Source organism: Streptomyces sp. NBC_00083, from assembly GCF_026343295.1.
GTDB lineage: Bacteria > Actinomycetota > Actinomycetes > Streptomycetales > Streptomycetaceae > Streptomyces.
This window is the reverse complement of record NZ_JAPELY010000003.1, coordinates 455,458-512,672: the sequence shown is the minus strand read 5'-3', so window position 1 is coordinate 512,672 and position 57,215 is coordinate 455,458. Positions and strand designations below refer to the sequence as shown.

Genomic DNA, 57,215 nt, shown 5'->3' with positions numbered 1-57,215 from the left:
GGCGGTCTCCTCGATGTTCTTGCGGGGCGGCACCACGGTGGGGGCGCTCTCGTGCTCGGACATGTCTGTCCCGTCCTCTCAGCTGTGCGGGTGGTGTGGATGCGGATCGGGGCTCTGCAGCAGGGTGTGCACGAAGAGGAACGCGGCTCCGCCGTGCGAGGCGGCGGAGATCCGGTGCGGGGTCAGCGAGTCGAAGTGCGCGCTGTCGCCCGGGTCCAGTTCATGGGTGGCCTCCCCCAGGCTGAGCCGGAGCCGCCCGGTCAGGACGTAGAGCCACTCCTCGCCGGGATGGACCCGTACGAGCTCCCGCTGGGTGCCGTACGGGACCTCGACCCGCAGCGCCTGCATCGCGCGGCCGGAGCCGCCGGTCTGGTGGTACGTCCAGCCGTCGGCCTCGCGCGGTGCGGCGCGGCCGGCCCGGATGACGGGCTCGCGCTCCGGCGGCATCTCGCCGAGCAGCTCCGAGACCGTCGTACCGTAGATGCGGGCGAGCGCGAGCAGCATGGGCAGCGAAGGCTGGCGCGCCCCCGTCTCCAGACGGGAGAGGTGGGCGGGCGACAGGCCGGCCCGCTGGGCCGCGGCCTCCAGGGTGAGTCCGCGGTGGCGGCGCAGTTCGCGCAGCCGGGGTGCGACGCCCGGGAGAGCGGCGATATCGTCGCCAGGAGTGCTCATACACCCCATTCAGGCAGGTGCTTGCCTCAGAGGCAAACTTTTTGCCTCTGAGGCAAATCCTGTCGGCAGGGGTCAGCGGTTGGCGACCGCCTGTTTCACCAGGGTCCGGCCGAAGTCCCACATCAGTCCCCCGCCACCGTGCGCGTCGTCCATGACGGCGGTGAAGGCCTCGACGAAGCGGTCGACCTCGCGTTCGGTGATGGTCAGCGGCGGGATCAGCTTGATCACTTCCAGATGGTCGCCCGACACCTGGGTCAGGATGCGGTGCTTCTGGAGCAGCGGCACGACCACCATCTGCGCGAACAGGCCCTTGCGGGCGGCCTGGAGCATGGTCCAGCGACTGCGCAGCTTGAGCGAGTTCGGCCGGCCGAACTCGATGCCGATCATGAGCCCGCGCCCTCGGACGTCCGAGAGCAGCTCGTAGCGGTCGATCAGGGCGGCGAGCCGGGTGCGCAGCAGGTCGCCGGTGGTGCGCGCGTTCTCGACGATCCCCTCCTGCTCCATCACCGCCAGGACGGCGAGCCCAGCCGCCATCGCCTGGGCGTTGGAGCCGAAGCTCGCCGAGTGCACGAGGACACGGTCCATCGACGAGTAGACCTTCTTGAAGATCCACTCCTTGCCGAGGGTGGCGCCGACCGGCACATAGCCGCCCGAGAGCGCTTTCGCGACGCACACCAGGTCCGGCTCGACGCCCGCCTCGTGCTGGTAGGCGTAGAAGTCGCCGGTGCGGCCGAGGCCGGTCTGCACCTCGTCGGCGATGAGCAGTGCCTTGTGCCGGTGCAGCAGCTCCTGCGCGGCGAGCAGATAGCCGGGCGGCGCCTCGTGGACGCCCTTGCCCTGGATCGGCTCGACGATGAGCGCCGCGACGTCTCCCCGCTTCAACTCCCTTTCCAGGGCGCCCAGATCACCGAGCGGCAGCGCCGTGTCGGGCAGCAGCGGCGCGAAGCCGTCGCGGAAGCCGGACTCGCCGTTGACCGAGAGCGAGCCCGTCGTCAGGCCGTGGAAGGCGTGCGAGCAGTACAGGACCCTGGGCCTGCCGGTGGCGTACCGGGCGAACTTGAGAGCGGTCTCGACCGCCTCGGTGCCGCTGTTGCCGAAGAAGACCCGGTCCAGGTGCGGGCTGCGCGCGAGGAGCCGCTCGGCCAGCAGCCCCGGCAGGGGCTGGCAGTCGAAACGGGTGAGGTCGGCGAGCGAGGCGTCCAGGACGTCATGCAGCGCCTTGCGCACGACGGGGTGGTGGCGGCCGAGACCCATGACGCCGAACCCCGCGAGCATGTCGAGGTAGTCGTTGCCCTCGGTGTCCCAGAAGTACGCGCCCTCGGCCCGCTCGTAGACCTTGTCGAAACCGATGGTGTGCAGCATCCGCGGAAGCTGGTGGTTGAGGTACTTGCTGTGCAGTTCGTAGCGCTCTCCCCCGCGCTCGGCGAGGAGCCGCGTCAGGTCGAAGGCCTTCTCCGGCGGGGCGCCGGTGTCCGGTACGGCGAGGCTCCCGCCCTCGGGGGCCGCCCCGGTGTCCGCTACTGCCGCGAAGGCCCGCGGCTCGCCGTCGGTCATGCGTCGTCCTTCCCGGCCGCCGCGGCGGCTTCCTCCGTGGCCGCGAGCGCGGCACCGATCCGTCCCGCGATCTCCACCGGGGTGAGCCCGATGTCGGCCAGCACCTCGCCGCGCTTCGCGTGCGCGAGGAACTGCTCGGGGATGCCGAAGCCGCGCAGCGGCACATCCACGCCGGCGTCCCGCAGGGCCTGCCCCACGGCCCAACCGACGCCTCCGGTACGGACGTTGTCCTCCACGACCGCGACCAGGCGGTGCGCCGCGGCCAGCGGGGCGAGCTGTTCGTCGACGGGTTTGACCCAGCGCGGGTCGACCACCGTGCAGGTGATGCCGCGCCCGGCGAGCAGCTCGGCCGCCCGCAGACAGACCGGGGCGAGCACACCGACGGCGACGAGCAGCACATCGGCGTCCTCGTCCCGGCGCAGCACGTCCATGCCGCCGAGCCGGGCGAGCGCCGGGACGTCGGGCCCGACGGACTCCTTGGGGAACCGCACCACCGTCGGCGCGTCCGGCACGTCCACGGCCTCGCGCAGCTGGGCCCTCAGCTGGGCCGCGTCGCGCGGCGCGGCGATCCTGAGGCCGGGCACCACCTGGAGCATCGACAGGTCCCACATCCCGTTGTGGGAGGCGCCGTCGACACCGGTCACCCCGGCCCTGTCGAGGACGAACGTCACCCCGCACCGGTGCAGCGCCACATCCATGAGCACCTGGTCGAAGGCCCGGTTGAGGAAGGTCGCGTACACGGCGACGACCGGATGCAGCCCGCCGGTGGCGAGCCCGGCGGCGCTCACCGCGGCGTGCTGTTCGGCGATCCCGACGTCCCACACCCGCTCCGGGAAGCGCTCGGCGAAGGGGCCGAGCCCGGTGGGGTGCAGCATGGCGGCGGTGATGGCGACGACGTCGGGCCGCTCGGCGCCGAGCCGCACCATCTCCTCGCCGAACACCGCGGTCCACGAGGGCCCGCCGGGCGGGGTGAGCGGGGCGCAGGTCAGCGGGTCCATGGCGCCGACGGTGTGGAAGCGGTCGGCCTCGTCGTCGAGGGCCGGCTGGTAGCCGCGGCCCTTCTCGGTCAGGCAGTGCACGAGGACCGGCCCGTGGAAGCGCTGCGCGCGGCGCAGCGCGGACTCGACGGCCTCGGTGCTGTGCCCGTCGATCGGGCCGAGGTACTTCAGGCCCAGGTCCTCGAACATGCCCTGGGGTGCGAACGCGTCCTTGAAGCCCTTCTTCGCCCCGTGCAGGGACTCGTACAGCGGCTGCCCCACGACGGGCGTCTGCTGGAGCACCTCCTTGCCCCAGGCGAGGACCCGCTCGTAGCCGTCGGTGGTGCGCAGGGTCGCGAGGTGGCCGGCGAGCCCGCCGATGGTCGGTCCGTACGACCGCTCGTTGTCGTTGACCACGATGATCAGGGGGCGGTCCCGCGCGGCGGCGATGTTGTTGAGCGCTTCCCAGGCCATGCCGCCGGTGAGGGCGCCGTCTCCGATGACGGCGACGACGTGGCCCTTCCTGCCGAGCACCTCGTTGGCCTTGGCGAGGCCGTCCGCCCAGCCGAGCACGGTGGAGGCGTGGCTGTTCTCGATGACGTCGTGCTCGGACTCGGCGCGCGAGGGATAGCCGGACAGGCCGCCCTTGGTGCGCAGCTTCGAGAAGTCCTGCCGGCCGGTGAGCAGCTTGTGCACGTAGCTCTGGTGGCCGGTGTCCCACAGGATGCGGTCGGCCGGTGAGTCGAAGGCCCGGTGCAGGGCGATGGAGAGTTCGACGACGCCCAGGTTGGGCCCGAGGTGGCCGCCGGTGCGCGCCACGGCGGGGATGAGGAACTCCCTGATCTCCAGGGCGAGTCGGCCGAGGTCGGCCGGGTCGAGCGCTTGCAGGTCTTGCGGCCCCCGGATGTTCTCCAAGATCGTCACGTTCGGGCCCCCTCTGTCGGATCTGTTCGGCTCACGGTCGTCGCCGGGCGGGCCCGGCGCCGCCGCCGGGCCGCCACGCGCGGGGCCCCGGAGAGACCGGCTCTCCGGGGCCCCGCGACGTCACGCGCGGTTGGCCTGGATGGTCTCGCGGACCGCCCTGAGCGACTCCTTCAGGGACCCCATGGTGGCGAGCACGGCGGTCGGCTCGTAGCCGCAGTGCGCCATGCAGTTGGCGCACCGGTCGTCCTTGCCGCGGCCGTACTTGTCCCAGTCGGTGTCCTCGACCAGCTCGCGGTAGGTCGGCACGTACCCGTCGCTCATCAGGTAGCAGGGCCGCTGCCAGCCGAAGAGCGAGTAGTTGGGGATCGCCCACGCGGTGCACGGGAAGTCGGCCTTGCCCTCCAGGAAGTCCAGGAAGAGCGGCGAGTGGTTGAGCCGCCAGCGGGCGCGGTTGCCGCCGGAGAACGCCTTCTTGAAGAGCTCGCGGGTCTGCTCGACCCCCAGGAAGTGCTCCTGGTCGGGCGCCTTCTCGTAGGCGTAGGCGGGCGAGATCATCATCTCGTCGACCTTGAGGTCGTCATTGAGGAAGTTGAGCACCTCGATGATGGTCTGCGGGGTGTCGGTGTTGAAGAAGGTCGAATTGGTGGTGACGCGGAAGCCCTGCCGCTTCGCTTCCTTGATCGCCTCGACCGCCTCGTCGAACACCCCCTCCTTCGCGACCGACTCGTCGTGCCGCTCGCGCAGTCCGTCGATGTGCACGGCGAACGCGAAGTACGGCGACGGCGTGAACTTCTCCAGCTTCTTGCGCATGAGCAGAGCGTTGGTGCACAGGAAGACGTACTTCTTCTTGGCCACCAACTGGCGCACGATCTCGTCGATCTGAGGGTGCATCAGCGGCTCGCCGCCCGCGATGGAAACCATCGGGGCGCCGGATTCCAGGACCGCGCCGACGGCCTGGGCCACCGGCATGCGCTGCTTCAGGATCCCGGCCGGATGCTGGATCTTGCCACAGCCCTCGCATTTCAGGTTGCAGGCGAAGAGCGGCTCCAGCTCGACGATCAGCGGGAACTTTTCACGCTTGCGCAACTTCTGTTCAAAGAGATAGGTCCCGACCCTGATGGACTGGCGAAGCGGCATGGCCATCTGGCTCACCTCCTGGGGAGCAGCAAAGAACGGTGCCATTCAAAGAAAGCGGGAAGAACGGCACGAAGAACGCGGAAGGCTGATATTCCACCGCGCACCGTGCCAATTCGGACGAGTTCATGTTCTGGAGCGTCCACGACCACTCGGACGGCCGCAACCGGACGCGGTCCGGCCTGCCGGGCGGCCCACAGCGTGGCGGCGGACTCCATGTCCACCGCGACCGCCCCGGTCGCCCTCAGGTCGGCCCGCTCCGGTCCGCGTACGACGTGGTCGGAGCCCGCGAGCGGGCCGGTGTGGACCGTGCGTCCCGGCAGCGCCTCGGCGAGCGCCTTGGCGAGCACCTCGATGGAGCTGCATGCGGTGGTGCCCCGCGGATCGCGGGTTTCCTCGGCGACGACCAGGTCCCCGGGGTGCATCCCGGGGACGAGGCCGGCGCAGAAGCCTGAGGCGATGACCGCGGCGTCATGGGTGGCGGGCGCGCTCAACGTGCGCTCGAGCGCACGTTCGGCGGCCCGGGGACCCATGCCGCTGCGGACCACCGTGACCGGGGCCGCGGCGCCGCGGGCGCCGCGCAGCGCGAGCCGCTCGATGGTGAGCGCGCACGCGATCACCAGCGGAACGGGCCGCGCGGCCTGAGGTGTGTCCATCAACCCCCCTTGGCGGCGTTGAGGGAGAACGGTTCTCCGTGGAGGTAGCGGCCGAGCGCGGTCAGCGGGAAGACCTGCCGGTAGAGGTGGTAGTTGATCGAGAAGTCCCACGGGAACCCGGTCCCCGTGAAGTACGGCTCGTCCCAGGAGCCGTCCTCGCGCTGGTTCTCCGCGAGCCAGGCGATGCCGCGCTCGGTGGCCCTCGTGTCCCGCCCGCCGGCCGCGAGGAGCGCGAGCAGCGCCCACGCGGTCTGCGACGCGGTGGAGGGACCGCGGCCCACCCACTCGGTCTCGCCGTACGAGCGCAGGTCCTCGCCCCAGCCTCCGTCGTCGTTCTGCACGGACTCCAGCCAGCTCACCGCGCGGCGGATCGCGGGGTGCGACACGGGGAGCCCGGCGGCGGTCAGCGCGGGCACCACCGACCCCGTACCGTATACGTAGTTGACGCCCCAGCGGCCGAACCAGGCGCCGTTGGGCTCCTGTTCGGCGAGGAGCCACTCGATGCCGCGCCGGGTGCGGGGGTCGTGCGCCCTGCCCTCGTGGGCCAGCATCTCCACCACATGCGCGGTGACATCGGCCGACGGAGGGTCGATGACCTCACCGAAGTCGCAGAACGGCAGCCGGTTGGGGAAGGCACTGGTGTTGTCCGCGTCGAACGCGGCCCAGGCGCCGTTCTTCGACTGCATGCCGAGGGTCCAGCGCGCCCCGCGCTCGACGGCCGCGTCGACCTTCTCCTGCTGCGGGTGCTTGATCCGGCGCAGCGCCAGGATCACCTCCGCGGTGTCGTCGATGTCCGGGTAGTTGTCGTTGTGGAACTCGAACGCCCAGCCACCGGGCTCCAGTCGGGGTCTGCGGACCGCCCAGTCGCCGGGCCGCGTGATCTCCTCGTCGAGCATCCAGTCGGCCGCCTTGACCAGGGCGGGGTGGTCGGCCGGCACACCCGCGTCGGCGAGCGCGATGGCGGCCAGACAGGTGTCCCACACCGGCGACTGGCAGGCCTCGATCATCCGGGAGCCGTCCTCGCGCCACACCGCGAACCGGTCGAGCGATTCAAGACCGGCCCGCATCACCGGATGACCGAGGTCGTAGCCGAGCAGATGGAGGGCGATCACCGAGTACACCGCGGGAGGCTGGATGCCGCCCCAGCAGCCGTCGTTCTCCTGCCGCTCGACGATCCAGCGGGCGGCGCTGCGCATCGCCGCCCGGCGCAGTGCGCGGGGCGCCACCTTGCGGTAGGCGTGCAGCACCTTGTCGAGCCGCTGGAACGTTCCGCTCCAACTCGCCACCGGGGCAAGGGGCTTGGGAGGGTTGGGGCGGGCGGCGTCGGTGTGCAGCTCGTCGAGCGCGAAGGGCGCGGGGCGCACCGGCCGTTTGCCCGACACCACGGTGAGCGGCACGATGGTCTGCCGGGCCCAGCAGCCGAAGTCGTAGATGTTGAGCGGCACCCACGGCGGCAGGAAGATCAGCTCGGGCGGCAGCTCGGGCAGGTCGTCCCATTTCCACCAGCCGAACAGGGCCAGCCAGATCCGGGTGAAGACCCGCGCCGACGCGATGCCGCCCTTGGCTCTGATCCAGGCGGAGGCGCGGGCCATGTGCGGATCATCGGGCCGGTCGCCGGCGAGCCTGAGGGCGACGTACGCCTCGATGGTGGCGGAGAGTTCGCCGGGCCCGCCGTAGAAGGTGGCCCAGGTTCCGTCGTCACGCTGCTCGCCCCGGATGAACAGGGCCGCCGCCCGGAGCGTCCGGTCGTCCTGGATCCCGAGGAACTGGCGCAGCAGCAGGTCCTCGGCGTCCATGGTGACGTTGGTCTCCAGGTCGCCCTTCCACCAGCCCTGGGCGTCCTGCCTCGCCAGCAGGTGCGCGACGCCGCGGTCCGTGGCCAGCCGGGCGGCGTCGAGCACCTGGTGCACGCCGGGAGCCGTCCCGGCGGTCGTACTGGCCGCGGCTGCCCGGGGCTGGGTGGCCCCGGCGCTTCCGTCGGTCGTCGCTGTCATGGCTTCCCCTTCGTGCAGTGGCTACTTCTGCTGTGCTGGGGTCTCCGTCGGAGCGGGCCCGGTTACCCGGGCCCTCCGGCGACTGCGAGTCATATGGGAATGGTGATCATCTCTTTCGTACGACGACGAAGTCGGCCAGCGCGGTGAGCTGGGCACGGACGAGTTCCGGCATGTCGACGGCGCCGAGCGCCTCGATCGCGATGGTGTGCTGCCTGCGGGCTTCCTGCGAGGTCCACTCCCGGCCGCCGGCCTCCTCGATCAGGGCGGCCCGGGTGGCGAACTCCGCCTCGGAGAAGCTGTCGAAGTCATTGCTCTTGGCGTCGGCGGCGAGCAGTTCGCCGAGCCGGGTGGAGGCCGGACCGCCCGCGGCGAGCGCGGCGACGACCGGCAGCGACTTCTTGCGCTGGCGCAGGTCGCTCCAGGTCTGCTTGCCCGTGGCGTCCGGGTCGCCCCAGATGCCGAGCAGGTCGTCGACGGCCTGGAAGGCGAGGCCGAGGTGGTAGCCGTACGCCTCCAGGGTGTCGGCGGTCCGGTCGTCGGCGCCGCCGAGGACCGCGCCGATCGAGCAGGCGCAGGCGAGCAGGGCGCCCGTCTTGTTGCCCTCCATCTCCAGGCACTCCTCGACGGTGACCCGCTCGCGGTGCTCGTAGGAGATGTCCTGGGCCTGACCGTCGATCAACTTCCGCGTGGCGGTGGTCAGTCGGCGCGTCGCCCGGCCCGCCTCCACGGTGCCGAGCTCCAGGAGGACCTCGTTGGCGAGGGCGAACAGGGCGTCGCCGACGAGGATCGCCTGCGCGGGGCCGTGCACCTTCCACACCGTGTCGCGGTGGCGGCGCTGCTCGTCGCCGTCCATGAGGTCGTCGTGCAGCAGCGAGAAGTTGTGGACGAGCTCCACGGCGACCGCTCCGGGCACGCCCACCTCGGCGGCGGCGCCGGCCGCCTCCGCGGAGAGCAGGGCGAGCGCGGGCCGCACGGCCTTGCCGCCGTCACCCGTCGAGGGGCGGCCCTGGGCGTCGATCCACCCGAAGTGATAGGCGGCGACGGTGTCCATGGGAGCCGCGAGCCGGTCGACGGCCGCCCGCAGCTCCGGAGTCGACAGCGCGCGCCCCCGCTCCAGCAGGGCGGTGACGTCCACGGTGTCCACAGCCGGATTCGCCGAAGCCGAAGGCACAGTCGGCACAGTCTCTCCTCTTGTTCCAGTACTGCTAACTGTCATGCCGCCTCCTGAAGCGGATGAACGTGGGGGCGGCCCAGGGCGGCGAGCGCGGCGCCGGCGGCGCTGAATCCGCTGCGTACGGCGCCTTCCATGGTCGCGGGCCAGCCGGTCGCGGTCCACGCGCCGGCCAGGTACAGGCCGTCCGCGCGGGTCCGTGCCGACGGCCGCAGCCGGCCGACGCCGGGGGTGGGGGCGAACGTCGCTGTCCGCTCCCGGGTGACGAAGAAGTCGAGGATCTCGGCGCCGCGCGCCGCGGGCAACAGCTTTTCCAGTTCCGGCAGGTAACGCGCCCGCAGTTCGGACACGGGCAGCTCGATCTCGTCACCCGCGTCCGACTGGGAGAGGGCCAGGTACTGGCCTGGGCCGGTGAGCCCCGAGGAGTCCGTACGGTCGAAGACCCACTGCACCGGGGTGCCGAGCGCCGCGAAGAAGGGCTGCCGCAGCACCTTGCGGTCGTAGACCACGTGCACGTTGAGGATGGGGGCGGTGCCGATGTCGAGGAGCTTGGCCGGATCGTCGAGGGCGCCGTCGGGCAGCAGACCGTGCGCCTCCTTCTGCGCCACGGCGAGCACCACGACCTCGGCGTCCAGCGTCTCGCCGCCCAGACAGACCTGCCAACCGCCGTCCGCGGTACGGGAGACGGCCTCCACCTTGGTGCGCGTCTCGACCCGCACGCCGGCCGCGTCGAGCGCCTTGCGGGCCAGGGTGTCGTGGAGCTCGCCGAGCGGCACGCGGGCCCAGCCGATGTCGGCGGCGCCCGCCTCGGAGAGCAGGCCGGTCTTGAAGACCATGGCGGCGAGCCCGAGCGAGGCGTGCGGCGCGGTGGCGTTGAGGGTGGCCACGCCCACCAGGTCCCACAGCGCCTCGATGGTCCGCCGGGACTGGCCGTGCCGGCTGAGCCAGGTGGCGAAGTCCACGCCGTCGAGGGCCGGGTCGGCGGGGTCGAGCTTCTTCAGGGCGAGCGCGGCGCGCCCCACCGACAGCCGCTCGGCGAGGGAGAGGTGCGGGTAGGTGGCCAGGCTCCGCGCCAGGTGGAGCGGCACCGGCAGCGCGTCGCGGCGCAGCCGGCCGAGCCGGGGGCGGCCGGGGTCCGCCACGTCGAGGACGGGCACGTCCAACATGGGCTGCACGGGGGCGAGTTCACTGCCACCGACCCGGTCGAGGAACCAGCGGTAGGCGGTGCAGCAGCGCAGATAGACGTGCTGGCCGTTGTCGACGGTCAGGTCGCCGCGCCGGAAGGAGAACGCGAGGCCGCCCAGGCGCGGGCGCCCCTCGGCCAGGGTCACGTCCAGGCCGGCGTCGGCGAGTTCGAGGGCCGCGGTGATGCCGGCGAGGCCGCCGCCGACGACCACGGCGCGCTGGGGCCGCGTGCCGCTCATGCGTCCTCCCCGCGGGCCGCGCCGGTGGTGTGCGCACCGCGGGCCGGCGCCGTCGCGGACGCGGCGGCGGACCGGCGGGCCGCACGTCGGACCGGCGCCATGGACCTGGACCCTTCGTCGGGGAGCGCGTGGAGCATCAGGCGCGCCTCCTGGCGCTCTGCCGGGAGACGTACCGGGTGTCGAGCCCGGACAGGCCGCGGACCGCGACGTACGCCTTCTCCCGGCCGGGCAGCGAGACCCGGCCGCGCAGTACGGCCTCGGGGTCGCGCTCGATGCGGTCGAGCAGACGGCGGTAGATGCCGGCCATCGCGGCGACGCAGGCGCCGCTGCGCCGGTCCAGCATGGGCAGCAGCCGGTAGCCCTCGGCGAACAGGGCGCGGGCGCGCCGCACTTCGAAGTGGACGAGGCCGGCGAAGTCGGAGCCGGGGGGCGGCAGCGGGCCGTCGAACCCGGTCGAGCAGCCGAACTTGGCGAGGTCGTCGGAGGGCAGGTAGGTCCGCCCGGTGCCGGCGTCCTCGCGAACGTCCCGCAGGATGTTGGTGAGTTGGAGGGCGAGCCCCAGCGTGTCGGCGTACTCGGGAGCGCGTTCGCTGCCGGGCACGCCGGGCTGGATGCCGAACACGCCGAGCGAGAGCCGCCCGATGGCGCCGGCGACACAGCGGCAGTACGTCTTGAGGTCGTCCCAGGTCTCGTAGGTCTCGCCGCGCACGTCCATCAGGACGCCGTCGATGAGTTCGTCGAGCCCGCCGAGCGGGATCGGGAAGCGCTGCGCCGCGTCCGCGAGCGCCACCGCGACGGGGTCGGTGTCGTCCTCGTCGACCGCGCCGTCGCGGACCCGCCCGAGCAGTGCCCGGGTCTCTTCGAGCCGCGTCTGCTTGGCGTCCTGGGCCAGCGTCCCGTCACCGATGTCGTCGACCCGGCGCGAGAACGCGTACAGCGCGGACATCGCCTGCCGCTTGTCGGCCGGCAGCAGCCTGATGCCGTACGCGAAATTGCGCGCCTGCTGCCCGGTCACGGCCTCGCAGTAGCTGTATGCGGCCTGTACCGGTGCGGACACGGGTGCCTGTGCCTCCACTGTCCGGCTCACCCCTCTCTACGCGCTCTTCGCAAGACGGCTCCCACCTCGCGCACCAGCCTTGCCTTGGTGGGCTTGGGCGGCCCCGGAAGTACGTCGTGGCCGGCGGCAGCCACCGCGTCGAGCGCGGCGCGTCCTCCGGCCACGAATCCGGCCAGCAGCAGCTTGAGTCTGCCGTGGACGCTACCCACCAGGGGGGTGCCTTCATTCAGCAACGACCCGGCGCGTTCCGCTTCGAACGCGACCAGGGCGCGCACCGAAGCGCTCCCCCGGGGGGCGGCCAGATCGGCCTGCGTGACATGGAAACGTGACATGTCCTCGGCCGGCAGATAGATCCGGTCCCGCCCGAGGTCCTCCTTCACGTCCTGGAGGTGTTCGACGATCTGCAACGCGGTGCAGATCGCGTCGGAGCGGCGGACCCGCTCCGGGCTCGTGGTGCCGGTGATGGCGAGGACGAGCCGCCCCACGGGGTTGGCGGAGAGCTCGCAGTAGGCAAGCAGCTCCTCGTACGTCTCGTAGCGCCGCACCCGCTGGTCCTGGCGGTTGGCCTCGATCAGCCCGAGGAACGGCTCGGGGGTGAGTGCGCAGCGCCGGACGGTCGGCTGGAGCGCCTTGAGGAGCGGGTGGTGCGGGGTGCCGTCGAAGACCCGGTTCAGGTCGGCCCGGAAGGCGTCGAGCAGGACGATCCGGTCGTCCGCTGCGGCGGGGGCCACGCCGAGGTGGCGGGCGTCGGCGCCGCCGGGGGCGAGGTCGCCGTCACCGATGTCGTCGACGAGCCGGGCGAAGCCGTAGACGGCCATCAGGTCGTCGCGCCAGGCGCGCGGCAGGAAGAAGGGGGCCACCGGGAAGTTCTCGTCCGCGGCCTTGTCGAGCGTGGCGCACGCGGCGGGTCCGGGGCGCACATCCCGGACTGGGGTCACCGGGTACCGCCCGGGGCGGGAACGGCGGCCGTCCCTTGGAGCTGGAGATCTTCCGTAGCCATGGCCGTCACATCTCCCGTTCTACACCGCCGACCCAAAACATCCTATTTCGGACACGCCGCCTGACCTCCCCGGACGGGGTGACCCGTCACGCGTGGAGCCCGGGGCGTATTACCCCACTTGCCGCGAATCAGCACCGGTACAGCTTACGTTGTACAACGGCCGCCGACACGCGGGGGTGTTGCGAGCGTTACGAGAACACTCCGATCGGGCCCAACCTTCCCCGCGTACTGGCAACTTGACGGGACCTTGACTGTCGGACCACACCCTAGGACGCACGAGCCCCTGCCGGGGTTGATCGACAGGGGCTCGGTCTTGGCGGATGGCGCCGGACGACTGGGCGTCAGCGCCCGGACTCCTTCTGGTACGCCTTGACGACCTCGTCGGTCGGACCGTCCATGAGCAGCTCACCGCGCTCCAGCCACAGCACACGGTCGCAGGTGTCCCGGATGGAGCCGATGCTGTGGCTCACCAGGAAGACGGTGCCCGCGTGCTTGCGCAGCTCGCGGATCCGCTCCTCCGAGCGGATCTGGAACTGACGGTCACCGGTGGCCAGCGCCTCGTCGATCATGAGGACGTCGTGGTCCTTGGCCGCGGCGATGGAGAACCGCAGCCGGGCCGCCATGCCGGAGGAGTACGTCCGCATCGGAAGGGAGATGAAGTCGCCCTTGTCGTTGATGCCGGAGAAGTCGACGATCTCCTCGTAGCGCGCCTTGACCTCCTCGCGCGACATGCCCATGGCCAGGCCGCCGAGGATGACGTTGCGCTCGCCGGTCAGGTCGTTCATCAGCGCCGCGTTCACGCCGAGCAGCGAGGGCTGGCCGTCGGTGTAGACCCGCCCGCTCTCGGGCGGCAGCAGGCCGGCGATGGCCCGCAGCAGGGTCGACTTCCCGGAGCCGTTGGAGCCGATCAGGCCGATCGCCTCACCGCGGTACGAGGTGAACGACACGCCCTTGACCGCGTGCACCCGGCGCATGCCGCGGGAGGCGCCGCCGGTCTTGTCCTTCTTGACGATGCGGCTCAGGGCGGCGGTGGCGCTGCCCCTTCCGCCGCCGCCACCGTTGACGGTGTACACGATGTGCACGTCGTCGCAGATGACGGTGGGAATGCGCGCGTCCTCGACCGCCACGCGGTTCTTGATGTCCTCAGCCACGGCCATAGCGCTCCTCAGCCTTCCAGAAGTACACGAATCCCAGGGCGCCCACGACGACGGCCCAGCCGATCGCCAGGGCCCAGACGTGCGGGGGCAGGGACCCGCCGCCGTAACCGTCCAGCAGGGCGTAGCGCGCCAGATCCATGTAGATCGCGGCGGGGTTGATCTGCAGGACGTGCTTGAGCCAGCTCGGCTTGTCGTGGAGCACCGCGGTGATGCTGAACATCACGCCGGACGAGTACATCCAGGTACGCATGATGAACGGCATCAGCTGGGCGAGGTCGGGCGTCTTCGCGCCGAGCCGGGCGAAGATCAGCGCGAGTCCGGTGTTGAAGACGAACTGCAGCGCCAGCACCGGGACGATGAGGATCCAGGTCATGCCCGGCGCGAAGCCGGAGGCGACCACCACGATCATCAGGACGATCATCGAGAACAGCAGCTGCTGGAGCTGCTGGAGCGCGAAGGAGATCGGCAGCGAGGCGCGCGGGAAGTGCAGCGCCCGCACCAGACCCAGGTTGCCCGAGATCGCCCGTACGCCGGCCATCAGCGAGTTCTGCGTGAAGGTGAACAGGAACACGCCGGTCACCAGGAACGGGATGAAGACATCGTTGGGGATGCCCTTCCTCGTTCCCATCAGCACGCCGAAGATGAAGTAGTACACCAGCGCGTTCAGCAGGGGCGTCGCCACCTGCCAGATCTGGCCGAGCTTCGCCTCGCTGTACTGGGCGGTGAGCTTGGCCGAGGAGAACGACAGGATGAAGTGGCGCCGGCCCCACAGCTGCTTGATGTAAGCGGTGAGTCCGGGCCGGGCACCGCTCACCGACAGCCCGTGCTTGGCGGCGAGGTCCGCCGGGGACAGGGTTGTGTCACTCACAAGTGGAAACTTTCGTGTTCAAGAAGTACGCCCGATGGTCTCAGGAGCCGAGGCTCTCAGATGACGGGGGGACGGCCCAGCCGGGTGAGCTTCCAGACCGTACGCCACTTCATGGGACGGCGCGGTCCGCAGGGCGTCGTCCAGCCCTCCTTGAACCCGCCGAACCAGGCCTTCAGGGCCGGGCCCGAGGGCTTGCGCGCCAGGGTCAGGAGCAGCCAGACCCCGAGGTAGACCGGGACCAGGAGCGCCGGCAGGTTGCGCCGGGCGAGCCAGACCCGGTTGCGGGCCACCATCCGGTGGTAGACCGCGTGCCGGGACGGGGCGGTCGCCGGGTGGTTCAGGACCATGTCCGCGCGGTAGTCGATCATCCAGCCGGCGTCCAGGGCACGCCAGGCGAGGTCGGTCTCCTCGTGGGCGTAGAAGAACTCGTCGGGCAGCCCGCCGACCTCCGCGAAGACCCGGGTCCGCACGGCGTTGGCGCCGCCGAGGAAGGTCGTCACGCGCGACGAGCGCATCGGGTCGGCGGCGCGCAGCCGCGGGACGTGGCGGCGCTGGGTGACACCGGTCTCCGGGTCGGCGATCCGGAAGCTGATGATGCCCAGCTCCGGGTCGGCCGCGAAGGCCTGGCGGCACAGCTCGGCGGTGTCCTGCTGCGCGAGGAGGCCGTCGTCGTCGAGGAAGAGCAGGACGTCCATCTCGGCGCCCGAGGGGCCGAACGCCTCGATGCCGACGTTGCGCCCGCCCGGGATGCCCAGGTTCTCCGGCAGCTCCACGGTGCGTACGCCCTCGGGGACGTCCGGGACCGGGGCGCCGTTGCCGACCACGACGACCTCGACGTGGTCGCCGTCCTGCTTGGTCACCGAGTCGAGCAGGGCACGCAGTTCGGCGGGGCGGTTGCCCATGGTGATGATCACCGCGCCGACCTTCAGGGGGCCGCCCTGCACCGGGGCGCTCACTTCAGCCTGCTCGACGCGAGGACGGACACCAGGTGCAGCAGCGTCTGCAGGAGCGCGATGCCCGCGAGCACCGCGACGCCCAGACGCGAGAAGTACAGGTCGCCCCGCATCTGGTCCACGACGGCGAGGACGAGGATCAGCAGGGACGCCTCGATGCCGAGGACGAGCCGGTGGAACTTGAGCGCGGCGGCGGCCCGGCGGGCGAGCGCCATGCCGGAGGAGCGCGGCGTGGCCGCCGCGTCCTTGACCTGCGGGAGCCCGGCCTGGTGACGGGCGACGCCGACGAGGTCGGTCTCGGCCTTGATCAGGATGGCGCCGAGCGCGGCGAGCGTGCCGAGGAAGGCCCAGAGCCAGTCGATGCGGCCGGGGCCCCACAGGTCGGCGGCGCGCAGGCCGAAGCCGACCAGGACCGCGGCGTCGCACAGGTAGGCGCCGACCCGGTCGAGGTAGACGCCGGAGAGCGAGAACTGCTTCTTCCAGCGGGCCACTTCGCCGTCGACGCAGTCGAGCAGCAGATAGCCCTGGACGGCGATGACGCCGAGGACGGCGCCCCAGACGCCCGGCACGAGCAGGGCCGGGGCGGCGAGGACACCGCTGAGGGTCATCAGATAGGTCAGCTGGTTCGGCGTGACCTTGGTGGTGACCAGGACCCGGGTGATGCGCAGCGAGATCTCGCGCATGTACAGGCGGCCGCCCCAGTGCTCGCCGCTGACCCGGTCCTTCACACCCGCCGGGTGCACGACCGGGCGGAGCTCAGCTACGGATGGTCTTGGCATAGTCGGCGTACGCGTCCCTGATCTGGTCGGTGGACAGGTCGAGGTGTTCGAGGATGGTGTAGCGGCCGGGCCGGGTCTGCGGGGCGAACTCGACGGCCTGGACGAACTCGTCCACGCTGAAGCCGATGTCCCCGGCCGTCACCGGCAGGGCGTGCCGGCGCAGTACCTCGGCCATGTGCGCGGACTGCTCGGTCGCGCCGCGCAGGTGCATGGCGAACGCGGCGCCCAGACCGCACTGCTCACCGTGGCTCGCCGCGCGCTGCGGGAAGAGCAGGTCGAAGGCGTGGCTGATCTCGTGGCAGGCGCCGGACGACGGCCGGCTGTCGCCGCTGATCGACATGGCGATGCCGGACATGACGAGGCCCTCGGAGAGCGTGACGAGGAAGTCGTCGTCGCCGACGGTGCCGGGGTGGCGAAGGACCGCCTCACCGGCGCTGCGCGCCATGGCGGCGGCCAGGCCGTCGACGGGCTCCCCGGTCTCGCGGTGCGACAGCTCCCAGTCCGCGATGGCGGAAAGGTTGGAGATCGCGTCGCCGATGCCCGAGCGCACGAAGCGCGCGGGCGCCTCCCGGATCACGTCCAGGTCGATGAGGATCGCCAGCGGGGTGGGCACACCGTAGGAGCCGCGCCCGTTGTCGTTGTCGAGGGTCGAGATCGGCGAGCAGATGCCGTCGTGCGAGAGGTTGGTGGCGACCGCGACCATGGGCAGCCCGACCCGGGCCGCCGCGTACTTGGTCACGTCGATGATCTTGCCGCCGCCGAGCGCCACGACCGCGTCGTAGCGCTTGCCGCGCATCTGGTCGGCGAGGGTGACCGCCGCGTCGATGGTGCCGCCGTCGACCGCGTACCAGTCGGCGCCCGGAAGGAGCGGGGCGAACTGCTCGCGCAGCTTCTGCCCCGATCCCCCGCTGACCGCGATCGCCAGGTTGCCGTTGGCGGAGATCCGCTGGTCGGCCAGGACGACGGCGAGGTCGTCCAGGGCGCCGCGGCGGATGTCGACGACGACCGGCGACGGAATCAGTCGCGTCAGTACTGGCACGCGATCTCACGGCCCTTCGCCAGGTCGTCGTGGTTGTCGATCTCGACCCACGACACCTCGCCGATGGGGGCCACGTCGACGGTGAAGCCGCGGTTGACGAGCTCCTGGTAGCCGTCCTCGTAGTAGAGGTCGGGGTCGCGCTCGAAGGTGGTCTTCAGGGCGTCGGCGAGCTCCTCGGCGGCCTCGGCCTCGATGAGCGTGACGCCGATGTACTCACCGGTCGCGGTCGCCGGGTCCATCAGCTTGGTGATGCGCTGGACGCCCTTGCCCTCGGCGGTGATGACCTTCATCTCCTCGTCGGCGAGGGACTTCACCGTGTCGAGGGCGAGGATGATCTTCTGGCCCTTGCCGCGGGCGGCGAGCAGCGTCTTCTCGACCGAGACGGGGTGGACCGTGTCGCCGTTGGCGAGGATCACACCGCGCTTGAGGACCTCACGCGCACACCACAGGGAGTACGCGTTGTTCCACTCCTCGGCCTTGTCGTTGTCGATCAGCGTGATCGCGACGCCGTACGTGGCCTCCAGGGCCTCCTTGCGCGCGTACACGGCTTCCTTGCGGTAGCCGACGACGATCGCGACCTCGGTGAGGCCGACCTCGGCGAAGTTCTTCAGCGCGATGTCCAGGACGGTGGTGTCACCGTCGACAGGCACGAGGGCCTTCGGGAGCGTGTCGGTGTAGGGGCGCAGACGCCGTCCGGCACCGGCGGCCAGTACGAGGCCAATCATGCTGTTTCTCCTTCGTCATGTACGGCAGGTGCTCCGGAGGACACCCAGAACCGGATGGACTCCACGAGCACCACGAGCGCGATGACCGCCGTGAGGGCGGTGAGCGCCAGGGTGAAGTCTGTGCCCCGCGTGGCGAGGACGGCGGCGAGCACCGTCACCACGAGCGTGCGGCCTTCCTGGCCGCCGATCACCCGCACCAGCCAGTGCGGCGGCGCGCCGGAGCCGCCCTTGATGCGGTAGACCGTGTCGTAGTGATGGTAGGCGACCGCGGATACGAGGCCGAAAGCCGCGGGAAGGGCTCCGTCCACGTCCGAGCGGGCCGCCAGGATCAGGACCGTGCAGTATTCGGCCACCCGGAAGAGCGGCGGCACGAGCCAGTCGAGGGCGCCCTTGAGGGGGCCGGCGACGGCGAGGCCGGACAGGACCGCGTAGAAGAGGGCCGCGACGACCATCTGGCCGCTGCCGACGGGCTGGGTGAGCGCGGCGGCGATCAGTGCGGCGGCTCCGACGGCCGCTACCACGGGGGCGCCCGGAATCCGGGGCGCCCTGGCCGCGACGAGCTGCGCGAGCGGACCGCTGTCGGCGAGGTCGACGAGGGCCCGCGCCGCACGGTCGGTGCGGGTGGCGCGACGGGTCAGGGAGCGCAGGACGCGGCCCGCGGTGGTGTAGCAGGCGGCGAAGGCGCAGCCGATGAGCAGGGCGTAGAAGACGACGCGGGGTGTGGTGACGGCGGTGAGGACCGCGATCATCGCCCAGCGCTCGCCGATGGGCAGCACGATCATGCGCCGCACCCACACCGTCCAGCCGACGGAGTCGAGCCGGTCGGAGAGGGCCGCGGTCGGACTGGTGTTGGCGGTCGCGTCCGTGCCCACGACGTGCGCCTCGTTGTACGAGAAGTCCACGACATGGCGGCAGGTCTGGAGCACCATCGCGCCGAGCGCGAGCGCCCACACGTCGTCGCCGCCCCGAGCGGCGCCGAGGGCGAGGCCCGCGTAGTAGGCGTACTCCTTGGCGCGGTCGAACGTGGCGTCGAGCCAGGCGCCCATCGTCGAGTACTGGAGCGAGTAGCGGGCGAGCTGCCCGTCGGTGCAGTCCAGGACGAAGGAGAGGAGCAGCAGCACACCGGCCGCGACGTAGCCGCCCCGGGTCCCGGTCGCCGCGCAGCCGGCCGCGATCAGCGCGGTGATCAGCGAGGCCGTGGTGACCTGGTTGGGGGTGAGGCCGCGGCGGGCGCACCAGCGGGCGATGTAGCGGGAGTAGGGGCTGATGAAGTGGGTGGTGAAGAAGCCGTCGCGGGACTTGACCGCGTTGCGCAGGCGGACGGCTTCGTCGTCCACGGCGGCGACGGCGCGGGCGGCCTCGGCCGCGCTCTCGTCGTCGGCGGGAACGCTCGCCACGAGCGAGCCGAGTTCGGGGTGGTGCACGGCGACGCCGTCGGTCTCGATGGCCGCGGCGACGTCGTCGGCGAGCACCGAGGCGATGCGGACCGGCGTGGTGGGCTCGGCGGCGGCCTCGGTCAGGGCGCGGGCGAGCGCCGGGCGGGCCTCGGCCTGGACGGCGAGGGCGCCCGGAACGGAGGCCGCGGGGAAGCGGGGGTCGGTCAGCGCGAGACGCAGCGCGTGGAGGTGACCGACGAAGCGCGGGTCGACCAGGGCGACGCGCTCCCCGGCCGGTACCTGACCGACCAGGCGGGGCAGCTCGTCGGGGAGCAGGGCTTCTCGTACGTCGAATCCCAGCGCGCGCAGATCGGGTCCGAGCTGCGATCCGGGTACCGGCGGACCGGTAAGGATGGCGGTCGACAGACGAATCCACTCCTTGCGACTGACATGGCTGAGGTCCGACGGCCAGGCCCGACAGGGGGCGGGCGGCACGTCGGCAGAGGCTATCGGATGCACGGAAGCGGGAATTCACTGGCCGTTCACGCCCGATGGGGCCCGGGGGCTCCCGGTGCGGGACGCCGCGATCATCATGGTGGATCAAGGGCGCACCCCACAAACCAAGGGCGACCGGGGCCCGGCCGAGGAGCGATGCGGCCGCGCCAACGCGACCGCTACGTGATCGGTGCGGCGCTCTGACCTGCGAGCATTTCCGCAGGTCAGAGCAGATGACAACGGTGTTCAGTGCCGTGTTGCAGATACCCCCTACCCGTAGTTCACTGGCCCCTCATAGAGACGTCGGGATTGATCGGAAACAGATCCGGGAGGGCCTTTCATGGGGGCTGGGCACGACCACGGACACACACACGGCGGGCCGCCGCCGACGGGCACCGCGGCCGCCGCCTACCGGGGACGACTGCGCATCGCGCTCGGCATCACACTGACCGTGATGGTCGTGGAGATCGTCGGCGGTCTCCTCGCGGACTCCCTCGCCCTCGTCGCGGACGCGGCGCACATGGCGACGGACGGCCTGGGGCTCGCGATGGCGCTGCTCGCCATCCACTTCGCCAACCGCCCGGCCGCCGGCAACCGCACGTTCGGGTACGCCCGCGCCGAGATCCTCGCCGCGCTCCTCAACTGCATGCTGCTGCTCGGAGTGGGCGGCTACATCCTGTTCGAGGCGGTGGCGCGCTTCGTCGAGCCGGCCGGCACCGCGGGCGGCACCGCCGTCGTCTTCGGCCTGATCGGCCTGGTCGCCAACTCCGTCTCGCTCTGCCTCCTGATGAAGGGGCAGCAGGAGAGCCTCAACGTGCGCGGCGCCTTCCTCGAAGTGCTCTCCGACGCGCTCGGCTCGGGGGCCGTCGTGGTGGCCGGTCTGGTCATCATGACCACCGGCTGGCAGGCGGCCGACCCGATCGCCTCCCTGGTGATCGGCGTGATGATCGTGCCGAGGACCGTCAAGCTGCTGCGCGAGACCCTCAACGTCCTGCTCGAATCGGCTCCCAAGGGCGTCGACATGGCGGAGGTGCGCTCACACATCGTGGAGCTGCCGGGCGTCGAGGACGTACACGATCTGCACGCCTGGACGATCACGTCCGGGATGCCGGTGCTCTCCGCGCACGTGGTGGTCAGCCAGGAGATGCTCGACTCGGTGGGGCACGAGAAGCTCCTGCACGAGCTGCAGGGATGCCTGGGCGACCACTTCGACGTGGAGCACTGCACCTTCCAGCTGGAGCCGGGCGGTCACGCCGAGCACGAGGCGCGGCTCTGTCACTGAGTCGGGCGGTGGTTCGGGCACGGGTTCGGGACGGTTCCGGCGGGGCCGTGTGGGGCATGACATGCGGATGCCGGTCAATGGCGGACACACCGCTTTTGTACGGCAGACTGGGCAGCCGAGGACCGAAGCGAAGGATGGTTATGCCGAGCACACCAGCCACCACGGCGAACAACTCGTCGAACGGGACCACGGGCGCCGCCGCACCGGAGATCATGCTCGAACTCGTCGACGAGAGCGGCAACACCATCGGAACGGCGGAGAAGCTCTCCGCCCACCAGGCGCCCGGCCAGCTGCACCGGGCGTTCTCCGTCTTCCTCTTCGACCAGGCGGGCCGGCTCCTGATCCAGCGCCGGGCGCTCGGCAAATACCACTCCCCCGGTGTCTGGTCCAACACGTGCTGCGGCCACCCCTACCCCGGCGAGTCCCCGTTCGCGGCGGCCGCCCGGCGCACCTACGAGGAGCTGGGGATCTCGCCGACGCTGCTCGCCGAGGCCGGCACGGTGCGCTACAACCACCCGGATCCGGACTCGGGTCTGGTGGAGCAGGAGTACAACCACCTGTTCGTGGGACTCGCGCGGTCGCCGCTGCGGCCCGACCCCGAGGAGATCGGCGAGACGGCGTTCGTGACGCCGGAGGAGCTCGCCGAGCGGCACGCCGCCGTCCCGTTCTCGGCGTGGTTCATGACGGTGCTCGACGCGGCGCGGCCCGCGGTGAAGGAGCTCACGGGGCCCGACGCGGGCTGGTGATGCCCGGCAGGGGTGCCAGCGGGAGTGCGGCCCACACGATCTTTCCGCCGCTCGCGGTCTGCTCGACGTCGCACACCCCGCCGGCCTCCTCGGTGATCTCCCGGACCAGGAGCAGGCCCCGGCCGCCGGTCTGGGCGTAGTCCGCCTCCAGCGCCTTGGGGCGGTAGGGGTGGTTGTCCTCGACGGACACCCGGATCCATTCCGCCCCGATCGCCACTTCGACGGCGACCTCCGGGGAGAGCAGCACCGCGTGTCTGACCGCGTTGGTGACCAGCTCCGAGACGATGAGCAGCAGCCCCTGTACGAGGTCGTCGTGGGCCGGCACTCCCTGGCGCCGCAGCAGGTCGCGCACCGCGTGCCGGGCCTGCGGCACGGAGACGTCGACGGCGGGGGCGGTGAACCGCCACACGCCCTCGTACGACTGCTGCCGGGCCGGGGCGGCGGGTTCGGGCGGGAGGCTCCCGCGGATCTCCATGTTCTGGCACCCACCTTTTTGCGGCTCGACGGCACACCCCACTCCTCATGAGTGTCGGGAATGCGCTGGTCCGGACCGGCCGACTGAACAGAAGTCAGCATCTATCGCCGCTTTTTGATGAGTGATGGAAGAGAAAGTCATCTCGGCGGCGGGTTCTGCTCCCCCTCTGACGGCTTTGCCATGGCTTGCGGGGGTGTCGGAGACATCGGAGGTGTGCGTTTCGCGTCCTCGGGCGAGGTCACCGCGTCGCTCACAAGAGTGACGATTCTGCGTCCGCCCACCCCGATGGCGATCAGCCCGAGGCCGTCGAAGAGGAGCGCGAGCGAGAAGAAACAGCCGATGACGTACCGGCTGTTGCTCGGCCAGTTAGCGAGCACCAGGACGCCCAACAGGACGCCGAACGCGCCCTGCACCAGCGTCCAGCCGAACTGCGGCCCGCGCACCACCACGCTGCCGGCCAGCCGGAAGACGCCGCCGGTCAGGAAGAGCAGGGCCGCGAACATGGTGAGCGCCTCCGCGCTGCCCTCGGGGCGGCGGATGATGACGACACCGGCGGCCAGGTTCAGCGCGGCGACCACGACGGCGAGCCAGAAGAAGCGGGAGCCGCGCGACTGGATGGCGTGCGCGAGCCCGACGACGCCGCCGATGAGCAGCAGCCAGCCGAAGAGCAGCATCGTGGTGAGGGTGGCGAACTCGGTGTAGGCGAGGCCGACGATCCCGGCCACCACCAGGACGGCTCCGAGCAGCGCGAGGAGGCCGAAGCTGCGGCTCAGCCGTCTGCCTTCGCGCCCGGCGTCCGTCGTGCCGCCTTCGCCTTCGACGTTCCGCGTGGGTTTGGCCATCAGCGTCTCCTCAGCGATCCGCGTGCGACCCCCCTTGCGATCATAGGGAGCGGGTGCCCGGATAGCATCCGGCGCATGCAGCCGCAGCTACAGCAGAGCGTGAGCGAGGGTGTCGCCACCGTCGTCATCAGCAACCCCGCCAAGCGCAACGCGATGACCTCCGCCATGTGGGGCGCGCTGCCTCCGCTGCTCGACGGGCTGGCGGCCGATCCGCGTGTACGGGCGCTGGTGCTGACCGGTGCGGGCGACACGTTCTGCGCCGGGGCGGACATCTCCTCGCTGCGCGAGCCTGGCGAGGACCCGCGGGCGCTCGCGGTACGGGCCGAGGAGGCGCTGGCCGCCTTCCCCCGGCCGACGCTCGCCGTGGTGCGCGGGCACTGCGTCGGCGGCGGCAGCCAGTTGGCGGCCGCCTGCGATCTGCGGTTCGCGCGCCAGGGTGCGCTCTTCGGCGTGACACCGGCCAAGCTGGGCATCGTCTACCCGGCGTCCTCCACCCGGCGCCTCGCCTCGCTCGTGGGGCCCGCGACCGCCAAGTACCTCTTGTTCTCGGGTGAGTTGATCGACAGCGAGCGCGCGCTGCGCACCGGCCTGGTCGACGAGGTGCTGCCCGAGGGCGAACTGGGCATGCGGGTGGCCGAGTTCACCCGCGTCCTGGTGTCGCGCTCGCAGCTCACCCAGGCGGCGGCGAAGGAGTTCACGGACGGCCGGGAAGGCCGCGAGAGGTACTGGGCCGAGCAGGAGCGCGCCGGCGGCGACACCGCGGAGGGGATCGCCGCCTTCCTGGAGCGCCGGCCGCCGCGGTTCACCTGGCCCGTCGGCCCCTCAGCGGCCGTGAGCCCCGTCAGCCCCGTCAGTCCCGGGGAAACCCGTTCGACCTGAACTGCTCCACCAGGTCGGCGGGGGCCTTGTGGGGCGAGCCCGCGTCGTAGGGCGGCTGCGGGTCGTACTCGATGAGCAGCTGGACGGCCTGCGCGTACCGGTCCCCGGCGATCTCCCCGAGCAGGGTGAGTCCCATGTCGATGCCGGAGGAGACACCGGCGGCGGTGACGTACTTGCGGTCGACGACGACCCGCTCCCCCGTCGTGCTCACCCCGTACGCGGCCAGCTGGTCCAGGGCGAGCCAGTGCGAGGTCGCCCTGCGCCCCTTGAGGAGCCCGGCCGCGCCGAGCAGCAGCGAGCCGGTGCAGACCGAGGTGGTCCAGGTGGAGGCGATGTCGGCGGCGCGCAGCCAGTCCAGGAGCGGTCCGCCGTGCAGGTGCGGCTCGACGGCTCCGGGCGGGGCGCCGGGCACCACCACGATGTCGGGCCGCAGCACATCGGCGAAGGCCTTCTCGGCCACCAGGGTCAGACTGCCGCTGTCATTGCGGACCGGCCCGGCCTGCTCCGCGACCAGCACCGTCTCGGCGCCGGGGAGCCGGCTGAGGGTCTCGTACGGCCCCACCGCGTCCAGCGCGGTGAACCCGGGGTAGAGGGCGACGGCGATCAGCATGGGCTGTCCTTCATCGGAGGTCGGTGGATGGCGCGGGCGGGGTCCACGCCACGCACTCGCGTCGCGGGAGGCGCCGTCGCCGGGCGCGCGTCAGACGGAGGCGGGGCGGAAGCGGCGGCGGTACTCGGCGGGAGCGGTGCCCAGGGCCTTGACGAAGGCGCGACGCATCGCCTCGGGGGTGCCGTAGCCGGCCGCGCGGGAGATCTCCCGCACCCCGTCGGGGGTCTCCTCCAGGAGGCGCCGGGCGTGTTCGAGCCGGACCCGCTCGACGTAGCGGCCGGGGGTCGTGCCGGTCTCGGCGTGGAAGGCGCGGGCGAAGTGGCGCGGCGAGAGCCGGGCCCGGCGCGCGAGGGCCTCCACGCACAGGTCGTCGTCCGGGTGCTCGGTGATCCACTGCTGGAGTTCGCGCAGCGGCTCGCGCCGGGCGGTCTGCGCGGCGAGCTGCGCGCTGAACTGCGCCTGGTTGCCCGGCCTGCGCAGGAACACCACGAGGATGCGGGCGACGGCGAGGGCGGTGTCCCTGCCGTGGTCCTCCTCGACCAGGGCGAGGGCGAGGTCGATCCCCGCGGTGACCCCGGCCGAGGTGGCGATGCGCCCGTCCCGTACGAAGATGGGGTCGGCCTCCACCCGTACCGCGGGATAGCGGCGCGCCATGTCGGCGCAGGACGCCCAGTGCGTGGTGGCCCGGTGCCCGTCGAGCAGCCCGGCCTCCGCGAGGAGCAGCGATCCCGAGCACACGGAGACCAGGCGTTCGGCGCCCGGCCCGTGCGCCCGCAGCCAGTCGACGAGGCCGGGCTCGGGGCGGTGGGCCCCGTCGCCGCCGGGGACGAGCAGGACACCGCCGGCTCCGGCGTCCGCGAGCGCGCTGTCCGGCATGAGGCGCAGGCCGCTGTGCGAGGCGACGGGCGCTCCGTCCAGCGAGGCGAAGCGCGTGCGGTAGGCGCCGGGGTCGCCCAGGACGCGCCCGGCCGTGGCGAACACCTCGGCGGGTCCGGTCACATCGAGACTCTGGACGCCGTCGAAGAGGACGACCAGGACGGAGCGCTGCGTCATGCTCCCCATCCTTGGGCTCCGCCACGATGGCCGCAATGACGAGGATCCCACCTTTCCTGCCATCATCGGCGCGATGCCGCCCTCCCGGCCGGATGCGGCCCACCCCTTCACGACGTACCGACCAGTCGGTAACGTTCAGGTCATGAGTTCTCTCCCGCCGCGCGCCGCACGCCACTGCCACAACCCCGTCAACTCGCTGCACTCGACGATCTACTTCTCGCCGGACTTCACCAAGGAGCTCGCCGGGCTCGGCATCGAGGACCGCGGCGCCGCCTACTTCGCCGGGCGGTCGGCCGCGATGGGAGCGGTGGGGCCGGGCGCCGTCGCCGCGGCGTTCTACAACTTCAACTACGCCCTCATCGCCCGGCACCTGCCCGCTGTGTGGCGCACCGCCTCCCCCGAGGCCGTGCTCGCCGCCCGGCTGCGGGCCGTCGACAGCACGCTGCGCCGACTGCTCGGCGAGGAGGCCTGCGCCTCCGACGAGATGGCCGAGGCCGCGCGGCTCGCGCTGCGCGCCACCGAGGGCTGCACCCGGCACGCCCGCCCGCTGTACGCGGCCCACGCCGACCTGCCCGTCCCGGAGCAGCCGCACCTGGCCTACTGGCACGCGGCGACGCTGCTGCGCGAGCACCGGGGCGACGGCCACCTCGCCGCCCTGCTGGAACTCGGACTCGACCCGCTGGAGGCACTGGTCAGCCACACCGCGACGGGCAAGGGCATGGTGCCGCGCTGGGTCCTCGCCACCCGCGGCTGGCAGGAGTCGGACTGGGACGCGGCCTCCGGCCGGCTGCGCGAGCGCGGACTCCTCGACGCCGACGGCGAGTTGACGCAGGCCGGGGTGGCGCTCCGCGCCGACCTCGAAGACCGCACCGACCGCCTCGACCTCGCCCCCTACGAACTCATCGGCGAGCAGGACGTGGCGCGGCTCACCGAACTCGCCAAGGGGTTCCTGGTGACGGCGGCCCTGGCGGGCGGCTTCCCGGCCGACCTCGTCGGCAAGGGCTGATCGTCGATTGCCGTCGCCGCCTGCCACAATGGCGCCCCAGGCTCAGCGAGAAGGCGGTACGGCAACGTGACGACGTCCATCGAAAGCAGGATCGCCGAGGAACTCGGCGTACGGGAGCGGCAGGTGCAAGCCGCCGTCGGGCTGCTCGACGGCGGGTCCACCGTCCCGTTCATCGCTCGCTACCGCAAGGAAGCGACCGAGATGCTGGACGACGCCCAGCTGCGCACCCTCGAGGAGCGGCTGCGCTACCTGCGCGAACTGGAGGACCGCCGCGCCGCGGTCCTGGAGTCGGTACGGGAGCAGGGCAAGCTCACCGACGCCCTCGAAGCGCAGATCCGGGCCGCCGACACCAAGGCGCGCCTGGAGGACATCTACCTGCCGTTCAAGCCCAAGCGGCGCACCAAGGCGCAGATCGCCCGCGAGGCCGGTCTCGAACCGCTCGCCGAGGGACTGCTCGGCGACCCCTCGGTGGACCCGCTCGTCGCGGCCGCCGCCTTCGTGGACGGCGACAAGGGCGTGGCCGACGCGGCCGCCGCCCTGGAGGGCGCCCGCGCGATCCTCGCCGAGCGGTTCTCGGAGGACGCCGATCTGATCGGCGAGCTGCGCGAGCGCATGTGGACCAGGGGCCGCCTCGCGGCGAAGGTCCGCGAGGGCAAGGAGGAGGCGGGCGCCAAGTTCGCCGACTACTTCGACTTCACCGAGCCGTTCACCGCGCTGCCCTCGCACCGCGTCCTCGCGATGCTGCGCGGCGAGAAGGAGGACGTGCTCGACCTCGTCCTCGAACCCGAGGAGCCGTCCGCCGAGCCGGGTCCCTCGACCTACGAGAACATGGTGGCGCGCCGCTTCGGCGTCGCCGACCGCGGCCGCCCCGGCGACAAGTGGCTCGGCGACACGGTGCGTTGGGCCTGGCGCACCCGGATCCTGGTGCACCTCGGCATCGATCTGCGGCTGCGCCTGCGTACGGCCGCGGAGGACGAGGCGGTCCGTGTCTTCGCCTCCAACCTGCGCGACCTGCTGCTGGCCGCCCCGGCCGGCACCCGCGCCACGCTCGGCCTCGACCCCGGTTTCCGTACCGGGGTGAAGGTGGCCGTCGTGGACGCGACGGGCAAGGTCGTCGCCACCGACGTGATCCACCCGCACGTCCCGGCCAACAAGTGGGACCAGGCGCTGGCGAAGCTGGCCGGGCTCTGCACGGAGCACGCCGTCGAGCTGATCGCCATCGGCAACGGCACCGCCTCCCGCGAGACGGACAAACTCGCCGGTGAACTCATCGCGAAGCACCCGGAGTTGAACCTCGCGAAGGTGATGGTGTCCGAGGCCGGCGCTTCGGTGTACTCGGCTTCCGCCTTCGCCTCGCAGGAGTTCCCCGACATGGACGTGTCGCTGCGCGGCGCGGTCTCCATCGCCCGGCGCCTCCAGGACCCGCTCGCCGAACTCGTGAAGATCGACCCGAAGTCGATCGGGGTGGGCCAGTACCAGCACGACCTGTCCGAGGTGAAGCTGTCGCGCTCGCTCGACGCGGTGGTCGAGGACTGTGTGAACGGCGTGGGCGTCGACGTCAACACCGCCTCCGCGCCGCTGCTTTCACGCGTGTCCGGCATCGGCTCGACGCTCGCCGAGAACATCGTGGCGCACCGCGACAACAACGGGCCGTTCCACTCGCGCCGGGCGCTGAAGGACGTGGCGCGGCTCGGCCCGAAGGCGTACGAGCAGTGCGCGGGCTTCCTGCGGATCCGCGGCGGCGACGACCCGCTGGACGCGTCCAGCGTGCACCCCGAGGCCTATCCGGTGGTGCGGCGGATGGTGAAGACGGCGGGCAGCGAGGTCGCATCGCTCATCGGCAACACCGGGGTGCTGCGCTCGCTGCGGCCGGACGACTTCGTGGACGAGACCTTCGGTCTGCCCACGGTCACCGACATCCTGCGCGAGCTGGAGAAGCCGGGCCGTGACCCGCGTCCGGCGTTCAAGACGGCCACCTTCAAGGAGGGCGTCGAGAAGATCGGCGACCTGGCGCCCGGGATGGTGCTCGAAGGGGTGGTCACCAATGTGGCGGCGTTCGGCGCGTTCATCGACATCGGTGTGCACCAGGACGGGCTCGCGCATGTCTCGGCCCTGTCGAGGACGTTCGTGAAGGACCCGCGCGACGTGGTCAAGCCGGGCGACATCGTCAAGGTGAAGGTCCTCGACGTGGATGTGCCGCGCAAGCGGATCTCGCTGACGTTGCGTCTCGACGACGACGCGTCGGCGCAGGGCGGCGCGCCCCAGCGGGAGCGCGGCGACCAGGGCCAGGCGGGCCGGAGCGAGGGCGGCGGCCGTCCTCCCCGGCAGCGGCAAGGCCAGGGTCAGCGCCAGGGGCAGGGGCAGAGCCAGCAGCGCCGGGGTGGCTCCGGCGGAGGGGAGGCGCGGGGCGGCAACCGCCAGGGCGGCGGCCAGGGCCGCGGCTCGGCGCCGGCCCCCGCCAACAGCGCGATGGCGGACGCCCTGCGCAAGGCGGGCCTGGTCGACCCGAAGGGCCGCGGCGGCCGCTGAGCCGGGCGGGACCACCACTGCGGGCGTACGGCCGACTGCCGTACGCCCGCTCGCGGGTGACGGGCCCTCAGCTCTACCGGGCGGGGGGCTCAGTGCCCGGCAGCCCTCCCGGGCGGGGGGGCTTAGTGCTCGGTCACCTTGCCGTCCGCGACCTCCAGGCGGCGCGTGGTGTGGACGGCGTCCAGCATGCGCCGGTCGTGGGTGACCAGGAGCAGCGTGCCCGTGTAGGAGTCGAGGGCCGACTCCAGCTGTTCGATGGCGGGGAGGTCCAGGTGGTTGGTCGGCTCGTCGAGGACGAGCAGGTTGACGCCCCGGCCCTGGAGCAGCGCGAGCGCCGCGCGGGTGCGCTCGCCCGGTGAGAGCGATCCGGCGGGGCGCAGCACGTGGTGCGCCTTGAGCCCGAACTTGGCGAGCAGGGTGCGGACCTCGGCGGGCTCCGTGTCGGGTACCGCCGCGCAGAACGCGTCGAGCAGGGGGTCGTCCCCGAGGAAGAGCCCGCGGGCCTGGTCGACCTCGCCGACGACGACGCCCGAGCCGAGCGTGGCGTGCCCGGCGTCGAGGGGCAGCCGGCCGAGGAGGGCGGCGAGCAGCGTGGACTTGCCGGAGCCGTTGGCGCCGGTGATGGCCACGCGGTCGGCCCAGTCGATCTGGAGCGTGACCGGTCCGAAGGTGAAGCCCTCGCGGTGCACCTCGGCATCGCGCAGGCCGGCGACGACGGCGCCGGAGCGGGGCGCGGAGGCGATCTCCATCCGCAGCTCCCACTCCTTGCGGGGCTCCTCCACGACGTCGAGGCGCTCGATCATGCGCTGCGTCTGGCGGGCCTTGGCGGCCTGCTTCTCGCTGGACTCGCTGCGGAACTTCTTCCCGAGCTTGTCGCTGTCGGTCGCCTTGCGGCGGGCGTTCTTGACGCCCTTGTCCATCCAGGAGCGCTGCATCTGGGCGCGGCCTTCGAGGGCGGTGCGCTTGTCGGCGTACTCCTCGTAGTCGTCGCGCGCGTGCCGGCGCGCGGTGGCACGCTCGTCGAGGTAGGCCTCGTAGCCGCCGCCGTACAGGTTGATCTGCTGCTGGGCGAGGTCGAGTTCGAGGACCTTGGTGACGGTGCGGGCGAGGAACTCGCGGTCGTGGCTGACGACGACGGTGCCGGCCCGCAGCCCCTTCACGAACGCTTCGAGCCGCTCCAGGCCGTCCAGGTCGAGGTCGTTGGTCGGCTCGTCGAGCAGGAAGACGTCGTAGCGGGACAGGAGCAGCGAGGCGAGGCCGGCGCGGGCGGCCTGGCCGCCGGAGAGCGCGGTCATCGGCTGGTCCAGGCCGGTGGTCAGGCCGAGCGAGGCGGCGACCTCCTCGGCCCGCTCGTCGAGGTCGGCGCCGCCCAGTGCCAGCCAGCGCTCCAGGCTGTCGGCGTAGGCGTCGTCGGCGCCGGGCGCCCCGTCGACCAGGGCCTGCGTCGCGTTGTCCATCGTCTCCTGGGCGGCGGCGACACCGGTGCGCCGCGCGAGGAAGGCGCGGATCGTCTCGCCGGGGCGGCGGTCGGGCTCCTGCGGGAGGTGGCCGACGCTCGCGCCGGGCGGGGAAAGCCGCAGCTCGCCCTCCTCGGGCGCGTCGAGCCCGGCCAGCAGCCGCAGCAGGGACGACTTGCCCGCCCCGTTGGGTCCGACGAGGCCGATGACGTCTCCGGGGGCGACCACCAGGTCGAGCCCGGCGAACAGGGTGCGGTCGCCGTGGCCGGCGGCGAGGTCCTTGGCGACGAGAGTTGCAGTCATGAGATGACCGATCTTAAGCCGTCGCCCGGCCGGCTCCCATCCCCGTCCTCCCCACGGCCCCCCACGGCTCCGCCCGGCCCCCGGCACCGGCGGGCACGGCGTCATGGCCGGAACGGGGAGGATGATCCGGAACACGATGCGAGACTCGTCGGTACGGGGCCGGCCACCGGGCCGACGGGCAGGCGCCCGGCGCGGAGCCGGCCCGGCCGCCGTCCCGTCCACCCGCTCCCCCGGAGGTCCCCGCACCATGCACCCCGCCACGCCGTCCAGCTGGCTCTTCGCCGGGAAGCCGCGCCCCGGCGCCCCCAAGCTCTACTGCTTCGCGCACGCGGGCGGTTCGGCCACGGAGTACCTCCGCTGGGGCCGCGACCTGCCGGACGCCGAGTTCCACGCCGTGCAGCTGCCCGGCCGCGGTTCGCGGTACGGACAGCCGATGTTCCGCTCCATGGAGGAGCTCGTCACGGCGTTCGTCGACGAGGTGCCCCTGGGCCCGGAGCCGTACGCCTTCTTCGGGCACAGCCTGGGCTCCCTCGTAGCCTACGAGGTCACGCGGGCCCTGCGGGACGCGGGCCGGCCGCTGCCCGCCCGGCTGGTCCTCTCCGCGTTTCCCGCGCCGCACCACCGTCATGCACGCGCCCTCGACCCGCTGCACCGGCTCTCCGACGACGACCTCATCAGGCGGGTGGCGGAGATCCACGGCGGGATACCGCAGGAGGTCCTGGACAGCGCGGAGCTGCGGGAGCTGGTAGTCGGCGCGCTGCGTGCCGACTACCGCGTCCTGGAGACGTACACATGGCGGGAGGCCGCCCCGCTGCCCGTGCCCATGACGGTGCTGGGCGGCCGCGACGACTACAGGATCGACCTCCTCGACGACTGGCGCAGTCACACCACGCGGGACCTGACAGTACGTCACTTCCCTGGCGGCCACTTCTACTTGCGCGACGAGCCGGGTCCGGTGCTGCAAGCCCTGGCGCAGGCGCTGTCGGACGTGAACACCCCGGCGGGCGGGCCGGCGTTCTGAGCCGCCGGCCGCGCCCGCACGGCGTGGCCGGGGCGACGGCGGCGTCCGCGCCGTCACCCCGGCTGTCGCCGGACCGGTCCGTCAGGGCCTGGGGTCGCCGGGGAGCCGCTGGGTCATCCGCGGCACCGGCACCCCCTTCGGCGCGACCGGGCTCTGCGCGTCGCTGCGCGCGGGCGAACCGGCGGTGGCCCGTGCGAACGCTCCGGCGCCGCCGACGAACGGCACCTGGGCCCCGGTACGCCTCAGGTCGAGCGTGAGGGTGGGCCTGCTCGCCGGCGGGTCGATGAGGCCGTTGTCGGTGCCCGCGACGATCAGCGCGAGCCGGTGCCCCGCGGGCACGACGTGGTCGGTGGCGGCCAGGTCGATCGTGAGGGTGTACGCCTTGCCCGGCGTGAGCGGGACGCCCTTGCGGTCGGACGCGTAGTTGCCGAGGTCGGCCCAGCCGCGGCTGAAGACGGTGGCGCCGACGGAGATCCTGTCCGCCGATGTGGTCAGGTAGCAGGAGCTGTCCCCGGCCGTGCTCGCGCCCCAGCAGGTGCGGTCGGTGCCGGTGAGGATGCCCTCGCCCGGCCCCGCGTAGTTGCGGATCGTGTCGGGTCCGAGGTCGACGAGGACCGCGGAGAGATGGGCGCTGCTCGTGGTCGGGGTCGCGGTGACGGTCACCTTGGACGAGCCGGACACCCGCAGGTCCTTGGTGAGCGGTCGGGTGGTGAAACCCGCCTTGTCGGGCGTCGACTTGTCGATGTCGGCGGCCCAACTCGTCTCGTCGAGCGCCGGGTTGTCGGTGAACGTGGCCGTCGACCCGGCCGGGGCCCGGCCCGCTGAGAGCGCTCCGACGCCCGGAACGGGACCGTTCACGGGGTGCACGGTGGTGGCCGCGGTACCCGACGGGGGCCACACGCGGTCGGTGGTCCACTGGTCGGGGTGACGCTCGATGTCGGCCATGGGCTGCCGCTCGATGCCGTTGTCGTAGCCAAGCAGGTAGTGGTCGAACCACTGGTGGAGGACCGGGACCCAGTCGGCGCGCCGGTAGTCGAACGGGTCGACGTGACCGGTCCCCGACAGCCAGATCTTGCGCTCGACGCCGTTGGCGGCGAGGGCGTCCCACCACTGGCCGAAGTTCTTGGTGCGGACGTTGAGGTCCTGCATTCCGTGGACGACGAAGACGCTGGCCTTGACGTGGTCGGCGCGCAGCACGTAGTCCCGGTCGTTCCACAGCTTCGTCCAGTCACCGCTGCGCGGCGATCCGGCGACGAGCTTCTGCTGAGCCGCGGCGCAGTGCGCCTGCGCGTCCGGGCTCTCCACCGCGTCGGCGAGGTCGGCGGGTCCGCCGTCGTACAACGGGGCGCCCTTGGCGAAGTAGTAGTCGTACCAGGAGGAGATGGCGCTGATCGGCACGATCGTCTCGAGGCCCTCGACGCCGGTGGCCGCGACGCCGTTGGCGATGGTGCCGTCCCAGCTCTTGCCGATCATGCCGGTGCGGCCGTTGGTCCATCCGGCCGTGGCGCGCTCGCCGCCGGTCCGCGTCGTGTAGGCGCGGGCCCGCCCGTTGAGCCAGTCGACGACCGCCTTGGCGGACAGGACGTCGGAGGGGCCGCCGACGTCGACACAGCCGTCCGAGCGGTTGGTTCCGGCCAGGTCGACGCCGACGAAGGCGTAGCCGCGCGGCACGAAGTAGTTGTCGTAGAACAGCGGCATCTGCACGACGTTGCCGTGGGCGTCGTACGTCTTGAGCTGGCTCTCGTTGCCGCGCCCGCAGCACGAGTAGTAGGGGCTGGCATCCATGATGACGGGAACCTTGCGGCCCTGTTGGGCGGGTTCGCGGGGGCGGACGATGTCGACCGCGACCCGGTCGCTCCTGCCGTCCCCGTCGCCGTCCAGGCCGGTGTCGACCCAGACGGCCTCGCGTATCGCGTTCTCGTAGGAGTAGACGGGTTGGCTCTCCTTGGCCCGCGCGGCCTGGGCGCCCGCGGGGGCGAGGAGCACCGCCGCCAGGGCGGCCACGGCCGCGAGGGCGAGGGCTCTCAGGGACCTGCCGGAGCTGGACGTCCGGCGAAACCGCGACGACCTCGATGATCTGGACCTGGGGCGGGTGAACCGCGCACGTATCGCCATGGGCCGGAAGGTACTCCGGTCAACTCCCGCGCAAAAGGGGGTAGGAGAGGGCGGCGGAGTGATGGCGAAGAGGCGCGGAGCGTACGGGTGCGCACACGTCGAGATGTCGGCCGAATGGCGATCGTGTGACAGCAGGGGCCATGGACATGACCGGGGCGGCACGGGCTGAATAAGGTCCGAAGAGATCGTTCACCATCGTTCACCCCACGACGACACTGACGACTTGGAGCTTTTGTGCACCGCAAAATCATCGCCCCGAGCGTGCTCGCCGCCTCCCTGCTGCTGGTGATCCCGGCGTCGGCCGCGGACTTCACTCCGGGCGCCCCGGGCATCGGCGACCCCTACTACCCGGCCAGCGGCAACGGCGGCTACGACGTCTCGCACTACGACCTGAAACTCAAGTACCAGCCGGCCACGGACCTGTTGGAGGGCACGGCCACCCTGCTCGCCACCACCAAGCAGGACCTCTCCCGCTTCAACCTGGACTTCGGACTCGCCGTCAGCGAGGTACGCGTCAACGGCACCCGGGCGACGTTCGCCACGTCCGGCAGCCACGAGCTGGAGATCACCCCGGCCACGCCGCTGCCCAAGGGCAAGTCCGTGACCGTGGTGGTGAAGTACGCGGGCAAGCCGTCCGAGCTGAAGGTCGACGGCTGGACCGCGTGGCAGCGCACCCCGGACGGCGGTGTGGCGGCCCAGGAGCCCGACTCGGCCGTGTGGTGGTTCCCGTCCAACGACCACCCGCTGGACAAGGCCACGTACGACGTGTCGGTGAAGGTGCCCGACGGCACTCAGGCCATCAGCAACGGCGTGCTCCAGAGCCAGAGTTCGAAGATCGGCTGGACGACGTACAACTGGCGCTCCAACAAGCCGCAGGCCTCCTACCTGACCACGCTCGCGGTGGGCAAGTTCGACATCACCACCGACAAGACCGCGAGCGGCCTGCCCGTCATCAACGCGTACAGCAAGGACCTCGGTGACAACGACGGCGCCGTGCGCGCCAGCATCGAGCGCACCAAGGACGTCACGGAGTGGCTTGAGAGCGTTTTCGGGCCGTACCCCTTCAACGCGGTCGGTGGGTACGCACCCAACGTGCCGAGCCATTTCGCGCTCGAAACTCAGACGCGGCCGTTCTACAGCCCCGCCCAGTTCGCCAACGGCGCCAACGTCTCCGTGATCGTGCACGAGTTGGCGCACCAGTGGTACGGCGACAGCGTCTCCGTCAAGGGCTGGAAGGACATCTGGGACAACGAGGGCTTCGCGTCCTACGCCCAGTGGCTCTGGTCGGAGAAGCAGGGGGACGGCACCGCGCAGGAACTCGCGGACTGGGTCTACTCGCAGCACCCGGCGGACGACCCGTTCTGGCAGGTCGAGCCGGGCGACCCGGGCCCGGACAACCAGTTCGACGGCGCGGTCTACGACCGGGGCGCCGTCGCCATCCAGGCGCTGCGCAACACCGTCGGCGACACGTCCTTCTTCAAGATCCTCAAGGGGTGGCCGGCCGAGCACGCCTATGGCAACGCGGCCGTCGGCGACTTCGTCAAGTACGCCGAGAAGGTCTCGGGCAAGCCGCTCGCGGAGCTCTTCGACACCTGGCTCTTCCAGCCGGGCAAGCCGTCCCCGTCGGCGGCCGCCAAGGCCGGGTTCGGCGCCCGCGCCGGAGTGACGAAGGCACCGTCCGCACGGTCCGCGCAGCCCGTCAACCCGGGCGGCTCCACGGCACCGGTCGAACCGAAGTCGTGGAAGAAGATCGTGGAGTCGCATGCGGGGCACGCCGCGGGCCACTGAGGCCGGGGCGAGCCCGGCGGCGGGGCGCCGGTCGGGCGACGGCGGGGTGAGAGAGCGCTCTCGGCGGCGGATCCGCACCCGATACGCTGCCGGGCGAAGCGGCCGTGCCCTGCGGGTGCCGGCGTGCGCGGCCACGAGCCGCGCACGCCGCGCAGCCCCGCCGGGCGCCGCCGCGGCTGTGCTCACGTCTCGCCGATGAGGGGAACTCGCCTTGACCGAGCAGTACTTCGGGACGCGTCCCACGCTCGAAGCCGTCGCGGCGCTCGCCGGAGTCTCCCGGGCGACCGCCTCCCGTGTCGTCAACGGCGGCACGGGGGTGCGCCCGCCCCTGGTCGACAAGGTGCGCCAGGCAGTCGAGGAGCTGGGCTACATCCCGAACCCGGCGGCCCGCTCGCTCGTCACCCGGCGGACCGGCGCCGTCGCCGTGATCGTGGCGGAGCCGGAGACCCGCTTCTTCTCCGACCCCTTCTTCTCGCAGCAGATCCGCGGCATCGGCAAGGAACTCACCGCCCACGACACCCAGTTGGTACTGCTGCTCGTCGAGGACGCGGACGACTACGGCAGGGTGTCGCGCTATCTCGCGGGTGGCCATGTCGACGGGGCGCTCGCCTTTTCGCTGCACGACGACGACCCGCTGCCCGGCATCACCCGCGGGGCCGGTGTCCTGACGGTCTTCGGCGGCCGGCCCGGTTTCCCGACGAACGTCCCCTACGTCGACGCCGACAACCGGGGCGGCGCGCGCGAGGCGGTGCGCCACCTCCTCGCGATCGGCCGCAAGCGCATCGCGCACATCGCGGGCCCGCTGGACCAGACCGCTTCGACGGACCGCCTCGCCGGCTACCGCGACATGCTCCCCGAAGCGGACCCGTCCCTGGTCGCGGAGGGCGCCTTCACCTCCGAGAGCGGGGCGGTCGCGATGACCCGACTGCTGCTCCGCAGGCCGGACCTGGACGCGGTCTTCGCGGCGAACGACCTGATGGCATCGGGTGCGCTGCGGGTCCTGCGGGAGCACGGCAGACGTGTGCCGCACGATGTCGCACTGGTCGGCTTCGACGACATGGCCTCGGTCGCCGAGGCCACCGACCCGCCGCTGACGACCGTGCGCCAGGAGATCGAGGAGATGGGCCGCCTGATGGCACGGCTCCTGCTGCGCGGGCTGGACCAGGGGGGCGCTGAAGTGGCCCCGCCCGCCTCGGTGATCACCCCGACGGCACTGGTCCGCCGCGCGTCGGCGTGAGCGGGGCTCGGGCGCTGGGGAGCCACTGAGAGCGCTCTCGGCTATGCGCCGGTCCGCGCGGAGCCGAGAGCGCTCGGCTCCACACCGGCTCCCGGCGGAGCCGCGGCAGGGGCTCCCCGCCCGTCGGCCGAGCGCCTGAACTCGGCCCGAGCCCGGCGGGCGAGCGGCAGGTACCGCAGCCGCTCCGGCAGGACGGGTCCGACCACGCGCACCACCCGGCCCAGGCGGCGCAGCTTCCGCTCCTGCGCGTCCGTCCACTCCAGGCCGATCGCCTCTCGCGCGTCCGGCGGCATGAAACCGATGGTGACGAACCGGCGGAAGCGCGCGAAGGGCGGCAGCAGGACGGGCCAGAGCGCTCTCAGGAGCAGCCGCAGGGGCAGCGGGCCGCGGTCGGGGGCCGGCACGGACACGTCCGTGGCCAGGAGCTCCTCCACCACGACGTTGGACCGGATCTCGTCGGCGAGGACCTTGCGGTAGTACGGCCAGAACTCCTCGATGGTCCCCGGCATGTCCCGGTCGTTGATACCGAGGATCCGGCCGACCTGCAGCCACTCGGCGTACAGCTTGCGGTGCTGGGCGTCGGTGAAGGGCCGCCCGATGTACTGCTGGGCGTGGGCGTAGACGGGGTAGCCGGTGGCGTGCACCCACGCGTAGTAGGCGGGCGTCAACGCGTGGTAGCGCCGCCCGGTGGCGTCCGTGCCCTGGATGGTCTTGTGCAGTTCCCGGAGCCGGCGCCCCTCCTCGACGGCCTGCTCTCCCCCGTACACCCAGAGCTGGAGTGATCGCAGAGAGCGCTCTCCGCGCCCCCACGGGTCGGTACGGAACACCGAGTGCTCGTCCACCCCGGCTCCGACCGCAGGGTGCGCGACCTGCATGGTGAGCGCGGCGGGCAACGCGAGCAGCATCCGGATGTCGCCGGCGAGACTCCACAGCACACCCCCGGGAGGTGGCGGCGCGGGCACGGGTTCGCGGCGGCTCATCGCTGGTCTCCCTGAGGCTGACGGGTCTGTGGTGCACTGTCGTGCTTGCAGGGATTCCAGTATGCGACCGTGCCGATCACAGGGTCACGCGGGGTCCCGCACACCGGCGGCCACGGGCAGGCCACCCGGGGGCCGAGGGTCCTGCCCACGGCAGAAGGCACGGGTCAGCCACCCGGGCGGGCGCCGAGGGCCTCGCCCCAAGCAGCCGGGGCGAGGCGACCCGCCAACGCCTTGGGATCAGGGCGCGGCCCGCCCGGGGGGGGGGAGGGGCCTGCGCGGGCCCGGCATCCAATAGCCAGGGGCGCGGGGCGAACCGCTCCGGCGCCGAGGCACTCGCACGGGTCCCGCACCAAGTAGCAGGGGCGCGGCGAACTGCGCGGGAAGCGAGCACGGCCCGCACACGACCGCGAGATCAGGGGCGCGGGGAACTGCGCGTGACGGGCCGCGCCTCGAAGGGGCAGAGGGGGGTCCGGGGCCGCAGCCTGAAGGGCCACGAGGGGCAGGCGTCGCACCGCCAAGGGCCGGGGTCACACCCCAGGGGCCGGGGTCGCACCGCGGGGCCGGGGGCGCACCCCAGGGGCCGGGGGCGGCGTCTCGGCGGCCCGCCGCGCACCCCGGCCACAGGGGCTGAGCCCCTGAAGCCGAACCTCGGCCCGGGAGCCGAACCGCGGCCCACGAACCGCTACGCGACGCCCCCGCCCCACTGCTTCAGCGACCGGCCCCGGTCGGAAGGGGCTCACCCAAGACGCGGCCCGCCAACTCAGCGGCCAACTCGTGTACGTAGGGGCGGAGTTCAGCCTCGGCCGCCGCACGCGCCGCGGCGATCCCCGCAGTCGCGGCGGCAAGGTTCTGATCGCGCTCCCGAGCGCCCTCCGCGCGCGCGGCCGCTATCGCCGCGGCGCCCTCCTCCTTGGCCTGCTGCCGGATGCGGGCCGCCTCGTGGCGGGCCCCGGCGAGTTCGGCCTCGTACCGGGCGCGCACCTCGGCCGCCTCCGCGAGAAGGAGCTCGGCCTCGTGGTCGCGCCCCGTGGTCAGCGCCTCGCGCTCCTCCAACGTCCGCTTGATGCGCGGCAGCAGCACCCCCGCCACCAGCCAGAAGCACAGCGCGAACGACACCAGGCCGATCGCGAGGTCCGGCACCGCGGGGTTGAGGGGGCCCACATTCATGGGGAGCAGGTTCACGCCGACACCTCTCTCGCACGCCCCGGCCGGAGCCGCCGGAGCTCTCGTACTCCTGATCGTACGACAGGGGCAAGTCTGTGGACGCAGAGAGGTTACCTCTAGGTAACCGCAGCTGCTTTGATGTGCGCGCCGGTCCAATACGCCCGCAGAACACAGGAGTTCACGTGCCGCATTCCTCGCTCCGCCGGGTCCCCGGGGCAGCTCTCGCCGCCGCGCTCGCCGTCGTCACCGCGCTGACGGCCACGCCCGCCACCGCTGCCGCGGCCACGCCTCCCCACCTCAAGGTGCTGACGTACAACACGTTCCTGATGAGCCAGAGCCTGTACCCGAACTGGGGCCAGGACCACCGGGCCCAGGCGATCCCCGCCGCACCCTTCTTCCAGGGCAACGACGTCGTGGTGCTGCAGGAAGCGTTCGACAACTCCGCCTCCGACGCGCTGAAGCGGAACGCCTCCGCCCAGTACCCCTACCAGACACCCGTCGTCGGCCGGAGCAAGGACGGATGGGACGCGACGGGCGGCTCGTACTCCTCGACCACGCCCGAGGACGGCGGCGTCACCCTGCTCAGCAAGTGGCCGATCCTGCACAAGGAGCAGTTCATCTACAAGGACGCCTGCGGCTCCGACTGGTGGTCCAACAAGGGCTTCGTCTATGCCGTGTTGGACGTGAACGGCACCAAGGTCCATGTCGTCGGCACCCACACCCAGTCGACGGACTCGGGATGCGGCTCGGGCGAGGCGGTCAAGGACCGCGCGCTGCAGTTCAAGGCGATCAAGTCGTTCCTCGACGCCAAGAACATCCCGGCGGGCGAAGAGGTCATGGTCGCGGGCGACTTCAACGTCGACTCGCACGGTTCCGAGTACGCCTCGATGCTCGCCAACGGCGGCCTGGTCGGCGCGGACTCGCGCACGGGCCACGCGTACTCCTTCGACACCGCCGAGAACTCGATCGCGCGCTACCGCTATCCCACGGACCCGAGCGAGGACCTCGACTACGTGCTCCACGTCGCGGGCCACGCCCGCCCGTCCGGCTGGAACAACAACGTGGTGCAGGAGTCCACCGCGCCCTGGACGGTGAGCAGTTGGGGCACCGACTACACCTACAGCAACCTCAGCGACCACTACCCCCTCCAGGCGGGACGCACCCCCTAGGGCCGGTTCGGCGCCGGTGGCCGGATGAGAACCCACGTCGAGGAGGCGTGATCCGGATCTGGCTATCGTGCGCGGGAGGCCGGCCCGCGCCCTCGTGGCGCGGGGCCGGCCGCTACCCGGTCGGCCGTTGTGCAGGGGGAGGCGTCCAGTGAGGTTCAGCGTTCTATCGGATACGGATCGGCGGAGGCGGCGGCTCGGCGCTGGGAGCGCTCTCACGCCAAGGCGGAATCACGTCGTGCGGAACCGGGCCGGGTGTCGGGGGTACACGGCGACGGCCGGCCAGGGTGCCGGTGAAGCCCGGCGCGGGCTCCAGCGGGTCAAGGCCGCCCTCGCCGCCGCCGGGGCCGCCCTCCTCCTGGTGGGCGGCCTGCTCGGCGCGCCCTCCGCGTACGCCGACGCTGCCGCGCCCCCGGTCCTGGCCGACGGGTTCGGCCTGACCCAGGTCGGCGCTCCGACCGGGAGCGCGACCAACTTCGTCATCACGGTGAGGACCGCGGAGGTGGCGCAGGAACACCACATCCGGATTCTACTGCCCGCCGGATACGGCGCGGAGCCCGCCAAGCGGTACCCGGTCTTCTACTTCCTGCACGGCGCCTCCGACGACCCGGCCAATCCCGCTGTGGCCTATCCCGCTCTCACCAGGTCCACATCGATGATCACGGTCATCCCGGACGGCGGGCTCAGGGGCTGGTACACCAACTGGCTCGACCAGAGCACCGCCGCAGGGGCGCAGAACTGGGAGAACTTCCACATCAACCAGGTGGTCCCGTTCATCGACGCCAACCTGCGCACCCTGGCGTCCAGGCCGACCCGTGCCGTGGGCGGGCTCTCCATGGGAGGGTTCGGAGCCCTGCACTACGCCCAGCGGCACCCGGATCTCTTCGGTCAGGTCGCCACGTTCTCCGGGGCGGACGACCTGTCGGTGGACCACATGGTGATGCGTGGAGCTGTGGTGGCCACCCTCACCAACGCGGGTGCCCCGCTGTGCGGCAACGCCGTCGACGCTTCCTGTTCCCTCACCTTCGGCCCCACGGTGTCGAGCGACGCCGTCTTCGGCACGCCGTACCCGGTGCTCAACGCCGACTGGCGCTGGAACGAGGCGGATCCCTCGGCCCACATGGCGGCGCTCGCCGGGACCGGCATCGCGATCTACACGGGCAATGGCCACGGCTCCCCCTCCACCATGGAGTTCTGGGTCGAGTCGGCGGCCCGGCACGCCAAGGAGAGCCTGGACGCCCTCGGCCTGCCGTACCACTACGTCGACTACGGCGACGGGTCCACCTGGGGCGGCGACTGCCACGGCGGGCACGAGAGCGGCTGCTGGGCCCAGGACCTCGTCGACTATGTGCCCCGCCTCGAAGCGGCGTTCGCCGCCTCATCTTGAGCAGTGGTGGTGAGACAGCAATACTGTTGCACCGGATGGGCCGCGCACATGTGGGCCGGCACCACCGTTGGCCGGGACACACCGGGGAAGCGAGGCACTGCCATGGCGACGGAGACCGAGGAGCCGACACTCACGGTCGACGAGCTGGCCGCGCGGGCCGGTGTCACCGTGCGCACCATCCGCTTCTACGGCACCCGGGGGCTGCTGCCGCCGCCCGTGATCGGGCCGCGCCGGGTCGGGCACTACGGGCCGGCGCATCTGTCCCGGCTCGCGCTGATCGAGGAGTTGCAGCACCACGGGATGACGCTGGCCGCGATCGAACGCTACCTCCAGCAGCTGCCGGCCGACCTGAGCGCCCACGATCTGGCCATCCATCGGGCGGTGGTGGCGTCCTGGGCGCCGGATTCGGCGGACGACGCGAGCCGGGCCGACCTCGAACGGCGGGCGGGGCGCTCGCTGTCCGACACCGACATCGACCGGCTCGCGGCGATGAACGTCCTGGAGCCGATCGCGGGCTCCGCCGACACCTTCCGTGTGGACCCGGGACTGCTCGCGCTGGGGGTGCAGCTCCTGGACGTGCCGATCGCGCACGAGACGATCCTGGCGGCCCGAACGGTGTTGATGGAGCACACGCGGTCGGCCGCGCACGAGCTGACGCGGCTCTTCCGTGACGAGGTCTGGAACCCTTACCGCGAGCGGGAGTCGGACCCCGATCACGTCGAGGCGATGAAGTCGCTCTCGGCCCACATGCAGCCGATGGTCCTGCAAGCGCTGGTCACCGCGTTCCAGCGCTCCCTGAAGGCAGAATTGAGGGCAGCCTTCGGCTCCCCAACCCCCGAAAAGTAGCTCCGCCGCAGGACACCCGGGCGGGGTGGCCTCGCCTATGCATGCCGACCCCATCAGGGGCGCGGGGACCTGCGCGGCGGAGTGTCCTGGGGCTCCGCCCCAGACCCCGTTCGCGCCTGAAGGGCGCTCGTCCTCAATCGCCGGACAGGCTGAGGATGCCCATGCCGTCCGGCACCAAGTACCTCAGGGGCGCGGGGAACTGCGCGAGAAGCGAGCACGGCCCGCAGACAAGGACGGGGTTGGGGGCGCGGGGAACTGCGCGAGACGCCAGCACGGCCCGCAGACAAAGACGAGGTTGGGGGCGCGGGGAACCGCGCAAACACGGGCCGCACCCGAACGCGCGGGGCTGGGGGCGCGGTGAGCGGCGCGCGCGGCTCCGGGCGCGCCGAGGACCCCGCCCCCAACCCCGCGGAGCGACTACGCGTCGCCGAACCGCTCCCCCCGCTCCGCCTTCTCCACCAGCAGCGCCGGCGGCTGGAAGCGCTCTCCGTAGCGCTCGGCCAGCTCCCGGGCGCGGGCCACGAAGCCGGGCAGGCCGCCCTCGTACCCGTTGATGTACTGGATGACGCCGCCCGTCCACGCGGGGAACCCGATGCCCATGATCGAGCCGATGTTGGCGTCGGCGACCGAGGTGAGGACGCCCTCCTCGAAGAGCCGCACCGTGTCCAGGGACTCCGAGAAGAGCATCCGCTCCTTCATGTCCTCGAAGGGGATCTCGGCACCCTGCCGGGTGAAGTGCTCGCGCAGCCCCGGCCACAGCCTGCCGCGCCTGCCGTCGTCGCCGTAGTCGTAGAACCCGGCGCCGCCGCTGCGGCCGGTGCGGCCGAACTCGTCGACCATGCGGTCGATCACCGCGTCCGAGGGGTGGCCGGGCCACACACCGCCCGCCTCCTCGACCGCCCGCTTCGTCTCGTTGCGGATCTTGCGGGGCAGGGTCAGGGTCAGCTCGTCCATCAGCGAGAGCACCTTCGCCGGGTAGCCGGCCTGGCCCGCGGCCTGCTCGACGGAGGCGGGCTCGATGCCCTCGCCGACCATCGCGACGCCCTCGTTGATGAACTGGCCGATCACCCGGGAGGTGAAGAAGCCGCGCGAGTCGTTCACGACGATCGGCGTCTTCTTGATCTGGCGTACGAGGTCGAACGCGCGGGCCAGCGCCTCGTCACCGGTGCGCTCGCCCTTGATGATCTCCACCAGAGGCATCTTGTCGACGGGCGAGAAGAAGTGCAGGCCGATGAAGTCCGCCTGACGTGACACGCCCTCGGCGAGACCGGTGATGGGCAGCGTCGAGGTGTTGGAGCAGAGCAGCGCGTCGGGCTCGACGATGTCCTGGATCTCCTGGAACACCTTGTGCTTGAGCGAGGTGTCCTCGAAGACCGCCTCGATGACGGCGTCGCACCCGGCCAGGTCCTGCGGGTCGGCGGTCGGCGTGATCAGGGCGAGCAGGGCGTCCCGCTTCGCCTCCGTCGTCCGGCCCCGTGAGAGCGCTTTCGCGAGCAGCTTCTCGGAGTACGCCTTGCCCTTGTCGGCGGCTTCCTGCGACACGTCCTTGAGGACGACCTCGATCCCGGCCCGCGCGCAGGAGTACGCGATGCCCGCGCCCATCATCCCGGCGCCGAGGACCGCGACCCTGCGGACGGGGCGCGGCTCGATGCCCCGGGGGCGGCTGACGCCGGAGTTGACGGCCTGGAGGTCGAAGAAGAACGCCTGGATCATGTTCTTCGAGGTCTGCCCGGTGACCAGCTCGGTGAAGTACCGGGCCTCGATGGTGAGAGCGCTCTCGAAGTCGACCTGGGAGCCTTCGACGGCCGCCGCGAGGATGTTGCGCGGCGCCGGATAGGGCGCGCCCTGGAGTTGCTTCTTCAGGTTGGCCGGGAACGCCGGCAGGTTGGCGGCGAAGCGCGGGTTGGACGGCGTACCGCCGGGGATCTTGTAGCCCTTGACGTCCCACGGCTGGTGGGATTCGGGGTGGGCGTCGATGAAGGCGTGCGCCTTGGCGAGCATCTCCTCGGGCGTCGCGGCGATCTCGTGCACGAGAGCGTTCTCAAGGGCGCGCTGCGGGGAGTACTGCGTGCCCTGGAGCAGCACCTTGAGCAGGGCGTCGGCGATGCCCATGAGGCGTACGGTGCGGGTCACGCCGCCGCCCGCGGGGAGCAGGCCGAGCGTGACCTCGGGCAGGCCGATCTTGGAGCCGGGCGCGTCGAGCGCGATGCGGTGGTGGGCGGCGAGAGCGATCTCGTAACCGCCGCCCAGGGCCGCGCCGTTGATGGCCGCGACGACCGGCTTGCCGAGCGTTTCGATGCGGCGCAGCGAGTTCTTGATGGCGGTGCCGGTGTCGAAGGCCTGCTGGGCGAGTTCGGGGCCGACCCGGATCATGTCCTTGAGGTCGCCGCCCGCGAAGAAGGTCTTCTTCGCGGAGGTGTAGATGATGCCGCGGATGGAGTCCTTCTCGGCTTCCGCGCGGTCCGCGACGGCCGCGATGGAGTCCTTGAAGGCCTGGTTCATCGTGTTGGCGGACTGGTCGGGGTCGTCCAGTACGAGGGTGACGACGCCGGTCTCGTCCTGTTCCCAGCGGATGGTCGTGCTCTTCGTCATTGCTGAATTCTCCGTATGAGGGGGTGCCGGGGCGGGACGGTCAGACACGCTCGACGATGGTGGCGACGCCCATGCCGCCGCCGACGCAGAGGGTGGCGAGCCCATAGCGCAGATCGCGGCGCTCCAGCTCGTCGACGAGGGTGCCGAGGATCATCGCGCCGGTCGCGCCGAGGGGGTGGCCCATGGCGATGGCGCCGCCGTTGACGTTGACCTTGTCGAGGCTGAGGCCCATGTCGGCGACGAAGCGGAGCACGACCGCTGCGAACGCCTCGTTGATCTCGACGAGGTCGATGTCGTCGATGGTCAGACCTGCCTTGGCGAGCGCCTTGCGGGTGGCGGGCGCCGGCCCGGTCAGCATGATGGTGGGCTCGGAGCCGGAGACCGCGGCGGAGACGATGCGGGCCCGCGGGGTCATTCCGTAGCGCTCTCCGACCTCGCGGGAGCCGACGGCGACGAGGGCCGAACCGTCCACGATGCCGGAGGAGTTGCCCGCGTGGTGGACGTGGTCGATCTCCTCGACCCAGTGGTACTTCTGCAGGGCGACGGCGTCGAAGCCGCCCAGGTCGCCGATGCCCGCGAAGGAGGGCTTGAGCGCGGCCAGCGAGTCGGCGGTGGTGCCGGGGCGCATGTGCTCGTCGTGGTCGAGCACGACGAGGCCGTTGCGGTCCTTGACCGGGACGAGCGACCGCGCGAAGCGGCCGTCCTTCCACGCCTCGGCGGCCCGCTCCTGGGACAGCGCGGCGTATTCGTCGACGTCGCGGCGCGTGAAGCCCCCGATGGTGGCGATGAGGTCGGCGCCGATGCCCTGCGGGACGAAGTTGGTGGAGAAGTTGGTCATGGGGTCGGCGAACCAGGCCCCGCCGTCGGAGGCCATCGGGACCCGTGACATCGACTCGACGCCACCGGCGAGCACCAGGTCCTCCCAGCCCGAACGGACCTTCACCGCAGCCAGGTTGACGGCTTCGAGACCGGAGGCACAGAAGCGGTTCTCCTGGACGCCGGCGACCGTGTCGGGCAGTCCGGCGGCGATCGCGGCGATGCGGGCGATGTCCGAGCCCTGGTCGCCGACGGGGCCGACGACGCCGAGCACGATGTCGTCGATGGCGGCCGGGTCGAGGCCCGGGAAGCGCGTCCGCAGTTCGTGGATGAGGCCGACGACGAGGTCGATCGGCTTGGTGCCGTGCAGGGCGCCATTGGCCTTGCCGCGGCCGCGCGGGGTGCGGATCGCGTCGTATACGTACGCTTCGGTGCTCAACGTCGGGCCTTTCGGATGAGGGCGGTTCGGGGATGCGGGGTCAGCCGAGCAGGGAGCGGCCGATGATTTCCTTCATGATCTCGGTCGTGCCGCCGTAGATCGTCTGGATGCGGCCGTCGGTGAATGCCTTGGCGACCCGGTACTCGGTCATGTAGCCGTAGCCGCCGTGGAGTTGGAGGCAGCGGTCGGCGACGCGCTTTTGCAGTTCGGTCGCCCACCACTTGGCCATGGAGGCGTGTACGGCGTCGAGTTCGCCGTTGGAGTGGTCGACGATGCAGCGGTCGAGGAAGGTCCGGGTGACGGCGCACTCGGTGGCCATCTCGGCGATCTCGAACCGGATGTGCTGGAGCTTGGAGAGCGGCCGGCCGAAGGCCTCGCGCTCCTTGACGTAGGTCGTGGTGATCTCCAGGAGGTGTTCGGCCGCGGCGATCCCGGCGACGGCGATGCCCATCCGCTCCTGCGCGAGATTGGTCATGAGGTGGATGAAGGCGCCGTCGAGTTCGCCGAGGAGATTGTCCTTCGGGACGCGTACGTCGTGGAAGAACAGCTCGGCCGTGTCCTGCGACTTCTGGCCGATCTTGTCGAGGTTGCGGCCGCGTTCGAACCCTTCGGCGCCGCGCTCCACCACGATGAGGGACAGGCCCTTGGCGCCGCCCTCCGGTGTGGTCCTCGCGACGACGACGACCAGGTCGGCGAGGATGCCGTTGGAGATGAACGTCTTGGAGCCGTTGAGCAGCCAGTGGTCGCCCTTGTCCTCGGCGGTGGTGCGGATGCCCTGGAGGTCGGAGCCCGCGCCGGGTTCCGTCATGGCGATCGCGGTGATCAGCGAGCCGTCGCAGAACCCGGGCAGCCAGCGCCGCTTCTGCTCCTCCGTGGCGAGCCCGGTCAGGTACGGGCCGATGATGTCGTTGTGCAGGCCGAGCGCGAGCCCGGCGGCCCCGGCGCGGGTGAACTCCTCGGCGAGGACGGCGCTGTAGCGGAAGTCGGCCTGGCCGCCGCCCCCGTACTCCTCGGGCACGGCGAGCCCGAGCAGCCCCTGCCGGCCCGCGGCGAGCCACGCCTCGCGGGAGACGATGCCGTCCTTCTCCCACTGCTCGTAGTGCGGCAGGACCTCCTTGGCGAGGAAGGTGCGGACGGTCTCGCGGAACGCTTCGTGCTCGGCACTGAAGATCTGCCGTTTCAACTCAAGCCTCCTGTACGGGGGATGGTGCCGGACCCGCAGTGAGCGCCGGCAGGTCCCAGTCGCGGGCGACGTCCTCGGTGTGGGCGCCGGGCAGGGCGGGGGGCCGCCGGAGGGATCCGGGGGTGGCGGAGAAGCGGGGCGCGGGCGCCGGCTGGGCGGTCCCGTCGTACGTGGTGAACGTGGCGCGGGACGCGAGATGGGGGTGGTGCGGCGCCTCCTTCAGGGAGAGCACGGGCGCGACACAGGCGTCCGAGCCGTCGAAGACGGCGGTCCACTCCTCGCGGGTGCGGGTGCGGAACCGCGCCGCGACGGCGGCGCGCAGCTCCGGCCAGCGGGCCAGGTCCTTGCGGGCGGGCGCCTCGTCCCCGATGCCGAGGAGGCGGACGAATTCGTCGTAGAACCGCTGCTCCAGAGCGCCGACCGCCATGTACTGGCCGTCGGAGGTCTCGTACGTGCCGTAGAAGGGGCAGCCGCCGTCGAGCAGGTTGGCGCCGCGACGGTCCTGCCAGCCGCCGGCCGCCAGCATCGCGTGGATCATCGTGGTGAGGTGGGCGGTCCCGTCGACGATCGCCGCGTCGACCACCTGGCCCGCTCCCCCGCCCCGCGCGTGCTGGAGCGCGGCGAGGACGCCGATGACGAGGTAGAGCGAGCCGCCGGCGTAGTCGCCGACGAGGTTCGCCGGGACGACCGGCGGGCCGCCCGCCTCGCCGATCATGCCGAGGGTGCCGGTGAGGGCGATGTACGCGATGTCGTGTCCGGCGCGCTGGGCGAGCGGTCCGTCCTGTCCCCAGCCGGTCATCCGGCCGTAGACGAGGCCGGGATTGCGGCCCAGGCACGCGTCGGGTCCGACCCCGAGGCGTTCGGCGACGCCGGGCCGGTAGCCCTCGATGAGGATGTCGGCGCGCTCGACCAGGTCGAGGACGACGCCGGGGCCTTCGGGCGCCTTGAGGTCGATGATCACGGAGCGTTTGTTGCGGTTGGTGAGGTCGTGCGCCGGGTCGACGCCGAGGCCCGCGCCCCCCGGACGGTCCACGCGCACCACGTCGGCGCCGAGGTCGGCGAGGAGCATGGCGGCGAACGGGCCGGGCCCGATGCCCGCCAGCTCGACCACGCGCACCCCGGCGAGCGGGCCGGTTCCTGTCGCTGCCATCAAGCCCCCAGCACTGTGACACAACTGATGTAACATCAATGATGCTAAGAACACGTTCCACTCCGCACAAGCCCCCATGAGCAACCGCTCAGCACGCGGGGCGCGCGCCACGGCGCCGGATGCCCCGATACGCCGGGTCTGCCCGGAGCCGCCCCCTCCCGGTCGTCGCGGGAGCGGGCCCGGATGCCCGGACCGGGCGCCGCACGCTAGCCTCACAACCCGGCATCGGCCGACGGCGTCACCAGGCAGCAGAAGTGCGGAGGCACAGGTGGGACCCTCGAAGCGGCAATACGACATCGTGCTGTTCGGCGCGACGGGTTTCGTGGGCGCGCTGACCGCCCAGTACCTCGCGCTCCACGCGCCCGAAGGGTGCCGGTGGGCGATCGCCGGCCGCAACCGCACCCGCCTTGAGCGGCTGCGCGAACGGCTCACGGAACTCAACCCGGCGTGCGCCACGCTGCCGCTGGTCACCGCCGACTCCACCGACAGCGCGTCGCTGCGCGCGCTCGCCGGGTCCACGCGGGTCCTCGCCACCACCGTCGGCCCGTACGTCTGGTACGGCGAGGGCCTGGTCGAGGCGTGCGCCGAGGCCGGCACCGACTATCTCGACCTGACCGGGGAGCCGGAGTTCGTCGACACGATGTACGTGCGGCACGACGCGCGGGCCCGGGAGCGCGGCGCCCGCCTTGTGCACGCCTGCGGCTTCGACTCGGTGCCGCACGACCTCGGCGTCCTGTTCACCGTGCACCAGCTCCCCACCGGGGTCCCGCTCCGGGTCGACGGCTTCGTACGGACCAACGCGACGTTCTCCGGCGGCACGCTGGCCTCCGCGCTGACCGCGCTCGGCCGGGGCGCGCAGACCGCGCGGGCCGCCCGCGAGCGGCGCCTGCACGAGCCGCGGCTCGTCGGACGGCGGGCCCGCGCCCCGCTCGGCGCGCCCCACTTCAGCAAGGAGACCGGCGTCTGGGCGCTGCCCATGCCGACCATCGACCCGCAGGTCATCGCCCGTTCGGCGGCGGCCGACGACCGGTACGGGCCCGACTTCCGCTACCGGCACTTCGCCGCGGTCAAGCACCTTCCGGTCGCCATCGGCGGGGTGGCGGCGGTGGGCGCCGTCGCCGCGGCCACCCAACTCCCGCCCGCACGCTCCTGGCTGATGAAGCGTTACGAAGCGGGGCTGGGCCCGGACGAGGCGCGCCGCCGGCGCAGCTGGTTCACGGTCCGCTTCGTCGGCGAGGGCGGCGGGCGCCGGGTCTTCACGGAGGTCTCCGGCGGCGACCCGGGCTACGACGAGACGGCGAAGATCCTCGCCGAGGGTGCGCTCTGCCTCGCCTTCGACGAACTCCCCGAGCGCGCGGGCCAGTTGACGCCCGCGACCGCGATGGGTCCGGCCCTCACCGAGCGGCTGCGGGCGGCCGGCATGCGGTTCCGGGTCGCGGACACGCGCTGACCGCGCGGCGCTCCGGGCCCCCGTCACGGCCCGCTCCGGAGTGCCTCAGGACGCCGACTCCGCTGAGGGCAGGGCCTGTTGGGCCTCCTTGAGGGCCCGGCGGCACAGCGAGTCGGCGTGCCGGGTGGTCTCGGGGAGCCGGTAGCGCCGCGCGAGGCCGAGGGTGTGGGCGACCGCGCCGTCGAGGCTCACGCGGTGGCCGACCGAGACGAAGACGGGCTTGGTGGCGTCCTGGGTGCGCAGGGCGCGGCCGACCTCGGTGCCGTCGTCGGCGAGCAGCGGCGAGCTGTCGCCCCTGCGGGGTCCGGGCTGCTCGTAGCTGAAGGTGAACGGGTTCTTCGCGACGCCGACGACGGGGAGCCCGGTGAGCACGCCGAGGTGGCTCGCGAGGCCGAACCGGCGCGGGTGGGCGAGCCCGTACCCGTCGCAGACGACCGTGCCGGGACCGGAGCCGAGGCGTTCGAGGGCGGCGAGCACGGTGGGAATCTCCCGGAAGGCGAGGAGCCCGGGAACGTAGGGGAACGCCACCCGGCCGACGGCGGTGGCCTCCTCGACCACGTCGAGGGTCGCGGCGTCGAGCACCACGGCGGCCGCGACGACGAGGTCGCGTTCGTCGTCGTAGGCCACGTCCACCCCGGTGACGAGGCCGCTGCCCGGCGGCGGCCCCGGCTCGTCCCGTACGACCCGGTCGCGCAGCTCGTCCTGTACGGCGAGCGCGGTCGCCTCGTCGGCCGGCCAGCCCCGCGGGATGCCCGTGATGATCTCCATGCCGCCACCCTAGGCGCTCCGCCGCGGGGCGCCGTCGCGGACCCCGGGCCGGCCTCAACAGCGGTGACCGGGGCGGCGGTCGGGGCGCGGCGGACCGCCGGCGGAGCCGCCGGGACCTGCGAACGGGCCCGGAGTAGTGTGACGATCATGTTCATTCTCGAGCTGACCTACACCTCGCCCCTGGACCGTATCGACGCCCTTCTCGACAGCCATGTCGCCTGGCTCGACGAGCACTACGCGGCGGGCGTGTTCATCGCGTCCGGCCGCAAGGAGCCCCGCGACGGCGGGGTCATCCTCGCCGTCGGGGACGACCGTGCGGTGATCGAGAAGCTCGCGGCCACCGACCCGTTCGTCGTCAACGGGGTCTGCGCCTACCGGATCACCGAGTTCCTCGCGACCAAGGTGGCGCCCCGACTCACCGCGTACCAGCAGACGTTGGGTGGTTAGAACCGGAGGCGGACGGTCTCGGCAGGATCCGCCCGACGGGCCCTAGTCCGCGAGGCGCGCCACCCGGCCCTGCTCGCCGGCGGCCCAGCACGCCCCGTCGGCGGTGCAGTCGACGGTGTCGTACGAGCCGGTGTCCACGGTCCGCCAGGTGTGTCCGCCGTCGCGTGTGACATCGGTGCCGGTCGGGCCGACGGCGAGCGCCGTCGCGTGTGAGCGCGCGAGCCAGGCGACGCCGGAGCGGTACCCGGCGACCGGCGCCGTCGCCCGGCGCCAGCGGTGCCCTCCGTCGCCCGTGACCGCCGCCGCGTCCGGTGACGGCTGCCCCGCGCGGTAGTCGCCGCCGACCGCGATGCCGTGCGTACGGTCGCGGAAGGCGAGGCCGAACACACCGCGGGCCGGGTCGCCGGCCGGGATGCCCGACTCGGCGGCCGTCCAGGTGAGTCCGCGGTCGGTGGAGTGCAGCACCCGGCCGGTGGCGCCGCCGCCCGTGGCGAGCCAGACGTCCCTCGGGCCCGAGGCCACCAGGCACTGGCCGCTCGCGGCGAACCCGGCCTCCCCCGGCTGCGCGGCCGGCATGCCCGCGCTGGGCAGCACCGCCCAGGAGCGGCCGCCGTCGGCGGTGGACAGGATGCGGTACTTGCCGTCGACGGGGTCGCTCATCGCCAGGCCGTGCCGCGGGTCGAAGAAGGTCAGGCAGTCGTAGAAGGCCTTCGGGTCGGTGTTGCGGAAGGATTCGCTCCAGGTGGCTCCGCCGTCCTCGGTGCGGTAGACGCGGGACGCCTCGCCCTCACCGATCGCGAGGACCACCGCGCGCCGCCCGTCGAAGGCCTCTACGTCCCGGAACTCCAGGGCTTCCGCGCCGGGCGGCGAGACGTTCCTCCACGTGCGGCCACCGTCCGCGGTCCGCAGGACCGTGCCCTTGGTGCCGGCGACCCATGCGGTCGACCCGCTGACCGCGGCGAGCCCGCGGAAACGGGCATCGCTCGCGGTGTTCTTCACCTTCCAGGTGGGCGTGTGCTCACCGTGCGCCTGGGCCGGCACCGTCAGCGCCGCCACCATCGCCACCCCGCCGAGTCCCGCCGCCAGCACGCGTCGCGTCTTCCCCATGGACCTCATGGCGTCGGAAGCTAGCCGAGCCCACCCCACCCGTCCAGAGCGCCTACGCCACCGGTCCCGGGCGCCCGAGCCGGGCGCCGTACGCATCTCACGCCGCATGCCGCCCCGTCGTCGGCCGCCACCGACGGGACCCCGAGAAGAATTGAGCCATACGAGGCAGGGGTGATCCGGTGTGGTCGGGGTGATAGCGGGAACGAGCCCCATGACGACTGATCCGCCCCGGGCGCCCCGCGCCGATGGTCGTCAGTGATGCAGGTCACGTGAACCTCCGGTGCACGGAACGCTGAATTTCGACGTCTCTCCGGGCGGCAGGAGAGAACCCCCGAGGCTGAGGGAGCAGGGCTTTGTCCACCGTCATCGAGCAGCCCGTCCAGGTGCGTCTGATCGCGTCCGCACCCCGTATGGAGACCGTGCCCGCGACCCTGCGCTACGACCCCGACGACCCCTTCGCCGTGCACATGGCCTTCCCCGCGCCGGCCACCCTCGAAGGCACCGACGTCTCCTGGGAGTTCGCCCGCGAACTGCTCGAAGCCGGCATCGACGCACCCGCCGGTGTGGGCGACGTCCGGGTGCGGCCCTACGGCTACGACCGCACCGTCCTGGAATTCCACGCCCCCGAGGGCGTCGCCATGGTCCACATCCGCACCTCGGAGGTGCGCCGCTTCCTCCAGCGCGCCGAGCACCTGGTGCCGGTCGGCCGCGAGCACCACTACCTCGACCTGGACGGGGACCTCGCCGTGCTGCTGCGCGACGCCTGCTGACCCCGACCGCCACCGCCACCGCCACCGAGACGGTTTCGCCCTTCCCCCGCACCGCCACCGCTCCTGCCCGGCCGCGGCGGTGCCCCTTCGCCTGCGCACCCGCGTCCCGCTCCCCGCCCCGCTCCCGCTGGTGGCTCGATGCGGCTCGCGCGTTCATCGGCCGGCGAGTAATTCGTTTGCGGGGCCCCGGATGGCGGGCGTACCTTCGTGACTGGCCCTGTTGTCGTCGAATGGAGTAGGACGTTGCTCGTCTGAGGCCCTGAGACACCGCCCCGCGCACCTCATCGATGTGCCGCGCACCCGGTGTGACCTCTGCCTCCGAGCCATGTCCTCAACGACCAGGGCCTTCTTCATGCCCTGAGCGGTGTCTCAGAACCCCCCGTTGCCCTCATTCCTTCCCCGCAACCGGGAGACCCGTATGTCATCTGCTTCCCCCCTTCAGATCAGCTCGGCCGCGCTGTCCTTCGCCTGGCCCGACGGGACCCCCGTCTTCGAGGACTTCCAGCTCGCCGTCGGCCCCGGCCGCACCGGCCTCGTCGGCCTCAACGGGTCGGGGAAATCAACCCTGTTGAAGCTGATCGCCGGCGTGCTCACGCCGAGCGGCGGCCCCGTCAAGGTCGCCGGCGAGATCGGATACCTGCCGCAGAACCTGGTCCTCGACACCACCCTGCGGGTCGACGAGGCCCTCGGCATCGACGCGGTCCGCGCGGCGCTGCACGCCATCGAGGGCGGCGACGCCGACGAGCACCACTTCGAGGCGGTGGGCGACGACTGGGACGTCGAGGAGCGCGCCCGTGCCACCCTCGACCAGCTCGGCCTCGGCGCCATCGGCCTCGACCGCACCATCGGCGAGGTCTCCGGTGGCGAGTCGGTGCTGCTCCGGCTGGCCGCACTGCTCCTCGGGCGACCGGACGTCCTGCTGCTCGACGAGCCCACCAACAACCTGGACCTGCCCGCCCGGCGGCGCCTCTACAGCGCCGTCGACGCCTGGAACGGGGTGCTCCTCGTGGTCAGCCACGACCGGGAACTCCTGGACCGGGTGGACCGCATCGCCGATCTGCGCGAGGGCCAACTCGCCTGGTACGGCGGCAACTTCACGGCGTACGAAGAGGCGCTGCGGGCCGAGCAGGAGGCGGCCGAGCGGATGGTGCGCGTGGCCGAGGCCGACGTACAGCGGCAGAAGCGCGAACTGTCCGAGGCCCAGGTCAAGCTGGCGCGGCGTCAGCGGTACGGACAGAAGAGCTACGACAACAAGGTGGTGCCGAGGATCGTCGCCAACAACCGCAAGCGCGAGGCACAGGTGTCGGCCGGCAAGCACCGCATCCTGCAGACCGAACGCCTCGACCAGGCGCGCGAGCGGCTCGACCAGGCGGCGGAGGCGGTACGGGACGACGAGGGCATCCGGATCGAGCTGCCGCACACCACCGTGCACCCGGGCCGCCAGGTCCTCACCCTGCGTGAGCTGCACCTGCCGTACGGCGCGCGGGTGGAGGGCGAGCTCGATGTGCGGGGGCCGGAGCGCATCGCCCTGGTGGGCCGCAACGGCGCCGGCAAGACCACCCTGCTCAGGACGATCGCGGGGCAGCTGGAGCCGCTGGCCGGTGAGGCGGTGGCCCATGTGCCGCTGCGCTTCCTGCCCCAGCGCCTCGACGTGCTGGACGACACCCTGAGCGTGGTGGAGAACGTGGCCCGCTACGCGCCGGGGGCGACGGACAACGCGATCCGGGCACGGCTCGCGCGGTTCCTGTTCAAGGGGGCCCGCGCCGAGCGGCCGGCCGGCACCCTCTCGGGCGGGGAGCGCTTCCGGGCGGCTCTCGCGGCGCTGCTGCTCGCGGAGCCCGCGCCCCGGCTGCTGATGCTGGACGAGCCCACCAACAATCTGGACATGGCCAGCGTGAGCGCGCTCACGGCGGCCCTCGACGCGTACGAGGGTGCGCTGATCGTGGCCAGTCACGACGTGCCGTTCCTGGAGTCCATCGGCGTCACCCGCTGGCTGCTGCTCGACGGCGCGCTCGGCGACACCACGCCGGAGGAGGTGAGAGCGGGACTCCCGGTGCGCTGAGCCGCCCGGCAGCGCGCGCCCCCGGCCCGGCCCGGTCCCTGCGACGGGGCCGGGCCGCGCTGTTTCCCCGCTCACAGCAGGGGCATCCGCAAAGAGGTGACTTGCCTCTCGTTCCACCCACTGGACCTGCGTATATAGCAGAACGTAACCGGACGAAGGGGAAGGTGGACTTGGCTGAGGCTTACGGCCGCTTTAACCTACGGTTTCGTAACCTACGTTTGCGTAGGTACGCCTGCCGTCCCCCTTTTCCGTCCCCCTGGAGCACCCTCGTGACGATCACTTCTCCCCACCTCGGCAGTTCGGACGCGTGGACCGACGCCCGGCTGCTGTTCGCGCTGGAAGAGGTAGTCGAAAAGGAGCTCAACCGGCACCTCAAGGTCGCCAAGGACTGGATGCCGCACGAGTACGTGCCGTGGTCCGACGCCCGCAACTTCCCCGGCCTCTTCGAGGACGGCGAGGCCTGGGACCCCCAGCAGTCCAAGGTCACCGACATCGGGAAGATCGCCCTGGTGGTCAACCTGCTCACCGAGGACAACCTGCCCAGCTACCACCACGAGATCGCCTCGCTGTTCGGCCGCGACGGCGCCTGGGGCACCTGGGTGCACCGCTGGACCGCGGAGGAGGGCCGGCACGGCATCGTGATGCGCGACTACCTGCTCGCCTCGCGCGCCGTGGACCCGGACAAGCTGGAGCAGTTCCGGATGGTGCACATGAGCGAGGGCTTCGAGTCGGACAACCGGCACTCGATGCTGCACTCGGTGGCGTACGTCGCGTTCCAGGAGCTGGCCACGCGGGTGTCGCACCGCAACACCGGCCACCAGTCGGGCGACCCGGTCTGCGACCGCATGCTGGCGCGGATCGCCACCGACGAGAACCTGCACATGGTCTTCTACCGCAATCTGCTGGGCGCGGCCTTCGAGATCGCCCCGGACCTGACGATGATGTCGGTGCGCGACGTCGTCGTGAACTTCCGGATGCCCGGTCACGGCATGCCGGGCTTCGAGCGGGCCGCGGCACAGATGGCGATCGGCGAGATCTACAACATGCGGATCCACCACGACGACGTGCTCCAGCCGGTGCTCCGCTACCTCAAGGTGCTGGAGATCGACGGGCTCGGCCCGGAGGGTCTCAAGGCCCAGGAGGAGCTCGGCCTGTACATGGGCGGGCTCGACTCCGAGGCCTCCAAGTTCGACGAGAAGCTCGCCGCGCGCAAGGCGCGCATGGCCGCGCGGGGCTGACACCCGGCGCTGACACCCAGCGCTGAGACCTGGCGCTGATTGCCCGCGCCGATGCCCAGCAGTGATGCCGGGCGGGAACGGCTCCCCCGTTGTTCCCGCCCGGCATCGGTCTGTTCGGCGCCGGTGTGCTCAGCGCTGCCGGGAGCGCTGCAGTACCAGGCGTTCTCTCTCGGAGAGACCGCCCCACACACCGAATCGCTCGTCGTTCGCCAGGGCGTATTCGAGGCATGCCTTGCGCTGCTCGCAGGCGCCGCAGAGCTGCTTGGCCTCACGCGTTGAACTTCCCGGCGCCGGGAAGAAGAACTCGGGCCCGGCCTGGGCGCACAACGCGCTCTCCTGCCAGGTGAGTTCA

General features: G+C 71.9%; 49 protein-coding genes (2 of these 49 only partly in view). 16 read left to right on the top strand and 33 right to left on the bottom strand.

The genetic code is table 11. The features are described from left to right. The 18 genes from OOJ98_RS26165 to OOJ98_RS26080 all read right to left on the bottom strand — a co-directional run. A protein-coding gene (locus tag OOJ98_RS26165; protein WP_267057481.1) for a DUF6126 family protein crosses the window boundary here: on the bottom strand, window positions 1–63 show its start. 108 nt of this gene lie to the left of the window's left edge; only the first 63 of its 171 coding nucleotides appear in the window; its start codon is at window positions 61–63; its stop codon lies beyond the left edge, outside the window. Between the two features lie 15 nt (window positions 64–78). Then, window positions 79–672, bottom strand: a complete 594-nt coding sequence (locus OOJ98_RS26160) for a helix-turn-helix domain-containing protein (RefSeq protein WP_267057480.1) — start codon at window positions 670–672, stop codon at window positions 79–81. Between the two features lie 72 nt (window positions 673–744). Beyond that, window positions 745–2,226, bottom strand: coding sequence for an aspartate aminotransferase family protein (locus OOJ98_RS26155; RefSeq protein WP_267057479.1), 1,482 nt, complete (start codon window positions 2,224–2,226; stop codon window positions 745–747). Next, on the bottom strand, window positions 2,223–4,127 hold the full coding sequence (gene dxs, locus OOJ98_RS26150) for a 1-deoxy-D-xylulose-5-phosphate synthase (RefSeq protein WP_267057478.1): 1,905 nt from the start codon (window positions 4,125–4,127) through the stop codon (window positions 2,223–2,225). Before dxs ends, OOJ98_RS26155 begins: the two co-directional genes overlap by 4 nt. Window positions 4,128–4,247: 120 nt before the next feature. Then, window positions 4,248–5,270 carry an adenosyl-hopene transferase HpnH gene (hpnH, locus tag OOJ98_RS26145; RefSeq protein WP_267057477.1) on the bottom strand — a complete coding sequence of 341 codons (1,023 nt, stop codon included), beginning with the start codon at window positions 5,268–5,270 and terminating at the stop codon, window positions 4,248–4,250. A gap of 5 nt (window positions 5,271–5,275) precedes the next feature. Next, a complete protein-coding gene (locus OOJ98_RS26140) occupies window positions 5,276–5,917 on the bottom strand; it encodes a 1-hydroxy-2-methyl-2-butenyl 4-diphosphate reductase (RefSeq protein ID WP_267057476.1) in 642 nt (213 codons plus the stop codon). Further along, window positions 5,917–7,911: a squalene--hopene cyclase gene (gene shc, locus OOJ98_RS26135; protein ID WP_267057475.1), complete on the bottom strand. Its 1,995-nt coding sequence runs from the start codon at window positions 7,909–7,911 to the stop codon at window positions 5,917–5,919. Before shc ends, OOJ98_RS26140 begins: the two co-directional genes overlap by 1 nt. Window positions 7,912–8,017: 106 nt before the next feature. Continuing rightward, on the bottom strand, window positions 8,018–9,127 hold the full coding sequence (locus tag OOJ98_RS26130; protein ID WP_267057474.1) for a polyprenyl synthetase family protein: 1,110 nt from the start codon (window positions 9,125–9,127) through the stop codon (window positions 8,018–8,020). Beyond that, window positions 9,124–10,506 carry a hydroxysqualene dehydroxylase HpnE gene (gene hpnE / locus OOJ98_RS26125; RefSeq protein ID WP_267057473.1) on the bottom strand — a complete coding sequence of 461 codons (1,383 nt, stop codon included), beginning with the start codon at window positions 10,504–10,506 and terminating at the stop codon, window positions 9,124–9,126. Before hpnE ends, OOJ98_RS26130 begins: the two co-directional genes overlap by 4 nt. Before the next feature lie 136 nt (window positions 10,507–10,642). Next, on the bottom strand, window positions 10,643–11,593 hold the full coding sequence (gene hpnD, locus OOJ98_RS26120; protein ID WP_267057472.1) for a presqualene diphosphate synthase HpnD: 951 nt from the start codon (window positions 11,591–11,593) through the stop codon (window positions 10,643–10,645). Further along, window positions 11,590–12,501: a squalene synthase HpnC gene (hpnC, locus tag OOJ98_RS26115; RefSeq protein ID WP_267057471.1), complete on the bottom strand. Its 912-nt coding sequence runs from the start codon at window positions 12,499–12,501 to the stop codon at window positions 11,590–11,592. The genes hpnD and hpnC overlap by 4 nt, the downstream gene beginning before the upstream one ends. 403 nt (window positions 12,502–12,904) lie before the next feature. Continuing rightward, window positions 12,905–13,720, bottom strand: a complete 816-nt coding sequence (locus tag OOJ98_RS26110) for an ABC transporter ATP-binding protein (RefSeq protein WP_267057470.1) — start codon at window positions 13,718–13,720, stop codon at window positions 12,905–12,907. Then, window positions 13,707–14,588, bottom strand: coding sequence for an ABC transporter permease (locus OOJ98_RS26105; protein ID WP_267057469.1), 882 nt, complete (start codon window positions 14,586–14,588; stop codon window positions 13,707–13,709). Before OOJ98_RS26105 ends, OOJ98_RS26110 begins: the two co-directional genes overlap by 14 nt. 56 nt (window positions 14,589–14,644) lie before the next feature. Beyond that, on the bottom strand, window positions 14,645–15,490 hold the full coding sequence (locus OOJ98_RS26100) for a glycosyltransferase family 2 protein (protein WP_267058248.1): 846 nt from the start codon (window positions 15,488–15,490) through the stop codon (window positions 14,645–14,647). 50 nt (window positions 15,491–15,540) lie between these two features. Beyond that, complete coding sequence (locus OOJ98_RS26095; RefSeq protein ID WP_267057468.1) at window positions 15,541–16,320, bottom strand: CDP-alcohol phosphatidyltransferase family protein; 780 nt, start codon at window positions 16,318–16,320, stop codon at window positions 15,541–15,543. Beyond that, window positions 16,298–17,359: an iron-containing alcohol dehydrogenase family protein gene (locus OOJ98_RS26090; RefSeq protein ID WP_267057467.1), complete on the bottom strand. Its 1,062-nt coding sequence runs from the start codon at window positions 17,357–17,359 to the stop codon at window positions 16,298–16,300. Before OOJ98_RS26090 ends, OOJ98_RS26095 begins: the two co-directional genes overlap by 23 nt. Then, window positions 17,347–18,084, bottom strand: a complete 738-nt coding sequence (locus tag OOJ98_RS26085) for a phosphocholine cytidylyltransferase family protein (protein ID WP_267057466.1) — start codon at window positions 18,082–18,084, stop codon at window positions 17,347–17,349. The genes OOJ98_RS26090 and OOJ98_RS26085 overlap by 13 nt, the downstream gene beginning before the upstream one ends. Continuing rightward, entirely contained in the window at window positions 18,081–19,886 is a 1,806-nt protein-coding gene (locus OOJ98_RS26080) for a DUF5941 domain-containing protein (protein WP_267058247.1), read from the bottom strand. Before OOJ98_RS26080 ends, OOJ98_RS26085 begins: the two co-directional genes overlap by 4 nt. A gap of 409 nt (window positions 19,887–20,295) precedes the next feature. On the opposite strand from OOJ98_RS26080, the gene OOJ98_RS26075 reads away from it, so the two are divergent. Together OOJ98_RS26075 and idi are read left to right on the top strand one after the other, a co-directional pair. Then, window positions 20,296–21,237 (top strand): cation diffusion facilitator family transporter, encoded by a 942-nt coding sequence (locus OOJ98_RS26075; RefSeq protein WP_267057465.1) that lies wholly within the window; start codon window positions 20,296–20,298, stop codon window positions 21,235–21,237. 140 nt (window positions 21,238–21,377) lie between these two features. Further along, window positions 21,378–21,983 (top strand): isopentenyl-diphosphate Delta-isomerase, encoded by a 606-nt coding sequence (idi, locus tag OOJ98_RS26070; protein WP_267057464.1) that lies wholly within the window; start codon window positions 21,378–21,380, stop codon window positions 21,981–21,983. Here idi and OOJ98_RS26065 read toward each other — a convergent pair. Further along, on the bottom strand, window positions 21,958–22,458 hold the full coding sequence (locus OOJ98_RS26065; protein WP_267057463.1) for an ATP-binding protein: 501 nt from the start codon (window positions 22,456–22,458) through the stop codon (window positions 21,958–21,960). The two genes, idi and OOJ98_RS26065, sit on opposite strands and share 26 nt — an antisense overlap. A 137-nt stretch (window positions 22,459–22,595) precedes the next feature. Next, the gene (locus OOJ98_RS26060) at window positions 22,596–23,300 is read right to left on the bottom strand and encodes an HdeD family acid-resistance protein (RefSeq protein ID WP_267057462.1); all 705 of its coding nucleotides are present in this window, start codon (window positions 23,298–23,300) and stop codon (window positions 22,596–22,598) included. A 75-nt stretch (window positions 23,301–23,375) separates the two neighbouring features. On the opposite strand from OOJ98_RS26060, the gene OOJ98_RS26055 reads away from it, so the two are divergent. Then, window positions 23,376–24,179, top strand: a complete 804-nt coding sequence (locus tag OOJ98_RS26055; RefSeq protein WP_267057461.1) for an enoyl-CoA hydratase/isomerase family protein — start codon at window positions 23,376–23,378, stop codon at window positions 24,177–24,179. Here the strand turns inward: OOJ98_RS26055 and OOJ98_RS26050 are convergent. Both OOJ98_RS26050 and OOJ98_RS26045 read right to left on the bottom strand, forming a co-directional pair. Then, window positions 24,151–24,789 (bottom strand): DJ-1/PfpI family protein, encoded by a 639-nt coding sequence (locus OOJ98_RS26050; RefSeq protein WP_267057460.1) that lies wholly within the window; start codon window positions 24,787–24,789, stop codon window positions 24,151–24,153. The two genes, OOJ98_RS26055 and OOJ98_RS26050, sit on opposite strands and share 29 nt — an antisense overlap. A gap of 90 nt (window positions 24,790–24,879) precedes the next feature. Next, window positions 24,880–25,842: a GlxA family transcriptional regulator gene (locus OOJ98_RS26045; protein ID WP_267057459.1), complete on the bottom strand. Its 963-nt coding sequence runs from the start codon at window positions 25,840–25,842 to the stop codon at window positions 24,880–24,882. Between the two features lie 142 nt (window positions 25,843–25,984). Between OOJ98_RS26045 and OOJ98_RS26040 the strand changes: the two genes are divergently transcribed. Then, window positions 25,985–26,848: a hypothetical protein gene (locus OOJ98_RS26040; protein WP_267057458.1), complete on the top strand. Its 864-nt coding sequence runs from the start codon at window positions 25,985–25,987 to the stop codon at window positions 26,846–26,848. 66 nt (window positions 26,849–26,914) lie between these two features. Further along, window positions 26,915–29,377 (top strand): Tex family protein, encoded by a 2,463-nt coding sequence (locus OOJ98_RS26035; RefSeq protein WP_267057457.1) that lies wholly within the window; start codon window positions 26,915–26,917, stop codon window positions 29,375–29,377. A 122-nt stretch (window positions 29,378–29,499) separates the two neighbouring features. Here the strand turns inward: OOJ98_RS26035 and OOJ98_RS26030 are convergent, their stop codons facing one another. Next, window positions 29,500–31,137: an ABC-F family ATP-binding cassette domain-containing protein gene (locus OOJ98_RS26030; RefSeq protein ID WP_267057456.1), complete on the bottom strand. Its 1,638-nt coding sequence runs from the start codon at window positions 31,135–31,137 to the stop codon at window positions 29,500–29,502. Window positions 31,138–31,384: 247 nt separating this feature from the next. Here OOJ98_RS26030 and OOJ98_RS26025 point away from each other — a divergent pair, with 247 nt between their 5' ends. Further along, window positions 31,385–32,158: a thioesterase II family protein gene (locus OOJ98_RS26025; protein WP_267057455.1), complete on the top strand. Its 774-nt coding sequence runs from the start codon at window positions 31,385–31,387 to the stop codon at window positions 32,156–32,158. 81 nt (window positions 32,159–32,239) lie between these two features. Here the strand turns inward: OOJ98_RS26025 and OOJ98_RS26020 are convergent, their stop codons facing one another. Continuing rightward, window positions 32,240–34,162, bottom strand: a complete 1,923-nt coding sequence (locus tag OOJ98_RS26020) for a Xaa-Pro dipeptidyl-peptidase (protein ID WP_267057454.1) — start codon at window positions 34,160–34,162, stop codon at window positions 32,240–32,242. 345 nt (window positions 34,163–34,507) lie between these two features. Between OOJ98_RS26020 and OOJ98_RS26015 the strand changes: the two genes are divergently transcribed. Further along, window positions 34,508–36,061, top strand: coding sequence for a M1 family metallopeptidase (locus tag OOJ98_RS26015; RefSeq protein WP_267057453.1), 1,554 nt, complete (start codon window positions 34,508–34,510; stop codon window positions 36,059–36,061). A gap of 211 nt (window positions 36,062–36,272) precedes the next feature. Then, window positions 36,273–37,298, top strand: coding sequence for a LacI family DNA-binding transcriptional regulator (locus tag OOJ98_RS26010; RefSeq protein ID WP_267057452.1), 1,026 nt, complete (start codon window positions 36,273–36,275; stop codon window positions 37,296–37,298). A 41-nt stretch (window positions 37,299–37,339) separates the two neighbouring features. Here OOJ98_RS26010 and OOJ98_RS26005 read toward each other — a convergent pair whose 3' ends face one another. Both OOJ98_RS26005 and OOJ98_RS26000 read right to left on the bottom strand, forming a co-directional pair. After that, the gene (locus OOJ98_RS26005; protein ID WP_267057451.1) at window positions 37,340–38,278 is read right to left on the bottom strand and encodes an oxygenase MpaB family protein; all 939 of its coding nucleotides are present in this window, start codon (window positions 38,276–38,278) and stop codon (window positions 37,340–37,342) included. A gap of 708 nt (window positions 38,279–38,986) precedes the next feature. Beyond that, window positions 38,987–39,445: a hypothetical protein gene (locus OOJ98_RS26000; protein ID WP_267057450.1), complete on the bottom strand. Its 459-nt coding sequence runs from the start codon at window positions 39,443–39,445 to the stop codon at window positions 38,987–38,989. Window positions 39,446–39,624: 179 nt separating this feature from the next. Between OOJ98_RS26000 and sph the strand changes: the two genes are divergently transcribed. The 3 genes from sph (at window position 39,625) to OOJ98_RS25985 (ending at window position 42,841) form a co-directional block, all read left to right on the top strand. After that, a complete protein-coding gene (gene sph, locus OOJ98_RS25995) occupies window positions 39,625–40,611 on the top strand; it encodes a sphingomyelin phosphodiesterase (RefSeq protein WP_267057448.1) in 987 nt (328 codons plus the stop codon). A gap of 355 nt (window positions 40,612–40,966) precedes the next feature. Next, window positions 40,967–41,995: an alpha/beta hydrolase family protein gene (locus OOJ98_RS25990; RefSeq protein ID WP_267058246.1), complete on the top strand. Its 1,029-nt coding sequence runs from the start codon at window positions 40,967–40,969 to the stop codon at window positions 41,993–41,995. Between the two features lie 102 nt (window positions 41,996–42,097). Beyond that, window positions 42,098–42,841, top strand: a complete 744-nt coding sequence (locus OOJ98_RS25985) for a MerR family transcriptional regulator (protein ID WP_267057447.1) — start codon at window positions 42,098–42,100, stop codon at window positions 42,839–42,841. 417 nt (window positions 42,842–43,258) lie between these two features. Here OOJ98_RS25985 and OOJ98_RS25980 read toward each other — a convergent pair whose 3' ends face one another. From OOJ98_RS25980 to OOJ98_RS25965, 4 genes are read right to left on the bottom strand one after another with little or no spacing between them, the layout of a single operon-like run. Beyond that, complete coding sequence (locus OOJ98_RS25980; protein WP_267057446.1) at window positions 43,259–45,433, bottom strand: 3-hydroxyacyl-CoA dehydrogenase NAD-binding domain-containing protein; 2,175 nt, start codon at window positions 45,431–45,433, stop codon at window positions 43,259–43,261. 40 nt (window positions 45,434–45,473) lie between these two features. Further along, complete coding sequence (locus OOJ98_RS25975) at window positions 45,474–46,688, bottom strand: acetyl-CoA C-acetyltransferase (protein ID WP_267057445.1); 1,215 nt, start codon at window positions 46,686–46,688, stop codon at window positions 45,474–45,476. A 40-nt stretch (window positions 46,689–46,728) separates the two neighbouring features. Further along, the gene (locus OOJ98_RS25970; protein WP_267057444.1) at window positions 46,729–47,871 is read right to left on the bottom strand and encodes an acyl-CoA dehydrogenase family protein; all 1,143 of its coding nucleotides are present in this window, start codon (window positions 47,869–47,871) and stop codon (window positions 46,729–46,731) included. A gap of 1 nt (window position 47,872) precedes the next feature. After that, window positions 47,873–49,021: a CaiB/BaiF CoA-transferase family protein gene (locus OOJ98_RS25965; RefSeq protein WP_267057443.1), complete on the bottom strand. Its 1,149-nt coding sequence runs from the start codon at window positions 49,019–49,021 to the stop codon at window positions 47,873–47,875. Between the two features lie 268 nt (window positions 49,022–49,289). Between OOJ98_RS25965 and OOJ98_RS25960 the strand changes: the two genes are divergently transcribed. After that, the gene (locus OOJ98_RS25960) at window positions 49,290–50,471 is read left to right on the top strand and encodes a trans-acting enoyl reductase family protein (protein WP_267057442.1); all 1,182 of its coding nucleotides are present in this window, start codon (window positions 49,290–49,292) and stop codon (window positions 50,469–50,471) included. A gap of 45 nt (window positions 50,472–50,516) precedes the next feature. Here OOJ98_RS25960 and OOJ98_RS25955 read toward each other — a convergent pair whose 3' ends face one another. Continuing rightward, window positions 50,517–51,239, bottom strand: a complete 723-nt coding sequence (locus OOJ98_RS25955; protein WP_267057441.1) for an endonuclease V — start codon at window positions 51,237–51,239, stop codon at window positions 50,517–50,519. A gap of 147 nt (window positions 51,240–51,386) precedes the next feature. Here OOJ98_RS25955 and OOJ98_RS25950 point away from each other — a divergent pair, with 147 nt between their 5' ends. Then, window positions 51,387–51,686 carry a YciI family protein gene (locus OOJ98_RS25950; RefSeq protein WP_267057440.1) on the top strand — a complete coding sequence of 100 codons (300 nt, stop codon included), beginning with the start codon at window positions 51,387–51,389 and terminating at the stop codon, window positions 51,684–51,686. 42 nt (window positions 51,687–51,728) lie between these two features. Here the strand turns inward: OOJ98_RS25950 and OOJ98_RS25945 are convergent, their stop codons facing one another. Continuing rightward, window positions 51,729–52,802, bottom strand: coding sequence for an oxidoreductase (locus OOJ98_RS25945; protein ID WP_267057439.1), 1,074 nt, complete (start codon window positions 52,800–52,802; stop codon window positions 51,729–51,731). Between the two features lie 344 nt (window positions 52,803–53,146). On the opposite strand from OOJ98_RS25945, the gene OOJ98_RS25940 reads away from it, so the two are divergent. The 3 genes from OOJ98_RS25940 (at window position 53,147) to OOJ98_RS25930 (ending at window position 56,863) form a co-directional block, all read left to right on the top strand. After that, complete coding sequence (locus tag OOJ98_RS25940; RefSeq protein ID WP_267057438.1) at window positions 53,147–53,563, top strand: SsgA family sporulation/cell division regulator; 417 nt, start codon at window positions 53,147–53,149, stop codon at window positions 53,561–53,563. Between the two features lie 418 nt (window positions 53,564–53,981). Beyond that, window positions 53,982–55,625: an ABC-F family ATP-binding cassette domain-containing protein gene (locus OOJ98_RS25935; RefSeq protein WP_267057437.1), complete on the top strand. Its 1,644-nt coding sequence runs from the start codon at window positions 53,982–53,984 to the stop codon at window positions 55,623–55,625. A 269-nt stretch (window positions 55,626–55,894) separates the two neighbouring features. Then, window positions 55,895–56,863 (top strand): acyl-ACP desaturase, encoded by a 969-nt coding sequence (locus tag OOJ98_RS25930; protein ID WP_267057436.1) that lies wholly within the window; start codon window positions 55,895–55,897, stop codon window positions 56,861–56,863. A gap of 129 nt (window positions 56,864–56,992) precedes the next feature. On the opposite strand, the gene OOJ98_RS25925 is transcribed toward OOJ98_RS25930, so the two are convergent. Continuing rightward, window positions 56,993–57,215 carry the 3' portion of a WhiB family transcriptional regulator gene (locus tag OOJ98_RS25925; RefSeq protein ID WP_267057435.1) on the bottom strand. The gene runs 29 nt beyond the window's last position, so 223 of the gene's 252 nt are visible here — the last part of the coding sequence; its start codon lies off the right edge, out of view; the stop codon is at window positions 56,993–56,995.

Bases quoted from the DNA above. Each gene is read 5' to 3' on its own strand.
- OOJ98_RS26055 (WP_267057461.1), top strand. From the start codon at position 23,376: ATGCAGCCGCAGCTACAGCAGAGCGTGAGCGAGGGTGTCGCCACCGTC.
- OOJ98_RS26025 (WP_267057455.1), top strand. From the start codon at position 31,385: ATGCACCCCGCCACGCCGTCCAGCTGGCTCTTCGCCGGGAAGCCGCGC.
- OOJ98_RS25935 (WP_267057437.1), top strand. From the start codon at position 53,982: ATGTCATCTGCTTCCCCCCTTCAGATCAGCTCGGCCGCGCTGTCCTTC.
- OOJ98_RS26000 (WP_267057450.1), bottom strand. From the start codon at position 39,445: ATGAATGTGGGCCCCCTCAACCCCGCGGTGCCGGACCTCGCGATCGGC.
- OOJ98_RS26060 (WP_267057462.1), bottom strand. From the start codon at position 23,300: ATGGCCAAACCCACGCGGAACGTCGAAGGCGAAGGCGGCACGACGGAC.
- OOJ98_RS26095 (WP_267057468.1), bottom strand. From the start codon at position 16,320: ATGCCAAGACCATCCGTAGCTGAGCTCCGCCCGGTCGTGCACCCGGCG.
- OOJ98_RS26065 (WP_267057463.1), bottom strand. From the start codon at position 22,458: ATGGAGATCCGCGGGAGCCTCCCGCCCGAACCCGCCGCCCCGGCCCGG.
- OOJ98_RS25980 (WP_267057446.1), bottom strand. From the start codon at position 45,433: ATGACGAAGAGCACGACCATCCGCTGGGAACAGGACGAGACCGGCGTC.
- OOJ98_RS26045 (WP_267057459.1), bottom strand. From the start codon at position 25,842: ATGACGCAGCGCTCCGTCCTGGTCGTCCTCTTCGACGGCGTCCAGAGT.
- OOJ98_RS26050 (WP_267057460.1), bottom strand. From the start codon at position 24,789: ATGCTGATCGCCGTCGCCCTCTACCCCGGGTTCACCGCGCTGGACGCG.
- hpnE (WP_267057473.1), bottom strand. From the start codon at position 10,506: ATGAGCGGCACGCGGCCCCAGCGCGCCGTGGTCGTCGGCGGCGGCCTC.
- OOJ98_RS26110 (WP_267057470.1), bottom strand. From the start codon at position 13,720: ATGGCCGTGGCTGAGGACATCAAGAACCGCGTGGCGGTCGAGGACGCG.
- OOJ98_RS26030 (WP_267057456.1), bottom strand. From the start codon at position 31,137: ATGACTGCAACTCTCGTCGCCAAGGACCTCGCCGCCGGCCACGGCGAC.
- OOJ98_RS25950 (WP_267057440.1), top strand. From the start codon at position 51,387: ATGTTCATTCTCGAGCTGACCTACACCTCGCCCCTGGACCGTATCGAC.
- shc (WP_267057475.1), bottom strand. From the start codon at position 7,911: ATGACAGCGACGACCGACGGAAGCGCCGGGGCCACCCAGCCCCGGGCA.
- OOJ98_RS26040 (WP_267057458.1), top strand. From the start codon at position 25,985: ATGAGTTCTCTCCCGCCGCGCGCCGCACGCCACTGCCACAACCCCGTC.
- OOJ98_RS26155 (WP_267057479.1), bottom strand. From the start codon at position 2,226: ATGACCGACGGCGAGCCGCGGGCCTTCGCGGCAGTAGCGGACACCGGG.
- hpnH (WP_267057477.1), bottom strand. From the start codon at position 5,270: ATGGCCATGCCGCTTCGCCAGTCCATCAGGGTCGGGACCTATCTCTTT.
- OOJ98_RS25945 (WP_267057439.1), bottom strand. From the start codon at position 52,802: ATGAGGTCCATGGGGAAGACGCGACGCGTGCTGGCGGCGGGACTCGGC.
- OOJ98_RS26100 (WP_267058248.1), bottom strand. From the start codon at position 15,490: ATGGGCAACCGCCCCGCCGAACTGCGTGCCCTGCTCGACTCGGTGACC.
- OOJ98_RS26130 (WP_267057474.1), bottom strand. From the start codon at position 9,127: ATGACAGTTAGCAGTACTGGAACAAGAGGAGAGACTGTGCCGACTGTG.
- OOJ98_RS26085 (WP_267057466.1), bottom strand. From the start codon at position 18,084: ATGATTGGCCTCGTACTGGCCGCCGGTGCCGGACGGCGTCTGCGCCCC.
- OOJ98_RS25985 (WP_267057447.1), top strand. From the start codon at position 42,098: ATGGCGACGGAGACCGAGGAGCCGACACTCACGGTCGACGAGCTGGCC.
- OOJ98_RS26075 (WP_267057465.1), top strand. From the start codon at position 20,296: ATGGGGGCTGGGCACGACCACGGACACACACACGGCGGGCCGCCGCCG.
- OOJ98_RS25955 (WP_267057441.1), bottom strand. From the start codon at position 51,239: ATGGAGATCATCACGGGCATCCCGCGGGGCTGGCCGGCCGACGAGGCG.
- idi (WP_267057464.1), top strand. From the start codon at position 21,378: ATGCCGAGCACACCAGCCACCACGGCGAACAACTCGTCGAACGGGACC.
- OOJ98_RS26140 (WP_267057476.1), bottom strand. From the start codon at position 5,917: ATGGACACACCTCAGGCCGCGCGGCCCGTTCCGCTGGTGATCGCGTGC.
- OOJ98_RS26160 (WP_267057480.1), bottom strand. From the start codon at position 672: ATGAGCACTCCTGGCGACGATATCGCCGCTCTCCCGGGCGTCGCACCC.
- OOJ98_RS25965 (WP_267057443.1), bottom strand. From the start codon at position 49,021: ATGGCAGCGACAGGAACCGGCCCGCTCGCCGGGGTGCGCGTGGTCGAG.
- OOJ98_RS26005 (WP_267057451.1), bottom strand. From the start codon at position 38,278: ATGAGCCGCCGCGAACCCGTGCCCGCGCCGCCACCTCCCGGGGGTGTG.